At 59.2% G+C, this 55,591-nt stretch carries 55 protein-coding genes, 2 tRNA genes, 1 pseudogene and 1 riboswitch (2 of these 59 running past the window's edge); of the genes and pseudogenes, 25 read left to right on the top strand and 33 right to left on the bottom strand.

Annotation, left to right across the window (positions count from 1 at the left end):
* The 4 genes and pseudogenes from AB4P97_RS18790 to AB4P97_RS18775 all read left to right on the top strand — a co-directional run.
* A protein-coding gene (locus AB4P97_RS18790; protein WP_042561065.1) for an MFS transporter crosses the window boundary here: on the top strand, positions 1-927 show its 3' portion. Its footprint begins 387 nt before the window's first position; the window shows 927 of its 1,314 coding nt (coding positions 388-1,314); its start codon lies beyond the left edge, outside the window; it ends in the stop codon at positions 925-927.
* A 115-nt stretch (positions 928-1,042) separates the two neighbouring features.
* Positions 1,043-1,771 (top strand): annotated as a pseudogene (locus AB4P97_RS18785) (PAS domain-containing protein); the annotation flags it as partial.
* Complete coding sequence (locus AB4P97_RS18780) at positions 1,751-2,359, top strand: methyl-accepting chemotaxis protein (protein WP_395602956.1); 609 nt, start codon at positions 1,751-1,753, stop codon at positions 2,357-2,359. The pseudogene AB4P97_RS18785 and the gene AB4P97_RS18780, both read left to right, overlap by 21 nt.
* A gap of 166 nt (positions 2,360-2,525) precedes the next feature.
* Complete coding sequence (locus AB4P97_RS18775; RefSeq protein WP_395601456.1) at positions 2,526-3,125, top strand: flavin reductase family protein; 600 nt, start codon at positions 2,526-2,528, stop codon at positions 3,123-3,125.
* A gap of 12 nt (positions 3,126-3,137) precedes the next feature.
* Here the strand turns inward: AB4P97_RS18775 and ggt are convergent, their stop codons facing one another.
* From ggt to AB4P97_RS18760, 3 genes are all read right to left on the bottom strand, one after another.
* On the bottom strand, positions 3,138-4,970 hold the full coding sequence (gene ggt / locus AB4P97_RS18770; RefSeq protein WP_395601455.1) for a gamma-glutamyltransferase: 1,833 nt from the start codon (positions 4,968-4,970) through the stop codon (positions 3,138-3,140).
* A 627-nt stretch (positions 4,971-5,597) separates the two neighbouring features.
* Positions 5,598-5,674, bottom strand: a tRNA-Met gene (locus tag AB4P97_RS18765).
* A gap of 114 nt (positions 5,675-5,788) precedes the next feature.
* Positions 5,789-7,846: a methyl-accepting chemotaxis protein gene (locus AB4P97_RS18760; protein WP_395601454.1), complete on the bottom strand. Its 2,058-nt coding sequence runs from the start codon at positions 7,844-7,846 to the stop codon at positions 5,789-5,791.
* 333 nt (positions 7,847-8,179) lie between these two features.
* On the opposite strand from AB4P97_RS18760, the gene AB4P97_RS18755 reads away from it, so the two are divergent.
* Positions 8,180-9,397: an MFS transporter gene (locus tag AB4P97_RS18755; protein WP_042561060.1), complete on the top strand. Its 1,218-nt coding sequence runs from the start codon at positions 8,180-8,182 to the stop codon at positions 9,395-9,397.
* Between the two features lie 94 nt (positions 9,398-9,491).
* Here AB4P97_RS18755 and ychF read toward each other — a convergent pair whose 3' ends face one another.
* From ychF to AB4P97_RS18715, 8 genes are all read right to left on the bottom strand, one after another.
* On the bottom strand, positions 9,492-10,592 hold the full coding sequence (gene ychF / locus AB4P97_RS18750) for a redox-regulated ATPase YchF (protein ID WP_150592616.1): 1,101 nt from the start codon (positions 10,590-10,592) through the stop codon (positions 9,492-9,494).
* 22 nt (positions 10,593-10,614) lie between these two features.
* Positions 10,615-11,199: an aminoacyl-tRNA hydrolase gene (pth, locus tag AB4P97_RS18745; RefSeq protein ID WP_003228164.1), complete on the bottom strand. Its 585-nt coding sequence runs from the start codon at positions 11,197-11,199 to the stop codon at positions 10,615-10,617.
* 171 nt (positions 11,200-11,370) lie between these two features.
* Positions 11,371-11,973: a 50S ribosomal protein L25/general stress protein Ctc gene (locus tag AB4P97_RS18740; RefSeq protein WP_042561057.1), complete on the bottom strand. Its 603-nt coding sequence runs from the start codon at positions 11,971-11,973 to the stop codon at positions 11,371-11,373.
* 141 nt (positions 11,974-12,114) lie between these two features.
* Positions 12,115-13,056, bottom strand: a complete 942-nt coding sequence (locus tag AB4P97_RS18735; protein WP_003171603.1) for a ribose-phosphate pyrophosphokinase — start codon at positions 13,054-13,056, stop codon at positions 12,115-12,117.
* A gap of 45 nt (positions 13,057-13,101) precedes the next feature.
* Positions 13,102-13,176 (bottom strand) — tRNA-Gln (locus AB4P97_RS18730).
* Positions 13,177-13,212: 36 nt separating this feature from the next.
* On the bottom strand, positions 13,213-14,064 hold the full coding sequence (ispE, locus tag AB4P97_RS18725; RefSeq protein WP_042561056.1) for a 4-(cytidine 5'-diphospho)-2-C-methyl-D-erythritol kinase: 852 nt from the start codon (positions 14,062-14,064) through the stop codon (positions 13,213-13,215).
* Between the two features lie 3 nt (positions 14,065-14,067).
* Positions 14,068-14,685 (bottom strand): lipoprotein insertase outer membrane protein LolB, encoded by a 618-nt coding sequence (gene lolB / locus AB4P97_RS18720; RefSeq protein WP_042561055.1) that lies wholly within the window; start codon positions 14,683-14,685, stop codon positions 14,068-14,070.
* Positions 14,686-14,688: 3 nt separating this feature from the next.
* Positions 14,689-16,413, bottom strand: a complete 1,725-nt coding sequence (locus tag AB4P97_RS18715; RefSeq protein WP_115148149.1) for a tetratricopeptide repeat protein — start codon at positions 16,411-16,413, stop codon at positions 14,689-14,691.
* 182 nt (positions 16,414-16,595) lie between these two features.
* Between AB4P97_RS18715 and hemA the strand changes: the two genes are divergently transcribed.
* From hemA to AB4P97_RS18685, 6 genes are all read left to right on the top strand, one after another.
* Positions 16,596-17,882, top strand: a complete 1,287-nt coding sequence (gene hemA, locus AB4P97_RS18710) for a glutamyl-tRNA reductase (protein ID WP_042561053.1) — start codon at positions 16,596-16,598, stop codon at positions 17,880-17,882.
* Positions 17,879-18,961, top strand: coding sequence for a peptide chain release factor 1 (gene prfA / locus AB4P97_RS18705; RefSeq protein WP_395601453.1), 1,083 nt, complete (start codon positions 17,879-17,881; stop codon positions 18,959-18,961). Before hemA ends, prfA begins: the two co-directional genes overlap by 4 nt.
* Positions 18,962-19,792, top strand: a complete 831-nt coding sequence (gene prmC, locus AB4P97_RS18700; RefSeq protein ID WP_047303151.1) for a peptide chain release factor N(5)-glutamine methyltransferase — start codon at positions 18,962-18,964, stop codon at positions 19,790-19,792. It abuts the gene before it with no gap.
* The gene (locus AB4P97_RS18695; RefSeq protein ID WP_042561050.1) at positions 19,786-20,541 is read left to right on the top strand and encodes a molybdopterin-synthase adenylyltransferase MoeB; all 756 of its coding nucleotides are present in this window, start codon (positions 19,786-19,788) and stop codon (positions 20,539-20,541) included. The genes prmC and AB4P97_RS18695 overlap by 7 nt, the downstream gene beginning before the upstream one ends.
* Positions 20,534-21,325, top strand: coding sequence for a glutamate racemase (murI, locus tag AB4P97_RS18690; RefSeq protein ID WP_047303150.1), 792 nt, complete (start codon positions 20,534-20,536; stop codon positions 21,323-21,325). Before AB4P97_RS18695 ends, murI begins: the two co-directional genes overlap by 8 nt.
* 111 nt (positions 21,326-21,436) lie before the next feature.
* A complete protein-coding gene (locus AB4P97_RS18685; RefSeq protein ID WP_042561048.1) occupies positions 21,437-21,955 on the top strand; it encodes an acyloxyacyl hydrolase in 519 nt (172 codons plus the stop codon).
* Between the two features lie 121 nt (positions 21,956-22,076).
* On the opposite strand, the gene AB4P97_RS18680 is transcribed toward AB4P97_RS18685, so the two are convergent.
* The 13 genes from AB4P97_RS18680 to AB4P97_RS18620 form a co-directional block, all read right to left on the bottom strand.
* Positions 22,077-24,821: a hypothetical protein gene (locus AB4P97_RS18680; RefSeq protein ID WP_395601452.1), complete on the bottom strand. Its 2,745-nt coding sequence runs from the start codon at positions 24,819-24,821 to the stop codon at positions 22,077-22,079.
* A 415-nt stretch (positions 24,822-25,236) separates the two neighbouring features.
* Positions 25,237-25,542: a YkgJ family cysteine cluster protein gene (locus AB4P97_RS18675; protein WP_042561046.1), complete on the bottom strand. Its 306-nt coding sequence runs from the start codon at positions 25,540-25,542 to the stop codon at positions 25,237-25,239.
* A 53-nt stretch (positions 25,543-25,595) separates the two neighbouring features.
* Positions 25,596-26,087: a DUF2878 domain-containing protein gene (locus AB4P97_RS18670; RefSeq protein WP_261736011.1), complete on the bottom strand. Its 492-nt coding sequence runs from the start codon at positions 26,085-26,087 to the stop codon at positions 25,596-25,598.
* Positions 26,080-27,345, bottom strand: a complete 1,266-nt coding sequence (locus AB4P97_RS18665) for a class I SAM-dependent methyltransferase (protein ID WP_395601451.1) — start codon at positions 27,343-27,345, stop codon at positions 26,080-26,082. Before AB4P97_RS18665 ends, AB4P97_RS18670 begins: the two co-directional genes overlap by 8 nt.
* Complete coding sequence (locus tag AB4P97_RS18660; RefSeq protein WP_042561043.1) at positions 27,332-28,147, bottom strand: DUF1365 domain-containing protein; 816 nt, start codon at positions 28,145-28,147, stop codon at positions 27,332-27,334. The genes AB4P97_RS18665 and AB4P97_RS18660 overlap by 14 nt, the downstream gene beginning before the upstream one ends.
* Positions 28,144-29,391, bottom strand: coding sequence for an NAD(P)/FAD-dependent oxidoreductase (locus AB4P97_RS18655; protein ID WP_047303142.1), 1,248 nt, complete (start codon positions 29,389-29,391; stop codon positions 28,144-28,146). The genes AB4P97_RS18660 and AB4P97_RS18655 overlap by 4 nt, the downstream gene beginning before the upstream one ends.
* The gene (locus AB4P97_RS18650; protein WP_042561041.1) at positions 29,388-30,170 is read right to left on the bottom strand and encodes an SDR family oxidoreductase; all 783 of its coding nucleotides are present in this window, start codon (positions 30,168-30,170) and stop codon (positions 29,388-29,390) included. Before AB4P97_RS18650 ends, AB4P97_RS18655 begins: the two co-directional genes overlap by 4 nt.
* Positions 30,167-30,589, bottom strand: coding sequence for a nuclear transport factor 2 family protein (locus tag AB4P97_RS18645; RefSeq protein WP_042561040.1), 423 nt, complete (start codon positions 30,587-30,589; stop codon positions 30,167-30,169). Before AB4P97_RS18645 ends, AB4P97_RS18650 begins: the two co-directional genes overlap by 4 nt.
* On the bottom strand, positions 30,582-32,027 hold the full coding sequence (gene phrB, locus AB4P97_RS18640; RefSeq protein WP_395601450.1) for a deoxyribodipyrimidine photo-lyase: 1,446 nt from the start codon (positions 32,025-32,027) through the stop codon (positions 30,582-30,584). The genes AB4P97_RS18645 and phrB overlap by 8 nt, the downstream gene beginning before the upstream one ends.
* A gap of 20 nt (positions 32,028-32,047) precedes the next feature.
* A complete protein-coding gene (locus AB4P97_RS18635) occupies positions 32,048-32,989 on the bottom strand; it encodes a MerR family transcriptional regulator (RefSeq protein ID WP_042561038.1) in 942 nt (313 codons plus the stop codon).
* Complete coding sequence (locus tag AB4P97_RS18630) at positions 32,989-33,951, bottom strand: DUF523 and DUF1722 domain-containing protein (protein WP_042561037.1); 963 nt, start codon at positions 33,949-33,951, stop codon at positions 32,989-32,991. The genes AB4P97_RS18635 and AB4P97_RS18630 overlap by 1 nt, the downstream gene beginning before the upstream one ends.
* A 199-nt stretch (positions 33,952-34,150) precedes the next feature.
* Positions 34,151-34,369, bottom strand: coding sequence for a TIGR02450 family Trp-rich protein (locus AB4P97_RS18625; protein WP_042561036.1), 219 nt, complete (start codon positions 34,367-34,369; stop codon positions 34,151-34,153).
* The gene (locus AB4P97_RS18620) at positions 34,366-35,352 is read right to left on the bottom strand and encodes an NAD(P)/FAD-dependent oxidoreductase (protein ID WP_047303137.1); all 987 of its coding nucleotides are present in this window, start codon (positions 35,350-35,352) and stop codon (positions 34,366-34,368) included. The genes AB4P97_RS18625 and AB4P97_RS18620 overlap by 4 nt, the downstream gene beginning before the upstream one ends.
* Positions 35,353-35,549: 197 nt before the next feature.
* Here AB4P97_RS18620 and AB4P97_RS18615 point away from each other — a divergent pair, with 197 nt between their 5' ends.
* Positions 35,550-36,452 carry a TIGR01777 family oxidoreductase gene (locus AB4P97_RS18615; RefSeq protein ID WP_395601449.1) on the top strand — a complete coding sequence of 301 codons (903 nt, stop codon included), beginning with the start codon at positions 35,550-35,552 and terminating at the stop codon, positions 36,450-36,452.
* A gap of 13 nt (positions 36,453-36,465) precedes the next feature.
* Complete coding sequence (hemH, locus tag AB4P97_RS18610) at positions 36,466-37,491, top strand: ferrochelatase (protein WP_042561033.1); 1,026 nt, start codon at positions 36,466-36,468, stop codon at positions 37,489-37,491.
* A 119-nt stretch (positions 37,492-37,610) separates the two neighbouring features.
* On the opposite strand, the gene AB4P97_RS18605 is transcribed toward hemH, so the two are convergent.
* A complete protein-coding gene (locus AB4P97_RS18605) occupies positions 37,611-38,885 on the bottom strand; it encodes a uracil-xanthine permease family protein (RefSeq protein ID WP_150592640.1) in 1,275 nt (424 codons plus the stop codon).
* 2 nt (positions 38,886-38,887) lie between these two features.
* Complete coding sequence (gene upp / locus AB4P97_RS18600; protein ID WP_042561031.1) at positions 38,888-39,526, bottom strand: uracil phosphoribosyltransferase; 639 nt, start codon at positions 39,524-39,526, stop codon at positions 38,888-38,890.
* Positions 39,527-39,703: 177 nt separating this feature from the next.
* Here upp and AB4P97_RS18595 point away from each other — a divergent pair, with 177 nt between their 5' ends.
* The 3 genes from AB4P97_RS18595 (at position 39,704) to AB4P97_RS18585 (ending at position 41,226) form a co-directional block, all read left to right on the top strand.
* Positions 39,704-40,261 carry a hypoxanthine-guanine phosphoribosyltransferase gene (locus AB4P97_RS18595; protein WP_042561030.1) on the top strand — a complete coding sequence of 186 codons (558 nt, stop codon included), beginning with the start codon at positions 39,704-39,706 and terminating at the stop codon, positions 40,259-40,261.
* A 134-nt stretch (positions 40,262-40,395) separates the two neighbouring features.
* Positions 40,396-40,875 carry a hypothetical protein gene (locus tag AB4P97_RS18590; RefSeq protein WP_395601448.1) on the top strand — a complete coding sequence of 160 codons (480 nt, stop codon included), beginning with the start codon at positions 40,396-40,398 and terminating at the stop codon, positions 40,873-40,875.
* Positions 40,876-40,938: 63 nt separating this feature from the next.
* Positions 40,939-41,226, top strand: a complete 288-nt coding sequence (locus tag AB4P97_RS18585) for a PA4642 family protein (RefSeq protein ID WP_042561028.1) — start codon at positions 40,939-40,941, stop codon at positions 41,224-41,226.
* Positions 41,227-41,369: 143 nt separating this feature from the next.
* On the opposite strand, the gene mqo is transcribed toward AB4P97_RS18585, so the two are convergent.
* Together mqo and AB4P97_RS18575 are read right to left on the bottom strand one after the other, a co-directional pair.
* The gene (mqo, locus tag AB4P97_RS18580; RefSeq protein ID WP_042561027.1) at positions 41,370-42,878 is read right to left on the bottom strand and encodes a malate dehydrogenase (quinone); all 1,509 of its coding nucleotides are present in this window, start codon (positions 42,876-42,878) and stop codon (positions 41,370-41,372) included.
* A 709-nt stretch (positions 42,879-43,587) separates the two neighbouring features.
* Positions 43,588-43,821, bottom strand: coding sequence for a hypothetical protein (locus AB4P97_RS18575; RefSeq protein WP_042561026.1), 234 nt, complete (start codon positions 43,819-43,821; stop codon positions 43,588-43,590).
* A 205-nt stretch (positions 43,822-44,026) separates the two neighbouring features.
* On the opposite strand from AB4P97_RS18575, the gene AB4P97_RS18570 reads away from it, so the two are divergent.
* Positions 44,027-44,611, top strand: a complete 585-nt coding sequence (locus AB4P97_RS18570; RefSeq protein WP_007912832.1) for a YajG family lipoprotein — start codon at positions 44,027-44,029, stop codon at positions 44,609-44,611.
* 187 nt (positions 44,612-44,798) lie between these two features.
* Here AB4P97_RS18570 and AB4P97_RS18565 read toward each other — a convergent pair whose 3' ends face one another.
* Positions 44,799-45,005: a hypothetical protein gene (locus AB4P97_RS18565; RefSeq protein ID WP_008083982.1), complete on the bottom strand. Its 207-nt coding sequence runs from the start codon at positions 45,003-45,005 to the stop codon at positions 44,799-44,801.
* 191 nt (positions 45,006-45,196) lie between these two features.
* On the opposite strand from AB4P97_RS18565, the gene AB4P97_RS18560 reads away from it, so the two are divergent.
* Entirely contained in the window at positions 45,197-45,475 is a 279-nt protein-coding gene (locus tag AB4P97_RS18560; RefSeq protein WP_042561025.1) for a hypothetical protein, read from the top strand.
* A 91-nt stretch (positions 45,476-45,566) separates the two neighbouring features.
* Here the strand turns inward: AB4P97_RS18560 and AB4P97_RS18555 are convergent, their stop codons facing one another.
* Complete coding sequence (locus AB4P97_RS18555) at positions 45,567-46,730, bottom strand: 1-acyl-sn-glycerol-3-phosphate acyltransferase (RefSeq protein ID WP_200892968.1); 1,164 nt, start codon at positions 46,728-46,730, stop codon at positions 45,567-45,569.
* A 142-nt stretch (positions 46,731-46,872) separates the two neighbouring features.
* On the opposite strand from AB4P97_RS18555, the gene AB4P97_RS18550 reads away from it, so the two are divergent.
* From AB4P97_RS18550 to AB4P97_RS18535, 4 genes are all read left to right on the top strand, one after another.
* Positions 46,873-47,055, top strand: coding sequence for a CPXCG motif-containing cysteine-rich protein (locus AB4P97_RS18550; protein WP_042561023.1), 183 nt, complete (start codon positions 46,873-46,875; stop codon positions 47,053-47,055).
* 9 nt (positions 47,056-47,064) lie between these two features.
* Positions 47,065-47,325, top strand: a complete 261-nt coding sequence (locus tag AB4P97_RS18545; protein ID WP_047303124.1) for a putative signal transducing protein — start codon at positions 47,065-47,067, stop codon at positions 47,323-47,325.
* Between the two features lie 37 nt (positions 47,326-47,362).
* Complete coding sequence (locus tag AB4P97_RS18540; protein WP_042561021.1) at positions 47,363-47,986, top strand: SOS response-associated peptidase; 624 nt, start codon at positions 47,363-47,365, stop codon at positions 47,984-47,986.
* Between the two features lie 158 nt (positions 47,987-48,144).
* Positions 48,145-48,963, top strand: coding sequence for a M48 family metallopeptidase (locus AB4P97_RS18535; protein WP_273877905.1), 819 nt, complete (start codon positions 48,145-48,147; stop codon positions 48,961-48,963).
* A gap of 148 nt (positions 48,964-49,111) precedes the next feature.
* On the opposite strand, the gene AB4P97_RS18530 is transcribed toward AB4P97_RS18535, so the two are convergent.
* The 3 genes from AB4P97_RS18530 to AB4P97_RS18520 all read right to left on the bottom strand — a co-directional run bounded on the left by AB4P97_RS18530 (position 49,112) and on the right by AB4P97_RS18520 (position 51,945).
* Positions 49,112-49,696 (bottom strand): TMEM165/GDT1 family protein, encoded by a 585-nt coding sequence (locus AB4P97_RS18530; protein ID WP_115148164.1) that lies wholly within the window; start codon positions 49,694-49,696, stop codon positions 49,112-49,114.
* Between the two features lie 89 nt (positions 49,697-49,785).
* Positions 49,786-49,908, bottom strand: a riboswitch (yybP-ykoY riboswitch).
* A 40-nt stretch (positions 49,909-49,948) separates the two neighbouring features.
* Complete coding sequence (locus tag AB4P97_RS18525; protein ID WP_395601447.1) at positions 49,949-50,947, bottom strand: methyltransferase; 999 nt, start codon at positions 50,945-50,947, stop codon at positions 49,949-49,951.
* A gap of 32 nt (positions 50,948-50,979) precedes the next feature.
* The gene (locus tag AB4P97_RS18520; RefSeq protein WP_042561017.1) at positions 50,980-51,945 is read right to left on the bottom strand and encodes a 2-hydroxyacid dehydrogenase; all 966 of its coding nucleotides are present in this window, start codon (positions 51,943-51,945) and stop codon (positions 50,980-50,982) included.
* 157 nt (positions 51,946-52,102) lie between these two features.
* On the opposite strand from AB4P97_RS18520, the gene AB4P97_RS18515 reads away from it, so the two are divergent.
* From AB4P97_RS18515 to AB4P97_RS18505, 3 genes are all read left to right on the top strand, one after another.
* Complete coding sequence (locus AB4P97_RS18515; RefSeq protein ID WP_042561016.1) at positions 52,103-52,732, top strand: LysE family translocator; 630 nt, start codon at positions 52,103-52,105, stop codon at positions 52,730-52,732.
* 286 nt (positions 52,733-53,018) lie between these two features.
* Entirely contained in the window at positions 53,019-54,701 is a 1,683-nt protein-coding gene (locus AB4P97_RS18510) for a fatty acid--CoA ligase (protein ID WP_395601446.1), read from the top strand.
* A 337-nt stretch (positions 54,702-55,038) separates the two neighbouring features.
* Positions 55,039-55,591: the start of a DUF1302 domain-containing protein gene (locus AB4P97_RS18505; protein ID WP_042561014.1), read on the top strand. It continues 1,337 nt past the right edge of the window; only the first 553 of its 1,890 coding nucleotides appear in the window; its start codon is at positions 55,039-55,041; its stop codon lies off the right edge, out of view.

Below are 55,591 nucleotides of genomic sequence, written 5' to 3'. Positions count from 1 at the left end.
TTGCAAGGCGCGGCGGTTGGCGGTGAAGTGCCGAGTGCCTGGGTATTCGTCGCCGAGCACGCACCGACCGGGCATCGCGGTTATGCCTTGGGCTTCTTGCAGGCCGGTTTGACCTTCGGCTATCTGATCGGCGCGCTGACCGCGACATTCCTGGCACAAGTATTCACCCCGGCGGAAATTCTTGATTACGCCTGGCGCTATCCGTTTCTGCTGGGCGGCGTGTTCGGTGTGATCGGTGTCTATCTGCGCCGCTGGTTGAGCGAAACCCCGGTGTTCATGGCGATGCAGGCGCAGCGCGAGGCACGGGTCGAGCTGCCGCTGCGTACAGTGCTGCGTGAACATCGACTGGCAATGCTGCCAGCCATGTTGCTGACCTGCGTGCTGACATCGGCAGTGGTGGTGTTCGTGGTCATCACCCCGACCATGATGCAGAAAACCTTCGGCATGACCGCCAGCCACACTTTTGCGCTCAGCGCCCTGGGCATCGTCTTTCTCAACATCGGTTGCGTGATCGCCGGGTTGCTGGTGGATCGCATCGGTGCCTGGCGCACGGTCATGCTGTATAGCGTGCTGCTGCCGCTGGGCATTGGCGTGCTTTACAGCTGCTTGATCATGGGGGGCGGTTGGATTGGTCTGGCGTACGCGGTGGCCGGTCTTGCCTGTGGCGTTGTCGGTGCAGTGCCGTCGGTGATGGTCGGGTTGTTTCCGGCGCGTATTCGGGTTTCCGGCATTTCCTTCACCTACAACATTGCCTACGCCGCTTGGGCGAGTATCACGCCGTTGTTGCTGATCGGTCTGATGCCATGGAGCCCGTGGATCTGCGTAATCTTCTGCGCGGTGATGGGCGCAGTGGGTGTGCTGAGTGCGGCGTATTTTGGCGCGCGGATGCCGCGCACGGGGCCATGTCAGGTTGCCGGAACTGCCTGACTCGCAGAGCCCGAACTATTTTTGACTGACGAGTCTCAATCGCTCTTCAGAAAAGCTGTCCAAGGCCGATGGTTAGGCTGTATCCGCTTTCCACCCTGCCCATCGGTGCTTTCCCATGTTCAATAAACGCTTGAAGCAAGAGCTGGCTGCTCTTCGTGAAGAACTCTCCAGCCTTGTGCAAGTAAAGGAAAGCCTGGAAAGCGAGATGATGGTGCTGACTCTCGAGCCGGATGGACGGGTTCAGTCGGTCAACCAGAACTTCCTCGACGAGATGTTCTACAAGAGCCATGACCTGATTGGCCGGGCCATCGATGACATCGTCCCGGCCCATGTGAAATCCGACGAATTCCATCAGCGCTTCAAGAACGCCATGACTCGCGGCGAGCATTTCGCCGGCGCTGTGCGACTGCTGCGTGGCAATGGTGACGAGGCCTGGTTGCGCTCGATCGTGCAGCCGGTACGTTCTTCGGATGGGCGGATCAAGCACATCTCGATCTTCTCCAGCGACCTGACCCGCACGATCGAAGCCTCCCGCGAGCATGAAAACCTGATCGGTGCACTGGTGCGTTCCACCGCGGTGATCGAGTTCGATTTGAACGGCAACGTGCTCAACGCCAACGAACGCTTTCTCAGCGGCATGGGTTACAGCCTGGCGCAGATCAAGGGCAAACATCACCGCATGTTCTGCATGCCCGAAGAGTACAACAGTGCCGAGTATCAGAATTTCTGGCGTCGTCTGAACAACGGCGAGTTTGTGGCTGCCCGTTTCAAACGTATCGACAGCCATGGTCGTACAGTGTGGCTGGAGGCCTCCTACAATCCGGTGGTCGATGCCAACAACAAGCTGTACAAAGTGGTGAAGTTCGCCACGGTGATCACCGATCAGGTTAATCGCGAACAAGCTGTCGCCGACGCCGCCAGCATTGCCTACAGCACCTCACAACAAACCGACAGCACTGCCCAGCGCGGCACGACCGTAGTAACCGAAGCGGTCAACGTGATGCGCGACTTGTCGCGGCACATGCAGGCCGCCGGTGAAGGCATTGAAGCGCTCAACGAGCAGTCGCTGGTGATTGGCACGATCGTCAAAACCATCAGCGGCATCGCTGAACAGACCAACCTGCTGGCGCTCAACGCCGCGATCGAAGCGGCCCGCGCCGGTGAGCAGGGCCGTGGTTTTGCCGTGGTAGCCGACGAAGTGCGGCAACTGGCCTCGCGCACTAGCCAGGCGACCGAAGAGATTGTCGGCGTCGTGCGGCAGAACCAGGAAATGGCGCGTAACGCCGTGGCGCTGATGACCGACGGCAAGCTCCAGGCCGAGCAAGGGCTGGCGCTGGCGGCGGAGGCCGGAACGGTGATCGTTGAGATTCAGGACGGCGCGCAGAAAGTCGTGAATGCCGTCGGCCAGTTCGCCAATCAACTGTCCCACTGACCTGCACTGATCCAATGTGGGAGCGAGCCTGCTCGCGAAAGCGTCAGTTAACTCCGTAGGGATGTTGACTGACACACCGCTTTCGCGAGCAGGCTCGCTCCCACCGAATCTGTGTTTCTTCAGTGACAGCGCTACAATCAGCTCCTTTTTCCCGGAGCAGATCCCCATGAGCGATTCATACCGCCGCCCGGTTGCCCTGAACAAAGCCTACCGCCTGCTCAATCACGGCCCGACCGTACTGGTCAGCGCTGCCCATGACGGCCAGCGCAATATCATGGCCGCCGCGTGGGCGATGCCACTGGACTTCGAACCGCCGAAAGTTGCCGTCGTCCTCGACAAATCCACCTGGACGCGGCAACTGCTCGAAGCCTCCGGCACCTTCGTGCTCAACGTGCCGTGCGTCGATCAGGCCGACATCGTGCAGACCGTTGGTTCGACCTCGGGTCTGGAAATCAGCCAAAGCCAAGGGCAGGACAAGTTTCAGGCCTATGGCTTGCAGACCTTTAGCGGCGACAAGGTTGAAGCGCCGCTGCTCGAGGGATGCGTTGCCTGGCTCGAATGCCGCTTGCTGCCGGAGCCGCGCAATCACGATCAATACGACCTGTTCCTCGCCGAAGTCATTGCCGCCCATGCCGATGAACGGGTGTTCAGCGAAGGACGCTGGCATTTCGAAGGGCACGACGGCCTGCGCACTTTGCACCATGTGGCCGGCGGGCACTTCCTGACGATAGGCGCCCCGGTGGACGGCAAGACGCTGGCGGTGTGAGTTTCGTTGATCTCAATCCCCCAGCGCTTCTCCCTCGCGCCGTGGATCTGCTCCACCTTCCAGCGATGCATTTCCCTGCGCATCCTTGACCCGCACGATGGCCTGGGTGCCGCTGGTCATGTCGATTTCGTTGACGGTGTGGCCCTTGTCTTTCAAAGCCTGAATCAGTGCCGGGCTGAACTGGCCTTTTTCCAGTTCGGTTGGGCCGTTGCGGCTGCCGAAGTTGGGCAGGCTTATCGCGCTTTGCGGGTCGAGGTTCCAGTCGAGCAGGCCGACGGTGGTTTTGGCGACATACTCGATGATTTGCGAGCCACCCGGCGAGCCGACGCTGGCGAGGAATTCGCCGCTGGTGCGGTCGAAGATCAGCGTCGGCGCCATCGACGAGCGCGGGCGTTTGCCGGGTTCGACGCGGTTGGCGACTTTCTGGCCATTCTCTTGCGGGATGAACGAGAAGTCGGTCATCTGGTTGTTCAGCAGAAAGCCCTGAACCATCAAGTGCGAACCGAACGCCGCTTCGATGGTGGTGGTCATCGATACCGCGCCGCCGAGGTCATCCACCGCCACCACTTGCGAGGTGGAGATGCGCAGCGGTGAGCGATCCGGTGCGTAAGCCACTTGCACGCCCGGCGGTGTGCCCGGTTTGGCGCTGCCCATGCTGCGTTCGCCGATCAGGCTGGCGCGGCTGGCGAGATAGCCCGGATCGACCAGCCCCTTGACCGGCACCGGCACGAAGTCAGTATCGGCGACGTATTGCGCACGGTCGGCATAGGCCAGGCGTTCAGCCTCGGCGATCAGGTGCACGGCTTGCGGCGCCGGTTCGAAGCCGGCGGGTTTGTCGGTCTTCAGCGGTTTCAACGGTGCCAGCGCCAGGCGCGGATCGCGGGTCTCCAGTGCCTGCAAGGTGCCGAGGATCTGCGCCACGGCGATCCCGCCCGATGACGGTGGCGGCATGCCGCAGACCTGCCAGCGTTTGTAGTCAGTGCACAAGGGCGCGCGCTCCTTGGCTTTGTAACCTTGAAGATCGTTCAAGGACAGGCTGCCGGGATTGGCGTGGCCCTGCACCTTGGCGACGATCTCCTCGGCGATCGGGCCTGTGTACAGCGCATCGGCACCTTCGCTGGCAATGCGTTTGAGCACGGCAGCCAAGGGCGGGTTTTGCAGGCGAGTGCCGACGGCTTTGACGCTGCCATCGCCATTAAGAAAGTAAGCAGCCATGTCTGGCGAGCGGCGGATCACCGGATCGGATGCCAGCAGCGAATACAGGCGCGGGGAAATCGCAAAACCTTGTTCGGCCAGTTTGATCGCCGGTTCAAACAGCTTGGCCCAGGGCAGACGACCGTGCTGTTTATGCGCCATCTCCAGTGCACGCAATACGCCCGGTGTACCCACTGAACGCCCGCCGATTTGCGCTTGCGGGAACGGCATCGGTTTACCGTCCGCTTGCAGGAACAGTTTCTCGGTGGCGCCGGCCGGCGCGGTTTCGCGGCCGTCATAAGTGCGCACCTGTTTGCCATCCCACAACACAATCATCGCACCGCCACCGATGCCGGAAGATTGCGGCTCCACCAGCGTCAACACCGCTTGCATCGCAATCGCAGCATCAATCGCCGAACCGCCCTGACGCAGCATTTCCCGACCCGCTTCAGCGGCCAGCGGATTGGCCGCCGCCGCCATGTGTTTGCTGGCGTGACGGGTTTGCAGGTCGGTGCGATAACCGGAGGCGGCTTCCGGTGCCAGCGGCAGGGTCGAGGAGGGCGGGGCGTTGCACGCGGTGAGTGACAGGGCGCTGATGATCAGCGTCAGGGCAGGCAGGCGAAAGCGGCTCAAGGGCAAGGCTGAAAACACGCGGGCTCTCCGTCCGTGGATAAAAAGTCTGAGGGACTTTATCGACCGACCGGTCGCGACGCAAACCGGTGGGCATTATTGTCTTTCTTTTCAGGGCGGATGTTCGCTAGGGTCAATGTCAAATTCATCAAACTGAAACAAGCCCCTGTGGGAGCGAGCCTGCTCGCGAATACGGTGTATCAGCCAGCCTTGATATTGAATGAAACACCGCTTCGCGAGCAGGCTCGCTCCCACAAATACAAAACCTACAGGAGGCCAGTAATGCACAGCGAGTTCCCCACCGAGTCCAGCTACCGCGACCATGATCTTGCCAAAGTTGCTGGCGGGCTCCGGTGTTCTGCCGGATTCCATGCGGTCCAGGAGCCGCCGCCGTGCGGATGCTTCCAAGGCCAGTCTTCGTCGAAGAGGGATTTGAATCGAGCCGGGGGAGCTTGTCGGTCAATAGGGGAGTGGGGCGAACCGAACGGTTGAGTTACAGGCGCCTGGCTTCACGAAAAAATCCAATTCGTACCAGGATCGAATCCGTTTCCTGCGGCGCTTTCTCGGCCTGGCGGAACAGGAGATTACCGAGACTTTTCTACAGGCATAAAAAAACGGCCTACCTTTCGGTAAGCCGTTTTTAGTACTTGGTGGCTACACAGGGACTTGAACCCCGGACCCCAGCATTATGAATGCTATGCTCTAACCAACTGAGCTATGTAGCCAAGTGGCGCGCATTATTCCCCTGAAATGGAAAAGCGTCAAGCGTAAATTTAAAATATTTCTTCTTATTTTCAACCGCTTATCCTCCGGCCCCGAAAATCGTGCCGGGCAGGGCATCAACGAAGCTGAAATCTCGCGGTGTTGGTACTCAAGGCATGACTGCCCTGACTCAAGGTGTCCGCCGCCAGATTCACCGCGCGCGCGCCTTCGAGCAATCGCACTGCTGCCTGATCGACTTGCTGAATACTGCTGCTGACCTCGTCGGCGGTGCTCGCTTGCTCTTCAACCGCCGTGGCGATCTGCGCCAGGGTGTCGGTGACGCTTTGCACGGCGCTGGCAATTTCCCCCAGGCGTTCGCCCAGCCCGGTCACGGCTTCGGCGTCCGTTTGTGCCTGGCCACAGGCTGCTTCCATCAGGCTCACGGCTTCGTTGACCGTGGCGCGCAGGCTGTCGACCGTGCCGGCGATCTGCGCGGTGGACGATTGCGTGCGTTGCGACAGGCTACGCACCTCATCGGCGACCACGGCGAAACCGCGACCCTGTTCCCCGGCGCGTGCGGCTTCGATGGCTGCGTTGAGCGCGAGCAGGTTGGTCTGCTCGGCCACCCCGCGAATGGTGTCGACCACCAATTGAATCTGCTGCCCTTGCTCACTGACCCGGCCTAGCGCGGCTGCGGTGTCGTTCAAGCGTTGGTTGAGCTGCTGAATGCTCGCTGTGGTGCGCTGACTGTCGCGGCTGCTGTCGGCGGCGATACGGCGGGTGTGTTGAGCGCTGCCAGAGGCCTGCTCGCAGCTCTGTGCGACGCCTTGGGAGGTCGCGGCCAGTTGTGTGGCCGCAGCGGCGATCTGACTGATTTGCAACTGCTGTGCTTCGACTTCGCTGAGGGCACCGCTGGAATGATCGTTGAGGCTGCGAACCGCGTTGCTCAGTTGTGAAGTCTCGTGATCGACGCCGATCATACTGGTGCGCAATTGCACCACGGCGACGTTGAGTGCGGTGCTGATCGCCGCCAGCTCATCGTGTCCCACAACCGGAACTTGCAGACTCAGATTGCCGTCGCGCAGGGCTTCGGCAAGTACGGTGATGCCGCTGGCGCTGCGGCGGATCGAGGCTTGCAGGCAGATGAACAGGTACAGCGCCACCAGCAGCAGACAGCCGAATATCGCCGCGACGATGATCAGTTGGCGAACCGCCGAGCCGTGATGGTCTTCGAGGCGCTGATCCAGCGACATCAGCGATTGCTGGCGCAGAGAGGCGAGGTCAGCCAGCAACGCATCAAGGCTGCGTTCGAAGTCTTCCGGTTTGAGATTGATGCTGCCACCGAACACGCCGTCGTCCAGCACTTTGAGGCCGCTGTCCAGGTGCTTGAGGCTGTCGTGGTATTGGCTGGCCCAGGATTGCAGGCCTGTGGGCAGACGCGCTTCCAGCAAGCCTGCGGTTTTCACCAACTGCTCACGGGCATCGCCGATGCGGCTGCGCAGGTCGCGCAACTGCAAGCGACTTTGCAAAGTGAACTGACCGGACACCACCGACGCCTGACCGACCGCCGCGAGGCGCCCGACCCGTTCGATCAGGTCCGGTGCGTGCTGCGTGGAAATCTGCGTCAGCAGATAGGTTTCCAGCCATGGCGCGAGGGTCAGGCGATTGTCCATGACGATTTGCTCGCGCAGTGCTTGCAGGGCGCTGAGGGCGTTGGTGAAACGGTCGTAACCGTCCGGCCACCAGCCGACGCCGCTGAGGCTTTTCGAGTCCAGGCCGCCGAGCGCGGTTTGCAACGCCTGATAACGGGTGAGGGTTTCGCCTTCGGCGCCCTCGTTATTCAGCGCATTGCCCAAGTCAGTGGTGGCTTGCTGGACAGCTGGCTGCACAGCATCGAACGCAGCCATGGCGGCGAGCGTCGCGGGTGTCGGCTGACGATTGGTTTCCGTGGCACGCCAACGGGCGGCGCGGTCGCGCTGGGCCGCGAGCAGGTTGTCGAGTGCATCGAGCGCGAGCAACTGACGCACGCCGGCACGTTCGCCGGAAATCAGATTGAGTTTGTCGCGATAGTCCTGGCCGATCATCAACAGGCTGCCGGCCAACGGCAAAATGAATAGCAGAAACAACAACTGGAATTTACGTGCGAAGCCAAACCGCCCCAGCAACTTGATCCCCGGTGAAAGGAAAGCCTGCATGCCCCATGACTCCTCTGGACACCACGCACCAATGGCGTGCATCGCGGTCGGTCGACGTTGATGTTGTGCCCTGCTAAAAGGCCTCGAAAGTTCACTCTTGTTCGCTCTGTGGGCAAACTTTGTAGCGAAACTTCCCATTGTCGATCACCTTTGTAAGGCGACCGCGTTCAAGCCAAGAAGCAAGGCAAGATTCAGACCATGGCGTTGCGCTATCACCTGGTCAATGACGAACAGTCAGTTAGTTAGCTGGCTAAGGGGATAGCCTTGGCGCACCGAAAAATGGCACATTGACGCACCTGCCTGCGTGCACCCATCTGCTGTCCGGAAATTTCCATGGCTATCAGCAACGCTCCGACCGCCACTGTTTCGGCGTCCGCTCCACCCCAAAGCAGCCCACTGGTGATGCGCATCATCGGCGCAGTGGCACTGGCGCATCTGATCAATGACTTGATCCAGTCGGTTTTGCCGTCGATCTACCCAATGCTGAAGGCCAGCTACGGACTGACCTTCACCCAGATCGGGCTGATCACACTGACCTTCCAGCTGACCGCTTCGCTGTTGCAGCCGTGGGTCGGGTATCACACTGATCGGCACCCGAAACCATGGCTGTTGCCGGCGGGCTCAATTTGTACGCTGATCGGCATCGTGATGATGTCGGTAGTCGGCAGTTTTCCAATGATTCTGCTGGCGGCGGCGCTTATCGGCATCGGCTCCTCGACCTTTCACCCCGAGGCGTCGCGGATCGCGCGACTGGCCTCGGGTGGGCGCTTTGGTCTGGCGCAATCGACCTTTCAGGTCGGCGGTAACGCCGGTTCCGCGTTCGGTCCACTGCTGGCGGCAGCAATCATCATTCCGTTCGGTCAGGGCAATGTCGCGTGGTTCGGTTTGTTCGCGGTGTTTGCGCTGTTCGTGCTGTACCGCATCAGTCGCTGGTACGCCCATCACTTGAACCTTTTCAAACTCAAGGCGGGCCAGGCGGCGACTCACGGGCTGTCAAAGGGCAGGGTGACCAGTGCGCTGGTGGTACTCGGCCTGCTGGTGTTCTCCAAGTACTTCTACATGGCCAGCCTAACCAGCTATTTCACGTTCTACCTGATCGAGAAGTTCGACCTGTCGGTGGCCAGCTCGCAGTTGCACCTGTTCCTGTTCCTTGGTGCGGTGGCGGCGGGCACGTTCTTCGGCGGGCCGATTGGCGACAAGATCGGGCGTAAGGCTGTGATCTGGTTTTCGATTCTTGGAGTGGCACCGTTTACGCTGCTGATGCCTCACGTCGATCTGTTCTGGACCAGTGTGCTCAGCGTGATAATCGGCTTTATCCTCGCTTCGGCGTTCTCGGCGATTGTGGTGTACGCGCAAGAGTTGGTACCGGGGAATGTCGGGATGATTGCCGGGATCTTTTTCGGTCTGATGTTCGGTTTTGGCGGGATTGGCGCTGCGTTGCTTGGGCATCTGGCGGATGTGCACGGGATTGAATACGTGTACTTCCTGTGCTCATTCTTGCCGTTGTTTGGGGTGTTGGCGATTTTCTTGCCGCGCACCAAAAAGCCCTGATTTACGCATTACCCATTGCAGGAATGTGTTGGGCCATAAATTTCAGACACAAAAAAGCCGCGTATCAAACGCGGCTTTTTCATGGGTGCAGATTTTATACGTTGAAGCGGAAGTGCATCACGTCGCCGTCTTTGACGATGTAGTCCTTGCCTTCCAGACGCCATTTACCGGCCTCTTTGGTGCCGGCTTCGCCCTTGTACTGGATGAAGTCGTTGTAGGCGATCACTTCGGCGCGGATGAAGCCTTTTTCGAAGTCGGTGTGGATCACGCCAGCAGCCTGAGGTGCAGTGGCACCGACTTTGACGGTCCAGGCGCGGACTTCTTCGACGCCGGCGGTGAAGTAGGTCTGCAAGTGCAGCATTTCGTAACCGGCGCGAATGACGCGGTTCAGGCCAGGCTCTTCCAGGCCCAGGGCCTCGAGGAACATGTCCTTCTCTTCACCGTCTTCGAGCTCGGCGATCTCTGCTTCGATCTTGTTGCAGACCGGAACAACGATGGCGCCTTCTTCTTCGGCGATGGCGCGGACAACGTCCAGGTGCGGGTTGTTCTCGAAACCGTCTTCAGCGACGTTGGCGATGTACATGACCGGCTTGGTGGTCAGCAGGTGGAAGCCTTTGATCACTGCTTTTTCGTCAGCGCTCATGGACTTCATCAGGCTGCGCGCAGGCTTGGCTTCGGTGAAGTGAGCGATCAGTTGCTCCAGCAGAGCCTTCTGAACGACCGCGTCCTTGTCACCGCCCTTGGCATTGCGCGCGACTTTCTGCAGTTGCTTCTCGCAGCTGTCGAGGTCGGCGAAGATCAGTTCCAGGTCGATGATTTCGATGTCGCGTTTCGGGTCGACGCTGTTGGAAACGTGGATCACGTTTTCGTCTTCGAAGCAGCGCACCACGTGAGCGATGGCGTCGGTTTCGCGAATGTTGGCGAGGAACTTGTTGCCCAGGCCTTCACCTTTCGAGGCGCCGGCAACCAGGCCAGCGATGTCGACGAATTCCATGGTGGTCGGCAGGATGCGCTTGGGATTGACGATGGCCGCCAGTGCGTCCAGACGTGCATCGGGCATCGGCACGATGCCGCTGTTCGGCTCGATCGTGCAGAAGGGGAAGTTCTCGGCCGCGATGCCGGATTTGGTCAGCGCGTTGAACAGGGTGGACTTGCCGACGTTAGGCAGGCCGACGATGCCGCAATTGAATCCCATGGTGTTTCCCCTCGGATAAGAGTCAGGCCTTCTGGCTGTGCAGGTTTTTCATCGCACGGTTCCATTCTCCGGCGAGGATATCCGGCAGCACGCCGAGGGCAAAGTCGATGCTGGCATCGAGTTTTTCCTGTTCGGCGCGTGGCGCACGACCCAGGACGAAATTTGAAACCATACTGGCGACGCCCGGGTGGCCGATGCCAAGCCGCAGACGGTAGAAAGTATTCTGATTGCCCAGTTGCGCGATGATGTCGCGTAACCCGTTGTGACCGCCATGGCCGCCGCCCTGCTTGAGCTTGGCGACGCCCGGAGGCAGGTCGAGTTCGTCGTGCGCCACCAGGATTTCTTCAGGCTTGATGCGGAAAAAACCGGCGAGTGCCGCCACGGCCTGGCCGCTGCGGTTCATGTAGGTGGTGGGAATCAGCAGACGAACATCCTGACCCTGATGCGAGTAGCGCCCGGTCAGGCCGAAATATTTGCGATCGGCGACAAGGTTCACACCTTGTGCGGCGGCGATGCGCTCAACAAAAAGGGCCCCTGCGTTATGCCGGGTCTGTTCGTATTCAGCGCCTGGATTTCCCAGGCCAACGATCAGTTTGATGGCAGTCACGATAGGGGCCCTTCCTTGGAGTGGTGGATAACATCGCCGCAATCAGGGAGAGCGGCGAAAGTGGACGAAAAAAGCTCATTTACCATAGATGTAAACTCCGCGTTCTCGCCCGCTTTCTCGCTACGTTCCAGTCCGCGATGTTACTTGATCACTCCGGCGTCACAGAGTGAATTACTCTGCTGCGCCTTCTTCGGTAGCTTCTGGAGCAACACGTGGAGCGTGGACGTTGGCAACAGCCTTGTCATCGCCGTGTGCCAGAGCAACGAACTCAACACCTTTAGGAGCTTTGAGGTCCGACAGGTGAATGATGGTGCCGATTTCTGCTTTCGACAGGTCGACTTCGATGAACTCAGGCAGATCTTTCGGCAGGCAGGTCACTTCGATTTCCGAAGTAACGTGCGAGATTTCGCCGCCTTTCTTCACTGGAGCTTCTTCACCAACAAAGTGCACAGGCACGATAGCGGTCAGTTTCTGACCTGCTACAACGCGTACGAAGTCAGCGTGCAGAACGTGGCCTTTCGACGGGTGACGTTGCAGAGCTTTGATGATGACGTTCTGCTTGGTGCCACCAACGTTCAGCTCGATGATGTGGCTGTAAGCCGCGTCGTTTTCAAGCAGTTTGGCAACTTCTTTGGCCAGCATGCTGATGGATTCAGGGGCTTTTTCGCCACCGTAAACAACAGCTGGAACCAGAGCGGCGAGACGACGCAGGCGGCGGCTCGCACCTTTCCCCAGGTCGGAACGCACTTCAGCATTCAGAGTAAAATCGTTCATTTTGTATCTCCAAAATAGCCATGACCGAGCGGCGTTTGCGACCAGCGCCTAACACGGTATGGGCAAAAAAGCCCCGCCCCGACAGGAATGCCGGGGCGGGGCGCTTTTCGTCAACGAGACATTTCGAGAAGGGCAGGGCCCTTAGCGGAACATCGCGCTGATCGATTCTTCATTGCTGATGCGGCGAACCGCTTCGGCAACTACCGGTGCAATATCCAGTTGACGGATACGTGCACAGGCTTGTGCTGCAGCGGACAGCGGGATGGTGTTAGTCACCACCAGCTCGTCCAGCACGGAATTTTCGATATTCTCGATGGCCCGACCCGACAGCACAGGGTGTGTGCAGTAGGCAAAGACCTTGGCTGCGCCATGCTCTTTCAGGGCCTTGGCCGCGTGGCACAGAGTGCCGGCGGTATCGACCATGTCATCGACCAGAATACAGGTACGCCCTTCGACATCACCGATGATATGCATCACTTCAGAGTGATTGGCTTTCTCACGGCGTTTGTCGATGATCCCGAGATCAACACCCAGCGACTTGGCAACAGCACGTGCACGCACGACGCCACCAATGTCAGGGGAAACGATCATCAGGTTTTCGAAGCGCTGATCTTCAATGTCATCCACCAGAACCGGGGAGCCGTAGATGTTATCTACCGGAATATCGAAGAAACCCTGAATCTGGTCAGCATGCAGATCAACCGTGAGAACACGGTCGATGCCGACTACGGTAAGCATGTCAGCGACGACTTTCGCGCTGATAGCCACACGTGCGGAACGCGGACGGCGATCCTGACGGGCATAACCAAAATAAGGAATAACAGCAGTGATACGAGTAGCCGAGGAGCGGCGGAAGGCGTCAGCCATCACTACCAGTTCCATCAGGTTATCGTTGGTCGGAGCGCAAGTCGGCTGAATAATGAAAACGTCTTTACCACGAACATTTTCATTGATCTCGGCAGTAATTTCGCCGTCGGAAAATTTGCCGACAGAGATGTCACCGAGAGGGATATGCAGCTGACGTACAACACGCCGAGCCAGATCGGGGTTAGCGTTCCCCGTAAAGACCATCATCTTGGACACGCGCAGTACCTAGAGGCTGAGGGTAACCTGGATGAGTATGGAAAATGGCAGGGGCGGCTGGATTCGAACCAACGCATGGCAGGATCAAAACCTGCTGCCTTACCGCTTGGCGACGCCCCTGTATCTGTTGCATCAAGTGCCGAGCACCTGGTTCCTTTAGAGCAGACTTTGCAGCTTGCGATGCAACATCGAAATGTTGCTTCCTTTCGCTACAAACCCTGTAAGGGTCTCTGTCAGAAGGGCCGAGACTTTATCAGCTTCAGCTTTGTTTGGGAAGCCCCCAAACACACAACTTCCAGTTCCGGTGAGCTTTGCTTCGGTAAATTTACCTAACAAATCCAATGCGTTACGTACCTCTGGATAACGCCTTGCAACCACCGGCAAGCAGTCATTTCGACTGTTTCCCTCGGGAACGGGGCGCACTTTAATGGGCGGCGTGTTACGTGTCAACAAAGGATCGGAAAAAATTTCTGCCGTACTTACAGAGACTTGCGGCACGAGCACCAGATACCACGGTTCTTCAGGGTTCACCGGAGTGAGTTTCTCGCCCACGCCCTCGGCAAACGCCGCGTGACCACGGACGAAAACCGGAACATCGGCGCCTAGCGACAAACCCAGTGCCGCAAGCCGATCTTCATCCCAGCCCAGTTGCCACAGATGATTGAGACCCAGCAAAGTCGTCGCGGCATTTGAGCTGCCGCCACCAATGCCGCCGCCCATGGGCAGAACCTTGTCGATCCAGATGTCGATGCCCAGCGCACAGCCGGACTGTTGCTGAAGCATTTTCGCCGCACGCACGATCAGATTGCTGTCATGCGGCACGCCGGCAAATTCGGTATGCAGTTGAATCACGCCGTCATCGCGTACGGCAAAAGTGATTTCATCGCCGTAATCGACAAACTGAAACAAGGTCTGCAACTCGTGATAACCGTCTTCACGGCGACCCAGAATGTGCAACATCAGATTGAGTTTGGCCGGCGAGGGCAGGGTCAGGCGTGCAGCGGTCATGCGTTATTGCCCCAACTTGCGCGGTTGCCAGGTCTTGATCACCAGCGTCACATCGAGGTCGGTGCCGTGCAGCTTGATGCGCTCGGGCAGCCAGTAACCGTTTTGTTCGGTGTAAGCGGTGTATTCGACTTTCCAGCCATCCTGTTCAAGGTTGGCCAGGCGGCTGTTGGCATCCAGATTCAGTCGGCTTTTGCTGTTCGGCGCAGGCAGGCCGCGGACCCACCAGGCCAGATTCGACACCGGCAATTTCCAGCCCAACTGCTCTTCGAGCAAAGTCTCCGGCGATTGCGATTCGTAGCGGCCCTGATTGGCGACTTCCAGCGAAACTTTGCCCGGACGCCCGGTCAGGCGTGCCGCGCCACGACCCAGCGGGCCGGACAGGCGAATGTCGTAATAGTCCTGACGCTGTAGCCAGAACAGCGTGCCGCTACCGGAATCTTTCGGTGCCCGGATGCCGATCTTGCCGTCGATCTGCCAGCCGTCGAGGCCGGTCAGCTGTTGTTTGTTCGCCGCCCATTGGGCCGGACTGCCGTGGCCTTCGACCGATTCACGAGCACCGAAACCCGCGCAACCGGCGAGCAGGGCGATAAAGCTGAAAACAATAACGTGGCGCAAAAACATGAGTTAAAGAGTCTCGGATCCGGTCAGGCGCTTGATGGTGCTGCGCAGAATGGTGCTGTCGGGCTGATCCTTGAGGAATTTGCCCCAGACTTGTTTGGCTTCACGCTGGTTGCCCTTGACCCACAATACTTCGCCCAGGTGTGCGGCGACTTCGTGGTCAGGGAAACGCTCCAGCGCTTGGCGCAGATATTTCTCGGCGTCGTCCAGATTGCCCAGGCGGAAATTCACCCAGCCGAGGCTGTCGAGTACCGCCGGGTCTTCCGGATTGATCTGGTGTGCCTGCTCGATCAGCGTCTTGGCTTCAGCGTAGCGGGTCGTGCGATCGGACAGGGTGTAGCCCAAAGCGTTCAGCGCCATGGCGTTGTCCGGGTCGCGCTTGATGATCAGGCGCAGGTCTTTTTCCATCTGCGCCAGGTCATTGCGTTTTTCCGCGAGCATGGCCCGGGTGTACAGCAGATTCAGATCGTCGGGGTATTGCAGCAAGGCTTGTTGCAATACCTTCCAGGCCTTGTCGTCCTGTTTGTTGGCAGACAGGGTTTCCGACTCGATCAGATACAGCTGAATCGCGTAATCCGGTTGTTCATCGCGTTCGGCCGCCAGTTTGCTTTGGGCTTCGGCGGTCTTGCCGTTGTTCATCAGGATATCGGCCTGACGCAGCTGTGCCGGCAGATAGTCGTTGCCCGGGCCTACCTGGGCGTACTCGATCAATGCGCCCTGCGGGTCGTTGCGTTCTTCGGCGATGCGCCCCAGGTTCAGGTGCGCCGAATCGACATGGCTTTCCCGAGCGATCAGGTCTTCCAGATAGCCTTTGGCCTCATCCCAGGCCTTGGCTTCCAGGCATACCAGCGCCAGCGAATAACGCAGTTCGTCGTCTTCCGGGTACTGCTGAACGAGGCTGGAGAACTCGGCCTTGGCGTCGTCCATCCGATCCTGCTCAACCAGCATCCGCGCATAAGTCAGGCGCAGACGTTTGTCGTCCGGATATTTCCTGATGCTTTTTTGCAGCAGTGGCAGGGCTTCGTCGCCACGGTTCAACAGCTGGAGCAGACGGGCGCGCAGCAGAATCGGGGCGATTTCGCCATCCTCTGGCGTATTGTCTTCGAGCAGTGCCAGCGCCGCTTTGTTGTCGCCATCCTGTTGCAGGAGCAGGGCCTTGCCGAAAATCAGCTGACTGTTGTTCGGGTGACGCTGCAACAAGCGGTCAAAACTTTTCATCAGACCGTTACGGGTTTCCTGATCGGTATCAGCCGCCGACAGCGCGAGGAAGTCGAAATGGGTGTCGCCCTTGCCTTGCAGGACTTTCTCCATATAGACCATCGAATCGTCATAACGCCCGGCACGCGCCAGTTGCACGGCGGCGGCGCGTTGCGCTTCGAGGTCGTCCGGCGCGTTTTTCGCCCAGATCAACGCGGTATCCAGCGCAGGCTGATCCGCACCGAGGTATTCGGCGATGCGGAACGCGCGCTCGGAGACGCCCGGATCCTGGGTGTTGATGGCCTGAGTCACGTAGTTGTCCAGGGCAATGTCGAAACGATTGCGCTGGCCGGCGAGCTCGGCGCTCAGCAGGCTGAACACGGTTTCTTCACTGAACGAGCTGTAAACCTTGGGTTTTTCAGGCGCAGGGGTGGTGTCTTCAACCGGCGGCGTACCGTCCGGCGACACGGGGGCCAAGGCCTGGCAGCCGCTGAGGAAGACAAAAGCGAGGAGCAACGCGGAGGATCTATTCATATAGGAAGAGGACGACTAACCTGCGGTCGGATCATCATGACACAAGCCTTCGGCCAAACATAACCGAGTCTCAATTGTGCCCATTATAGGGGCCGACAATTGGGACAATAGTCTGCGGTAGTTGTTCTGAATCTGACGAAGGTGGACAATTGCCGGCTTCACGTCACCATCAGCGACTTTGAATGGCCTTCCTTGCACTCGGTATCAACCACAAGACTGCTTCAGTAGACGTCCGCGAGCGCGTGGCCTTTACCCCTGAGCAGCTGGTTGAGGCGTTGCAGCAGCTCTGCCGACTTACCGACAGCCGCGAAGCTGCGATCCTCTCCACCTGCAATCGCAGTGAGCTTTATATAGAACAGGATCAGCTGTCGGCGGATATCGTGCTGCGCTGGCTCGCCGACTATCACCATTTAAGCCTCGAAGAGCTGCGCGCGAGTGCTTATGTGCATGAAGATGATGCGGCAGTTCGTCACATGATGCGCGTCGCCTCCGGGCTCGACTCGCTGGTGCTGGGCGAACCGCAGATTCTTGGCCAGATGAAATCGGCCTACGCCGTGGCCCGCGAGGCTGGCACCATCGGTCCGCTGCTCGGGCGTCTGTTCCAGGCAACCTTCAATGCCGCCAAACAGGTGCGTACCGACACCGCCATCGGTGAAAACCCGGTGTCCGTGGCGTTTGCGGCGGTCAGTCTGGCGAAACAGATTTTCAGTGACCTGCAACGCAGTCAGGCTTTGCTGATCGGCGCCGGTGAGACCATCACCCTGGTCGCCCGCCATTTGCATGAGCTGGGGGTCAAGCGCATCGTTGTCGCCAACCGTACGCTGGAGCGCGCAAGCCTCCTGGCTGAGCAGTTCGGCGCCCACGCGGTGTTGCTGTCGGACATTCCGGCGGAACTGGTGCGCAGCGATATCGTTATCAGTTCGACCGCCAGTCAGTTGCCGATCCTCGGTAAAGGTGCGGTCGAGAGCGCATTGAAGCTGCGCAAGCACAAGCCGATCTTCATGGTCGACATTGCCGTTCCCCGGGATATCGAGCCGGAAGTCGGCGAACTCGACGACGTTTACCTCTATAGCGTCGACGATCTTCACGAAGTGGTCGCTGAAAACCTCAAGAGTCGTCAGGGCGCAGCACAAGCGGCCGAAGAAATGGTTTCGGTCGGCGCCAGCGATTTCATGGTGCGCCTGCGCGAACTGGCAGCGGTTGATGTGCTCAAGGCCTATCGTCAACAGAGCGAACGCCTGCGCGACGAGGAGCTGCAAAAAGCCCTGCGCCTGCTGGCCAACGGCGGCAACGCCGAAGATGTGCTGGGGCAACTGGCCCGCGGCCTGACCAATAAACTGTTGCATGCGCCCAGCGTGCAACTGAAAAAGCTTTCTGCCGAAGGCCGCCTCGATGCGCTGGCCATGGCTCAGGAACTCTTTGCCCTCGAGGGCTCACCGGATAGCTTTTCGGATAAAAAACCGCAATGAAAGCGTCACTGCTCAATAAGCTGGACATCCTCCAGGACCGTTTCGAGGAATTGACCGCGCTGCTCGGCGATGCCGAAGTCATTTCCGATCAGACTAAATTCCGCGCCTATTCCAAGGAATACGCCGAACTTGAGCCGGTCGTACACGCCTATAAAAAACTGCTCAGCGTACAAGGCGATCTTGAAGGCGCGCAGGCGCTGCTCAAGGACAGCGACCCGGACATGCGTGAAATGGCTGTGGAAGAAGTCCGCGAAGCCAAAGAGTCGCTGATCACGCTGGAAGGCGATCTGCAACGCATGTTGCTGCCCAAGGATCCCAACGACGGGCGCAACGTGTTCCTCGAAATTCGCGCCGGCACCGGTGGCGACGAGGCGGCGATCTTCTCCGGCGATTTGTTCCGCATGTACTCGCGTTACGCCGAGCGACGTGGCTGGCGTGTGGAGATCCTGTCGGAAAACGAAGGCGAACACGGTGGCTATAAAGAAGTCATTGCGCGCATTGAAGGCGACAACGTTTACGGCAAGCTGAAATTCGAATCCGGCGCGCACCGCGTACAGCGTGTACCCGCCACCGAATCCCAGGGCCGTATCCACACCTCGGCCTGCACCGTGGCGGTGTTGCCCGAGCCGGACGAGCGTGAAGCGATCGAGATCAACCCGGCGGATTTGCGCGTCGACACGTTCCGCTCCTCCGGGGCCGGTGGTCAGCACGTCAACACCACCGACTCGGCGATCCGCATCACGCACATACCGACCGGCACCGTTGTCGAGTGCCAGGAAGAGCGTTCGCAGCACAAGAACCGTGCGCGGGCGATGGCCTGGTTGTCGGCCAAACTCAACGATCAGCAAACCGCTGCCGCGGCAAATGCCATCGCCAGCGAGCGCAAATTGCTCGTCGGTTCCGGTGACCGTTCCGAGCGGATTCGCACCTACAACTTTGCTCAGGGCCGTGTGACCGACCATCGCGTCAACCTGACCCTGTATTCGCTTGATGAAATTCTCGCCGGTGGCGTGGAGGCGGTTATCGAGCCGTTGCTGGCCGAATACCAGGCTGACCAACTCGCGGCGATAGGTGAATAAATGACCATCATTGCCAGCCTGTTGCGCGCCGCCGACCTGCCGGATTCACCGACCGCACGTCTGGACGCCGAATTGCTTCTGGCCGCGGCGCTGGGCAAATCGCGCAGCTTTCTCCACACCTGGCCCGAGCGCATCGTGCCGACTGACGCCGCGCTGAAGTTTGCCGAGTACCTGCAACGCCGCCGCGCAGGTGAGCCGGTGGCTTACATCCTCGGCCAGCAGGGTTTCTGGAAACTTGATCTGGAAGTCGCACCGCACACGCTGATCCCGCGCCCGGACACCGAGTTGTTGGTGGAGGCTGCGCTGCAATTGCTACCCGCGACACCGGCCAAAGTCCTCGACCTCGGCACTGGCAGTGGCGCGATTGCCTTGGCCCTGGCCAGCGAGCGTCCAGCGTGGCAGGTCACTGCCGTGGATCGCGTGCTCGAAGCCGTGGCGCTGGCCGAGCGTAATCGCCAACGCCTGCATTTGAACAATGCCAAGGTGCTGAGCAGTCATTGGTTCAGTGCTCTTGAAGGTCAGCGTTTTCAGCTGATCATCAGCAACCCGCCGTACATTGCCGCGACCGATCCGCATCTGATCGAAGGCGATGTGCGCTTCGAACCCGCCAGTGCATTGGTGGCCGGTGAGGACGGGCTCGACGATCTGCGTCTGATCGTCGCCCAGGCCCCGACGCATCTGGAGGCCGGTGGCTGGCTGATGCTCGAACACGGCTATGATCAAGCCGAAGCCGTGCGCGATCTGCTGCTCGGTCGCGGTTTCGAAGAAGTCCACAGCCGCACCGATCTGGGCGGCCATCAACGCATCAGCCTGGGGCGCCTGCCGTGCTGAACGATCAGGAATTGCTGCGCTACAGCCGGCAGATTCTGCTGCAACACATCGACATCGACGGCCAGTTGAAGCTCAAGGACAGTCGCGTCCTGATCGTCGGCCTCGGTGGTCTCGGCGCGCCGGTTGCGTTGTATCTGGCGGCGGCGGGTGTCGGTGAGCTGCATCTGGCGGACTTCGACACGGTCGATCTGACCAACCTGCAGCGCCAGATCATCCACGACACCGACAGCGTCGGCATGAGCAAGGTCGACTCGGCGCTCAAGCGTCTGGGTGCGATCAATCCAGAGATTCAACTGATCGCCCATCGTCAGGCGCTGGACGAGGATTCCCTCGCGGCGGCGGTGGCGGCGGTGGATCTGGTGCTCGATTGTTCGGATAATTTTTCCACACGCGAAGCCGTCAACGCCGCGTGCGTGGCTGCGCGCAAACCGTTGGTCAGCGGCGCGGCGATTCGCCTCGAAGGGCAACTGTCGGTGTTCGACCCGCGTCGCGCCGAGAGCCCGTGCTACCACTGTTTATACGGGCACGGCAGCGAAGCCGAACTGACCTGCAGCGAAGCCGGCGTGGTCGGGCCCCTGGTGGGATTGGTCGGCAGTCTTCAGGCGCTTGAGGCATTGAAGGTGCTGGTCGGTTTTGGTGAACCGCTGGTAGGCCGCTTGCTGCTGATCGATGCGTTGGGTTCGCGCTTTCGTGAATTGCGCGTCAAACGTGATCCGGGTTGCAGCGTCTGTGGATCGCAGCATGCGTGAGGCGCCGATCGGCGTGTTCGATTCCGGTGTCGGCGGTTTGTCGGTACTGGCTGAAATTCAGCGCTTGTTGCCCAATGAGTCGCTGCTGTACTTCGCCGATTGCGGGCACATCCCGTATGGCGAGAAAACCCCGGAATTCATCCGTCAGCGTTGCAATGTGATGGCCGGTTTTTTCCGCGAGCAGGGCGCCAAGGCGTTGGTGGTTGCCTGCAATACCGCCACCGTGGCGGCTGTTGCCGATCTGCGCCGCGACTTTCCCGACTGGCCGATTGTCGGCATGGAGCCTGCGGTCAAACCGGCCGCCGCCGCTACCCGCAGCGGCGTGGTCGGTGTGCTTGCCACCACTGGCACCTTGCAGAGTGCCAAGTTCGCAGCCTTGCTCGACCGCTTCGCCACCGATGTACGCGTCATCACCCAACCGTGCCCCGGTCTGGTTGAATTGATTGAAAGCGGCGATCTGCACAGTGCCGAGTTGCGCACGTTGCTGCAGGGGTATGTCGATCCGCTGCTGGCCAGCGGTTGCGACACGATTATTCTCGGCTGCACGCACTACCCCTTCCTCAAGCCGATGCTCGCGTCGATGATCCCCGAGACCATCAGCCTGATCGATACCGGTGCCGCTGTAGCGCGACAACTCCAGCGCCTTTTGGCCGAACGCGATCTGCTCGCCGCAGGGCCTGACCAACCAGTCAGATTCTGGACCAGTGGTGACGCGAAGCATTTCAGCCAAACCCTGCCCCTGCTGGGGCAAACCGCGTTCGACGTGCAAAAATTCAGTTTGTAAAAAAAATGTGAAATAACTGAAAATCAGCTGAACTTCTGATCAAGCGCTGGCTTCTATAGCGATGAGTTATCCAGAAAACCGAACGATCGTTCCGTAAAGGGAAGTTTCAAAGTGAAGCGACTATTCTGCTTGGCCGCGATTGCGGCCGCATTGATGGGGCAAAGTATTACCGCACAGGCTGCCGGCGTTGAATTCGCCGTTGGCGCTACCAGCGATTCGACCATGACGTATCGCCTGGGCATGAATTTCGACTGGGACAAGAGCTGGCTGCAGAGCGACGTCGGTCGCCTGACCGGTTACTGGAGCGGTGCTTACACCTATTGGGAGGGTGACAAGACCTCCAGCAACAACAGCCTGTCGTTCTCGCCAGTGTTTGTTTACGAATTTGCCGGTGAGTCGGTGAAGCCGTACATCGAGGCGGGGATTGGTGTTGCAGCGTTTTCCAACACCAAATATGAGTCGAACAATATCGGCGGTTCGTTCCAGTTCGAAGACCGTATCGGTGCTGGCGTGCGCTTCAATGGCGGGCATGAGATCGGGATTCGTGCCACGCACTATTCCAACGCCGGCCTGTCCAGCGACAACGATGGTGTAGAAAGCTACGCGCTGCATTACACGATGCCGCTGTAAGCGCACCGTGCGCCGGGCTTGCCCGAGTTTGCGCTGTGTCAGTTGACATCAATGTTGACTGACACAGCGCTTCTGCGAACTAGCCCGGACACCGTTAGTTTTTTTTACCTCAACACACCGTTCAGTCAAACCCCGGCCGTTTGGGCAAGTGATGCGCAGGCTGGTTTTGCCACGTCGGGTCAAATTTCCTTAAAGCGTCTTCCAGCCTGTCCAGCATTTTTCCTGGACTGGGTTCAGTCCTCATAATCGTGCTCAACTGAATCCGTTCATCCGGCTGCCCCCTCCTGAATCTCTCAAGAAACGCCCAGACGCGGCGCTGCAACAGTGCACGTTCGATCCTGAACTCCGGCGTCATACTCAGTCGACGAATGTCCGCGATGGTGTCTGCCTGCAAGGTGGCCCAAAGATCCAGTCTTTCGCGTGTGAGTGCTGGCGGCACGCTCTGTAACCACAGGTGCGCCGTTTTGTCGGGATCTATATTTCCGAGCCAGATATCGGTGCCTGTCTGGCGGCGCGCTGCAATAAAACGCCGTTGGAAAGCTGCATCGAAAAGCGGATTTCCCGCCAGATTGATGCCCTTCCTGAGCTCCAGGGATTCGGGAATCGATGAGATGAAGTTGTCGGCAAGATTCAACGCTGTTTTTGGAATCTCGGACGTGACTCCATCCGGAATACTGTCGATATGCGTAGAGTGAAGATCCACTTCCCGTAACGCGGTCATTCCTCTGAACGACGGCGCAACAAATAGCGGATTGGCACTCAGATTCAATATCTCCAAATGCAGTGGACCGTTCTGCGGGCCAATCTCGGCAGGCAACTGGGTGATGCCGGTATGTGCCAGATCCAATTCTCGCAAGGCTCTCATGCCTCTTAGCGAAGGGGCATCATCGAGGTTGTTTCTGGCGAGCTTCAATATTTCGAGGCGCATCGGACCGTCCGGCGTACCCAGTTCGGTCGGTAGTTGAGTGATTCCAGTGCCTGTCAGATTCAACTCCCGCAAGCCTGTCATGCCATTGAGCGAAACGCCGCCCGTCAGTTGAGTATTTTCGCATCTCAATACCTCAAGCCGCGCCCGCCAGACATTCGCGTTTAATCCAGCAAGGCGTCCGCTCAGTGTGTTGAATGACAGATCCAACTCGCGCAAATAGGACATATTGGTAAAGTCAGGCAGCTCTTCCAAATACACGTTATTGCTCAGATCAAGCACTTGCAGGCGTGACGGACCGGGTCTCTCGGTGAGTCCCCTCGGTGAAAACTGCATGTTGGTGTGGCGGATTCTCAATACCTGCAACTCGGTCAGGCCGCGCACCGAAATAGTATGGTGGACACTGCATTCCATCAGGGTCAGCTCGCGCAGGCGGGGCAATCCAGAGAAGCTCGTAAATTCATTTGTCCACGGGAGCGTGCATTGATGAAGCTCCAGTACTTTCAGCTCGGTGAGCCGGTTCATTGCGCCAAACAGTTCTTTGCCTTCGCCCGCCAGGTTCCGGACTTCGAGTGCTTCAACATGAGAAAACGCCGAAAACAGTGCATCCAGTTTCTGCACGGCAGTTCCCTTCAGCCCCAGAGAAACAATTGAGTCGACTCGAGTGGAAAGAATCGGCGGCTGTAGATTGGCGCGACTGCCCAGGTCCAATTCAAGCTTGAAGCCAATCAGTTGCCCATCGCGATAGACTTTTTCCGCAGCGTCGCCTTGCCACTTGTACAGTCGATGCAACGTTTCACTGATTGCAAAGCGTCTGATGAGCTCGTCGTTATCAGCCCCTCTATAAGCCGCTACCCAGGCGCTGAGTTCGCGAACCAGTCCAGGCAGCCCAAGCCGAAGCCGCTCCAGCTCTGCTTCTGCCTGCACCGAATCACCAAATCGCGCGATGAAGTCATCGGCGTGTTGATCAGTCGCTTCGGGAAAATAGCGTTTGACCTGCGCTCGCGTGGTGCCGACAACGGCCGGGGGTTGCCTGCCTGAGGGGCCTGGCGTGGTGTCGAGCCAGGGCCGGTGCAAATTGCCCGGGTTGGCCGGCCCGGGCTCATTGCGCCGCATGCCTCCCCTCAACCCCACGAAGATAGAAATCCAGGCGTTGTCCTCGTTGCGAGTAATGGCCAGGCTCTCGCCGCTTCGGCTGGCGCGGTAGATGTTGGCACTATCGCTGGCAACGGGATCAGTGGGTTTAACAATGCGCCACACCTTATTCGAGGGTGTGGACGCATCAAGATCAAGCAGTGCCTGATACGCGTGATTGAAGATTACTGCGTAGCGCTTGCCGTCGTGGCGATACAGACCGTCGCTATCGGCTTCGGCCGAGCTGAAATCCAGTTCGGTGCGAAACGCCTGCAGACGGGTTTCAGTCAGTGGTGCGGTGTCTTGCGCAGCGTCATTGCGCGCATGCCAGAGGCCGGTATCGGGATTACGCTGCAGCTCAGGGCCGGACGGCTGCAATTCGTTTGCGCGTCGGGCTCGGTACACGCCAGTTTTGGCGTCGAGTGCGACAAGAACGATGCCGCCGTCGGACAAATCCACATACTGACGTTTGTTGTACACCCTGAAGCCATCACTGTCGGCATGCGGCAGTTTTATCTGCGCATCGATCAGGTAGTGCGCCAACAGCGGCTGCGTGGAGGGACGGATTTGAGTTGCCATTGAAGTCTGCTGCACCGTGACAACCGCAGCCGGCAGAATTGCATCAAGGTCGATCTCATTCACGGAGTTGGGCCGCGTTGCCGAGTCCACTTTGAACGTCAAGGGATCGAAGCCGTTCTGATTCACCCCGTCAGGATCGGTTGAGTCCCCTTGTGATTGCCGGTTGGGGCTGACGTGGACATCGGCCTCTACGTGGGTTTTGCCACCGCGAGGTGGTTTTGCTGCCATATTTCTTCATCCTTGAAAAATTGCCCTCGGCGCTTGCGAGGCTCGGTGTTTCGGCATCCTGCCGATTGACGTGTTGGGAGCGATTCTGCTGTCGATCGTTTCGCACCAGACGGGCAAGCAATCGACCAGCCTGCTCAAACTGATACCGAGATAACGCCGTCGAATATCGGCGTTATTTTGCGGTGGGTCTTGACGCAATCAGCACCCTCGAACGAGGACGTGAACGATATCGACTGGAGATACTGAATGAGATCAGAAACGCAGACAGGGGTGGCAGGAAATGACGGCAACACGCGTAGGAACTGATTGACCTGCAGGGCAGCAGGTTATTGCCTGGTTCATTTGCCACCAGCGGTCATCGACCTGAAACAGGTGGCTGAGCGATGGCGGTTCATCGCACAGGCTCGTTGAAAGATCAGCGATATACCGTGGCAATGCCACGGCGTTCTTCGATGCACTCCGGTGCGCCCATTTCGAACTCGCGACAGATCAGCGGACGCTTCTCATAGATCGTGCACATCATCGTGTCGCGATCCAGCGCCGCACACCAGCCGTCGTCCAGACGCAGCATCACTTCGCCGCCCCACTCATCGGTATCGATAAAACGATCAGGCACGCCGGTGTCGGTGATCAGCATCACTTCGAGCTGGCAGCAGCAGGCTGCGCAGGTCGAACAGGTGACCGCCGGTTCGGCGATTTGTTGGTGGGGAATGGTCTTCATGGGCGGCAGTGTAAGGCAGTGGATGCTGCGTGTGTGAACGCTCTGACAGACGCTCAATGAGCCAAGCGTCGAGCCATCAGGTGCAGCAGCGGGAACAGCAACGCCCAGAGCAGGCCGATGCCGATCAGGCTGGCGAGCTCGCCGTAGGGAAATTGCACGCCGGCCAGGCGCCCACCGCCGTAATACGACAGCGCACCACCGACGGCCCCCAGCACGCTGGCCAGCCACCATGGCCGGGCGGTCCATTGCAGACAGTGGCGCAGCGTGGTCGCCAGCAACGCCCATAGCAGCATCAGCCACAACGGAATCAGCGGTGACGAATCCTCGAACGCGAACACACCGAGGCTGCGCAAAACGCTGTCCACCGCCGTACCGACAATCACCACGCTGAGGATCAAACGTCCCTCCGCTGCCCAGCTGCTGATCCAGAGCAGATGAATCACCAGCACCGCCAGCGCCAGCAACAGCCACAAACTGTTGCCTCCGAGCACGCAGGCCAGCCAGCCGATCTGGAACAGCGCGGCATTTGCGATCTGCTTAAGCATCGAAGCGTCCGAGCAGCGGCGCGGGCATGGCGGCCGGTTTGGCCAGCAACAATTGCGCGGTGCCGATGGTGCGCTCCAGGAAGCCACCCTCGCAGTAGCACAGGTAAAACTCCCACAACCTGAGGAAGTAATCGTCGTAGCCCAGTTCGCTCAAGCGGCCGTGGGCGCGGCGAAAATTCTCGTGCCACAGGCGCAGGGTTTTGGCGTAGTGCAAGCCGAAATCTTCCATGTGCAGCAGGTTCATGTCAGTGTCACGGCCAACGATTTCGAGCATCTTCTGCACGCAGGGCAGGGCGCCGCCGGGGAAGATGTAGCGCTGGATGAAGTCCACGCCGCGCTTGGCTTTCTCATAACGCTGCTCGCGGATAGTGATCGCCTGTAGCAGCATCAGGCCGTTGCTCTTGAGCAACTGCGCGCATTGCTTGAAGTAGGTCGGCAGGAAGCGGTGGCCGACCGCTTCGATCATCTCGATCGACACCAGTTTGTCGTACTCGCCGGTGAGGTCACGGTAATCCTTGAGCAACAACGTCACTTGATCCTGCAGGCCCAGTTGTTCGATGCGTTTTGCGGTAAACGCGTACTGCTCTTTCGACAACGTGGTGGTGGTCACGCGACAGCCGTAATTTTGCGCCGCGTAAAGCGCCATGCTGCCCCAGCCGGTGCCGATTTCCAGCAGGTGATCGCTGGGTTTGAGCGCGAGTTTCTGGCAGATGCGCTCCAGTTTGTTCAGTTGCGCCTGTTCCAGGTTGTCTTCGGGGGTCAGAAACTGCGCCGCCGAATACATCATGGTCGGGTCGAGAAACTGTTCGAACAGCTCGTTGCCGAGGTCGTAGTGCGCGGCAATGTTTTTCTGGGAGCCTTTGCGCGTGTTGCGATTGAGCCAGTGCAAGCCTTGCACCAGTGGTCGGCCGACACGAGCCAGCCCTCCTTCCATCGCATCGAGAACTTCGAGGTTGCTGACGAACACTCGCACCACGGCGGTCAAGTCCGGCGAGCTCCAATAGCCGTGGATAAACGCTTCGCCTGCGCCGATCGAGCCGTTGCTGGCGACCATGCCCCAGGCGGCGGAGTCGAGTATGTGGATCTCGCCCACCAAGGCACTGCCGGGTGCGCCGAACAGCATCCGTTCGCCATCCTCGACCACCACAAGCTGACCGTGTTTGAGCCGGGCCATTTGCCGTAGCACGCCACGACGCAGCAGCGAACCGGTCAAGCCGTTGGCACTGAGCCGACTGACCGACAGACTAGAGGATTTCATGGCGGTGTTCCTTGGTAGGCACGGTGGCGGTTTGAAAGCTGCCGTCAGCAGCCTGATGAGAAAAGATCGGAGCGCGTTTGAACAGCAGTCGTACGGCTTGCCAATAGATCGCCAGAGCGGTTTTTGCGGTCATCCACGGGAAGCGTCGCAAGTAGCGGTGCAGGCTCTGACGGTCGAGCGTTTCGCGTTGCAGGTTGAGCGTGGCGTCGAACAGTTTGTGCTCGCCCTGCCAGTCGGCCATGTGTACGCCGAGGGTTTGTGCGGCGGGGCTGAAGCTCATGCGGTATTCGAGATCGCGCGGCAGAAACGGTGAAACATGAAAGGCCTTGGCTACCGCGAAATGCTGATGAGCGCTCTGCGGATCGATTGGCGCGCGCGCTGGCAACACATAGTGATAGCGCTCGCGCCACGGTGTGTTGGTGACTTCGCAGACAATCGCCGCCAGTTGCCCGTCGGCCTCATGGCAATAAAAGAAACTCACCGGATTGAACGCCAGCCCCCAGCTGCGCGGTTGCGTGAGCAGGCACACCGACCCTTGCGGTTCATGGCCTATGGCGATGCCGACCTGCTGGCGCACGGCGTCGATCAAGCGCATGCCGGTGCCGGTGAAGGCCTTTAGGTAGTCGGTCTCGCGAAATGAAAACGGCGCAAAGCGACTGCGGCTGGCCAGTGCCGACAGGCCGAACAACGCGTCCTGTTCTGTCAGATCGAGGTACAGCAAACCGATCCGGTAACGAAATTCGTGCCGGCGCGGGGAGAAGCGCCGATGGCCGATCCAGCCGCTGTAGAGGGCGCTGTTCATAGGGTTTCCCCGAACGCGGCCGCCACGCGCAGTGCGCTGACCACACCGTCCTCATGAAAACCGTTGGCCCAATAAGCGCCGCAGTAGTGCGTGTGCTGGACGCCATCCAGTTCGGCCCAGCGGTTCTGCGCCGCCACCGCCGCGAGGCTGAACTGCGGATGGGCATAAGTGAAGCGGGCCAGCACTTTGTTTGGGTTGATGCCGGCGCTCTGGTTGAGGCTGACACAGAACGTGGTATCGCTTTCGATGCCCTGGAGAATGTTCATGTCGTAAGTGACGGCCGCGTGAGTATGGCCAGCACCGCTCAGGCGATAGTTCCAGCTGGCCCATGCCAGTTTGCGCGTGGGCAACAGTTGCGTGTCGGTGTGCAACACCACTTCGTTGTCGGCGTAGGGCAGGGCACCGAGGATCGCGCGTTCGGCCTCGCTCGGGCTGGCCAGTATTTGCAGGGCCTGATCGCTGTGACAGGCGAACACCACTTTGTCGAAGTGCTCGATCCCCGCCGGGCTGTGGATAACCACGCCGTGTTCGTCGCGGTCTACTCGCTTCACCGGACAATTGAGGCGAATCCTGTCCTTGAACGCGGCGGTCAGTGGCGCGATGTAAGCGCTGGAACCGCCCTCGATCACTTGCCATTGTGGCCGGTCACTGACTGACAACAAGCCATGATTCTTGAAGAAGCGCACAAAGAATTGCAGCGGAAAATTGAGCATCTCGGCCATCGGCATCGACCAGATCGCGGCACCCATCGGCACGATGTAATGCAGGATGAAACGCTCGCCATAGCCGCCGGCCTTGAGGTAGTCATCCAGGGTCATGTCGGCGTCGATGCGCAGCTCGTTGAGGTCGCGCTGGGCTTCTTTATTGAATCGCAGAATGTCGCGCAGCATGCCCCAGAATCCCGGCGACAGCAGATTGCGCCGCTGGGCAAACAGGCTGTTGAGGTTGTTGCCGTTGTATTCCAGGCCACTGTCCGGATCGTTGACCGAGAAGCTCATTTCGGTCGGTTTGAAGCTCACGCCGAGCTGGCCGAGCAGGCGGATGAAATTCGGGTAGGTCCAGTCATTGAACACGATGAAACCAGTGTCCACGTCATATTGGCGACCTTCGACGCTGACCTGCACCGTGTGCGTGTGGCCACCGACCCAGTCGCCGGCCTCGAACACCGTGACGTCATGTCGGCGATTGAGCAGGTGGGCGCAGGTGAGTCCTGCGATACCGCTGCCGATAATGGCAATTTTCATACTGGATCTCGCTGCGGTGGCGGTTTGCGCACCATGCGTTTACCGATTGCCAGTTGCAGACCCGTTGGCAGTTTCGACAAGGGCCACAGCGCGGCCATGAACAGCGCCGGGAAAGCGATCTCCAGTGGTCGATCCTTGAGCTTGGCGAAGATATGCCGCGCAGCTTTATCCACAGGCCAACTGAGCGGCATCGGGAAATCGTTCCTGGCGGTCAGCGGTGTTTCGACAAAACCGGGGCTGATGACCGTGACTTCGATGCCCTCATCCGCCAGGTCGATGCGCAACGACTCGAACAGATAGCGCAGCCCGGCCTTTGACGCGCCGTACGCTTCTGCCCGTGGCAACGGCAGGTAAGTGACCGAACTCGCCATCCCCACCAGATGCGGCGCGGTGCCTTTGCGCAGTAGCGGCAGGGCGGCTTCGATGCAGTAGGCGCTGGCGAGCAGATTGGTGCGTACCACGTGCTCGACGATGGAAGAATCGAATTGCCGGGCATCGACATATTCACAGGTGCCGGCATTGAGGATCACTGTGTCCAGCGACCCCCAGTCCTCAGCGATCTGCTCACCGATTTCACGCACGGTCTGGCTATTGGTCAGATCGCCCGGCACCACCAGCACTTGTCCCGGATAGCGTTGCGACAACACTTTGAGCGCGGCGACCTGGCGCGAACTGACGGCCAGGTGCGCGCCGGTGGCGAGGATGCTCTCTGCCAATGCTGCGCCAATGCCACTGCTGGCACCCGTCAACCAATAACGCCGTGGAGGTGTACGACTCATCCCATTCTCCTTTTCAGCCAGGCGATCACCCGGCCCAATATTGGCAAGTGCTCATACAGCAACGCCCCGGCATCGAAATAATCCCGGTGACGATAAACCTTGTCGCGCCACAGCAAGTGCGAGCAGCCGCCGACGCGGATCTCCCGACCACTGGCCAAGCGCGGGTGGCGATAACTCATGACCCAGCGCAGGTAGCCTTCACCCTCGCCAATCTGGTCGTAGCCGTGAAAATCGAAACGCAACTCGCTGACGTTGGCGTATAGCTCACCGAAGTAATCGCGTAGCTGCGCCAGCCCCTGAACTTCATGCAACGGGTCGGTGAAGTGAATGTCATCGCTGTACAACTCGCCCAGACGTTGCAGGTTGTCTTTGTTCAGCGCTGAAAATTGCCGGGCGAAGCTGCGCAGGAATTCACTCATGATCGACCCCGGCTGGTTGGCGGGAGGGCAGGTTCTTGAACGCAGTCAGCGCCCGCTCCCGCGATGCACTGAGGTTGACGATCGGCTTCGGATAATCCGCCACGCCGAACAAGCCACCGGCACTGGCCGGGTCATGCACCTGTTTTTTGTCGAGGTCGGCGAGTTCTGGCAGCCAGTGCTTGATGAACAGGCCCTCGCTGTCGAATTTTTCCGATTGGCTCAACGGGTTGAAAATGCGGAAGTACGGCGCCGAATCGGTGCCGGTCGACGAGCTCCATTGCCAGCCGCCGTTGTTCGCCGCCAGATCACCATCGATCAAATGACGCATGAAAAACCGCTCGCCTTCGCGCCAGTCGATCAGCAGGTTTTTGGTCAGGAACATCGCCACGACCATGCGCAGGCGATTGTGCATCCAGCCGGTTTCGAGCAATTGGCGCATCGCCGCATCGATGATCGGCAGTCCGGTACGCGCCTCTTTCCACGCCGCGAGTTCGTCGGGAGCGTCGCGCCAGGCCAGCGCTTCGGTTTCCGGACGGAAGGCGCGATGGCGCGAGACCCGTGGATAGCCGACCAGAATGTGTTTATAGAATTCGCGCCACAACAGCTCATTGATCCAGGTAATAGCGCCGACTTTGCCGCTTTCGAATTCACCCTGATTGCTTTGCAGGGCGGCGTGAAGGCATTGGCGTGGCGAAACCACGCCAGCGGCCAGGTACGCAGACAGCTGACTGGTGCCGGGCTTGGCCGGGAAGTCGCGTTCGCTTTTGTAGTAATCGATTTGGGCGTCGGCGAAGGTATCGAGGCGGCGCCTGGCTTCTTTCTCACCGGCAGGCCACAGATCGCGCAAGGTTTCGCTTGGCGTGGCGAAGCCGGTGACGGATGCAGGAATCGGATCGCTGCCGATATCCAGTGCCGACTGTTTGCCGGGTGCGGGCACCAACGCCGGAATCGAGCGATGCAGGCGTTCGTAGCAGACCTTGCGAAACTGGCTGAACACCTGGAAGTAAGTCCCGGTCTTGGTCAGTACGGTGCCAGGCTTGAACAGCAATTGATCGAGATAACTGTGAAATTCGATGCCCTCGGCCTGCAATGCCTCGGCCACGGCCGCATCGCGCCGGCTCTCGTTCAAGCCATATTCTTCGTTGACGTGCACGACCTTGATATTCAGTTGGCGACAGAGTTTGCACAGTTCTGCCGGCGCCTGGTCCCAATGCGTCGCCGTACGGATCAACAGAGGAATATTCAGTTGGCCGAGGCTTTTGCTCAGTTCGTGCAGATTGCGCAGCCAGAAGTCGACCTTGCAGGGCGCGTCGTCATGTTCTTGCCATTGCTGTGGGCTCAGCAGATACACGGCAACAGTCGGACCGCGCGCTGCGGCAGCCGCGAGTGCGGTGTTGTCATGTTGGCGCAAGTCGCTGCGCAGCCAGATCAATTGCATATCGGTCGTCGTCGCGTCCATTAAATCAGCCCACGCTGAACGAGAGCCTGATGTGCTGAAAGTGGATCTTCAGCCAGGTACAAATCAGCAGTTTCCAAGGTTTTTGCGGACAACTCGGCCTGGTGGATGCAAACCGTTGGTCCGACGATTATTTTCGGGCAAGTGACGCCAGCCAAAAGTTTTGGCAACTGCGCAAGCTGCATGGCTTTGCTGGAATACAGCAGTACGCCGCGGGCTTGCAGGTGTTCGACCGCCAGTGCCAGCTCTCCGGAGGGCAGTGGCCAGTCAAACACCTGCACCGGGCAATCAGCGCTGCTGACCAGCCACGCGCACAGCCACAGATGAGGTTCCAGTGACAGGTCGGAATGATTGATCAGCAGCAGTGGCGCGGTGTGCAATTGACGATTGTTATGGTAGATGCGCGCGCCAAATTTGCTGCGTAACCACGAATAAAAAAATACCCGTTCCATCTGCGCGCCGAACTGGCCCTGCCAGCGCTGTTCAAGTTCAGCCAGCAGCGGCACCAGCAACTGCTCACACAGCGTGCGCGGGGGATACAGCGCCATGACTTGATTGATACTGTCGTCGATGGTCCGTTCATTGAGTTGCGTAACGGCCATGAGCAGGGTCTGGCGCAAGCGTTGCCAATCGTTTTCCACCGACTCGCCGAGGTCTTGCGCAGTGTCGAGAAGCGGCTTGACCTGGCTGACCGCGACGCCACGGTTGAGCCAGGTGAGGATCGTCAGGATGCGCTGCACGTGCTCGGCCGAATACAGCCGATGCCCCTTGGGCGTGCGTTGCGGGACGATCAGACCATAGCGCCGTTCCCACGCCCGCAGCGTGATCGCATTGACGCCGGTTTGCCGCGCCACTTCGCGGATCGGCAACCAGCCATCGTCGAGGGCTTTCTTGAAATCGGCGCCGAGGTCTTCCTGGGCGCTGGTGTCGGGGCTCACGTTCATCAAATCAAGTTTCGCAGGCTGAGATTTTCCGGGTGCGGTTGCAGGTAAACCTGTTGCGCAATGTACGGATCGGGGTGTTGGCGAAAGTGATGCTTGAGCAGGGTCAGCGGTACCACGAGCGGAACGATGCCCAACCGATATTGGCCGATCACATGCACCATCTCCTGCTTGTCTTCGGCGCTGATTGCCTGTTTCAAGTAGCCGGTGATGTGCTGCAGAACATTGCTATGGGTGCCGCGGGTCGCACATTTTTTTAGCGCTGCCATCAGTTCGCTGAAGTAACGCGGGCCAAGTTCGGCAGGGTCGCTCTGCGCCATGTTGCCCAGCAACTTGCCTAGCGCCTTGTATTGGAGCGGGTTGTGCGCCATCAGCTGGTATTTGTAGCGTGAGTGGAATTCGGTGAGCACACGGCGGCTCAGGCCTTGGGCAAGCACTTGCTGCCAGGCGCTGTAGGCGAGAACCCGGGTGATGAAGTTTTCACGCAGCACCGGATCATTCAGGCGTCCGGCTTCTTCCACCGGCAAGTCCGGGTGCCGCGCACAGAAGGCCTGCGCGTAGATGCCCCGGCCACCGCCATTCACCGGCGCGCCGTTATCGTGATAGACCTTGACCCGTTCCAGACCGCAGGAAGGTGATTGCTGCATGAAGATGTAGCCGCAGATGTCATTGAGCTCGCCGGCCATTTTCTCGCCGTACTCGGCCAGAGGCGCGGTAACGTTGATCGAGGGATTGACAGTGCCGACGGCTTGCGGGCTTTGCGGATCGCCAACCAGGCGGATCGGTTCACGGGGGATGCCCATGCCGATGGCGACTTCCGGGCACAGCGGGACGAATTCGAAATGTTCAGCGAGGGTGCGGCTGCACAGGCGTGATTCCTTGTGACCGCCGTTAAAGCGAACCTCGGCGCCCATCAGGCAGGCACTGATGGCGATCTTCGGCCGGGACATGGAAAGGTCTGACATGGATACCTCTCGAATCTATACCTGTACAGAGATTGATCTCTGTACAACATTTCCTAAGCATAGATTCATAGCTGTACAAGTCAAATCATTTGTATAAGTTTTTCTGTAGGCGCTGCCGCAGGCTGCGATCTCTTGATCCTGTCTTTGATTTGGGAGTTTTGAGAAGCAAAGATCAAAAGATCGCAGCCTTCGGCAGCTCTTACATGAGCCAGCCGATTTTCCATTGGGCGTTGTTTTGTAAAGCATGCCAATCGAATCGTTCGACGCGCTTGGTCAGCACCGCCTGCAACTCGACTTCGAGCACCGTGCCCTCTTCATCGCAAATCAGCTCAGTCACCAGGAAATGTTTTTCACGGTTTTGCGGGTGGGCTGCTGTCCATTTCGACAGCAGCAATTTGCGTGGGTTGATGCGATTCATTGCAAGTGCTCATGCAAGCGGCGTGCAGCTTCCTGGCCGCTGAGCCAGGCACCTTCGACGCGTCCGGACAGGCACCAGTCGCCGCAGGCATACAGGCCCAGATCAGCATCCGCCAGCGTGCCCCATTCGTGGCCCGTCGCCGGGCGTGCGTAGAGCCAGCGATGGGCAAGACTGAAGGTCGGCGCGGGCATCGCGCTGTGCAGCAATTCGGCGAACGCGCCGTGCAGTTGCTCGATCACCGCTTCCTTGGGCAGGTCGATGTGCTGTCGGCTCCAGGCGCTGGTGGCGTGCAGTACCCACGTGTCGAGGGTGTTGTCGCGCCCCGGTTTACTGCGATTGCGCGCCAGCCAGTCGAGGGGGCTGTCCTGCACGAAGCAACCCTCGATAGGAGTATCCAGCGGCGTATCGAAGGCGAGGGCGACGGCCCAGGTCGGGTCCATTTTTACCCCGGCGGCGGCACCGGCGAGTTTCGGCGCGGCGGCCAGCAGCGCGGTAGCTTGCGGTGCCGGCGTGGCGATCACGACATGACTGAATGGGCCGTGGGTAAAGCCTTCGGCGTCTTGCAGATGCCAATGCTCTTCGCCGCGATAGACCTCGGTAATCCGACAGGCAAATTGCACCTCCAGACCCTCGAGCAAGCCGCGGGTGATGGCGCTCATTCGTGGCGCACCGACCCAGCGGGTCTGCTCGTCCGGCGACAGATTCAGTTGCCCGCCCTGGAAGGTGTAGAGCTGCGGTGTCCACTCGGCGACCCAGCCCTGACTTTGCCAGCGCTGTACCTCGGTGACAAAACGCCGATCGCGGGCGGTGAAATATTGCGCGCCCAGATCCAGCGAACCGGCGTCGCTGCGTTTGCTCGACATACGTCCGCCGCTGCCGCGACTTTTATCGAACAATTGGACGGTGTGCCCAGTCTCCGTAAGAGCCTGAGCCGCCGAGAGTCCGGCGATGCCGGTGCCGATGATTGCGATAGGTACAGTCATAGGGGCCTCGTTTACCTTTCTGTACAGACTACGCCGTCGTTGAAACCTGTACAATTTTGTTTTTTGGTATAACTTCTAGCGTTCTCGTTCTGGCAGCTTGGCCTATGGTTAAACAATAGAACCTGCCCGATAGAAAAGATCCCTGCTTTTAAAAATAGACTAGTGATCCGGGTAAAACGCCACGCGAGGAAGATGTCATGCACATATTGCTGACCGGCGGTACTGGTTTGATCGGGCGTCAACTCTGTCGGCACTGGTCGGGGCAGGGGCATCACCTGACGGTTTGGAGTCGACGCCCGGAAGAGGTCGCGAAAATCTGCGGGGCGCAGGTGCGCGGCATTGCAACGCTGGAAGAGCTTGGCGAAGAACCCGTCGACGCAATCATCAATCTTGCTGGCGCGCCGATTGCCGACCGACTGTGGACCCATCGACGTAAAGCGTTGCTGTGGAGCAGCCGCATCACGCTGACGGAAACCTTGTTGGCGTGGCTGGAAAAACGCGCGCAGAAACCGGCGCTGCTGATTTCGGGTTCGGCCATCGGCTGGTACGGCGACGGTGGTGAGCGCGAGTTAACCGAAGACTCACCGCCAGTAATCGACGATTTCGCCAGTCAGTTGTGCGTTGCCTGGGAGGAGACTGCCCAGCGCGCAGAGGCGTTGGGCATGCGCGTGGTGCTGGTGCGAACCGGTCTGGTGCTGTCGGCCGAGGGCGGCTTTTTGTCGCGGCTGTTGCTGCCGTTCAAACTTGGATTGGGCGGGCCTCTGGGCAATGGCCGGCAGTGGATGCCGTGGATTCATATCGACGACCAAATCGCCCTGATTGATTTTCTTCTGCATCGTGATGAGGCCAGTGGTCCTTATAATGCGTGCGCGCCAAAACCTGTGCGCAATCGCGAATTTGCCAAGACGCTGGGCAGTGTTTTACATCGTCCGGCGTTCATGCCAATGCCGGCCCTGGCACTGAAGGTCGGTCTTGGCGAGTTGTCATTGCTGTTGCTGGGTGGCCAACGGGCCACGCCGGCACGCTTGCTGGAAGCGGGATTCAGTTTCCAGTTCACGGATTTACGCGCGGCTCTGGATGATCTCTCCAGCCGCCTCTGAAATAGGACGTTGCATGACCGATCACGCCTTGCTTCTGGTCAACCTGGGTTCCCCGGCCTCCACCTCGGTGGCCGATGTACGCCGCTACCTCAATCAATTTCTGATGGATCCATACGTGATCGACCTGCCGTGGCCGGTGCGGCGTTTGCTGGTGTCGCTAATCCTGATCAAGCGCCCCGAGCAATCCGCCCACGCCTACGCCTCGATCTGGTGGGAGGAGGGTTCGCCGCTGGTGGTGCTCAGCCGTCGCTTGCAAGAGCAGATGAAGGCGCAGTGGAAGCATGGCCCGGTCGACCTGGCGATGCGTTACGGCGAGCCTTCAGTTGAAACGTGCCTGACAAGGCTGGTCGCGGCAGGGCACAAGCGCATCACGCTGGCGCCGCTTTATCCACAGTTCGCCGACAGTACGACGACCACGGTAATCGAAGAGGCCCGGCGTGTAATCCGTGCCAAGAACCTCGATGTGAAGCTGTCGATCCTGCAACCGTTCTACGATCAGCCGGAATACCTCGACGCGCTGGTCGCCAGCGCCAGGCCGCATTTGCAGCAGGACTATGACCACCTGCTGCTGAGCTTCCATGGTTTGCCGGAGCGGCATCTGACCAAGCTTGATCCGACCGGGCAGCATTGTTTCAAGAACGAAGACTGCTGCAAGAACGCATCCCCAGCGGTTTTGGCTACCTGCTATCGCGCGCAATGCCTGCGCACAGCGGCGCTGTTCGCCGAGCGCATGGGGCTGGCGGACGGCAAATGGTCGGTGTCGTTTCAGTCGCGATTGGGTCGTGCCAAATGGATCGAGCCGTACACCGAAGCGCGGCTGGATGAGTTGGCGAAAAGCGGTGTGAAGAAGCTTCTGGTGATGTGCCCGGCGTTTGTGGCCGATTGCATCGAGACGCTGGAAGAGATCGGTGATCGCGGCAAGGAGCAGTTCCGCGAAGCGGGGGGCGAGGAGTTGGTGCTGGTGCCGTGCCTGAATGACGACCCGCAATGGGCGAAGGCGTTGGCCACTCTTTGCGAAAGAGCGCCGTTGGCCCTTTAAAGCCAAAAGCTTCGCGAGCAGGCTCGCTCCCACATTTGATCTTCAGTGCGCTGAAGAACCCCTGTGGGAGCGAGCCTGCTCGCGAAAGCTATCTGTCAGGCAATAAACATCTTGAAGCCTTAGAGCAGCGGCTCATCCGGCTTCTTGTTCTTCCAGCCATCATTGCCCGGCAGCAGCAGGTTCAGCGCAATCGCCACCACCGCGCACAGCGCGATGCCTTTGAGGCCGAAGTCGTCCGGACCGGTGCCAGTGCCAACCAGCACACCGCCAATCCCGAACACCAACGTGACCGAGACAATCACCAGATTGCGTGCTTCGCCCAGATCGATCTTGTGGCGGATCAGGGTGTTCATGCCCACTGCCGCGATCGAACCGAACAACAAGCACAGAATCCCGCCCATCACCGGTACCGGGATGCTTTGCAGCAGCGCACCGAACTTGCCGACAAACGCCAGGCTGATGGCGAAGATCGCCGCCCAGGTCATGATTTTCGGGTTGTAGTTCTTGGTCAGCATCACTGCGCCAGTCACTTCGGCGTAGGTGGTGTTAGGCGGGCCGCCGAACATCCCGGCTGCGGTGGTGGCAATGCCGTCACCGAGCAGAGTGCGATGCAGGCCCGGCTTCTTCAGATAGTCACGACCGGTCACGCTACCGACTGCAATCACGCCGCCGATGTGTTCAATCGCCGGGGCCAATGCCACTGGAACGATGAACAGAATCGCCTGCCAGTTGAACTCCGGTGCGGTGAAATGCGGGATCGCGAACCACGGTGCTGCGGCAATTTTCGCGGTATCGACCACACCGAAATAGAACGCCATGGCGAATCCGACCAGTACGCCGGAAATGATCGGCACCAGACGGAAAATGCCTTTGCCGAACACTGCCACGATCAACGTGGTCAGCAGCGCTGGCATCGAGATCATCATTGCAGTCTGGTAATGGATCAGTTCGGAACCGTCGCCAGCCTTGCCCATCGCCATGTTCGCGGCAATCGGCGCCATGGCCAGGCCGATGGAGATGATCACCGGGCCGATGACCACTGGCGGCAGCAGACGGTCGATGAAACCGGTGCCTTTGATCTTCACGGCCAGGCCAAGAAAGGTGTAGACGAAACCGGCCGCCATCACGCCGCCCATGGTCGCGGCCAGGCCGAACTGGCCCTTGGCGAGAATGATCGGGGTGATGAATGCAAAGCTGGACGCCAGGAACACCGGCACCTGACGGCCAGTGACGATCTGGAACAGAATCGTCCCAAGACCTGCGGTAAACAGTGCCACGTTCGGGTCAAGGCCCGTGATCAGCGGCATCAGCACCAAAGCGCCGAAAGCCACGAACAGCATCTGGGCGCCGGACAGCACCGTGCGCCAGAGCGGATCGTTGAACTCTTGTTGCATGGTCACGCGTCCTTCTGCTTTGTGCCGAAGATCTTGTCACCGGCATCGCCAAGCCCTGGGATGATGTAACCGTGTTCGTTCAAACGTTCGTCAATCGAGGCGGTGTAGATGGTCACGTCCGGGTGAGCCTTTTCTACAGCGGCAATGCCTTCCGGCGCTGCAACCAGCACCATCGCGCGGATTTCCTTGCAGCCAGCCTTTTTCAGCAGGTCGATGGTTGCAACCATCGAGCTGCCGGTGGCGAGCATCGGGTCGATGATCATCGCCAGACGTTCGTCGATTTCCGGAACCAGTTTTTCCAGATAGGTGTGGGCTTGCAGGGTTTCTTCGTTGCGGGCAACACCCACAGCGCTGACCTTGGCACCCGGGATCAGGCTGAGCACGCCTTCGAGCATGCCGATGCCGGCACGCAGGATTGGCACGACAGTGATCTTCTTGCCGGCGATTTTCTCGACCGACACGGTGCCGCACCAACCTTCGATATCGTAGGTTTCCAGCGGCAGGTCTTTAGTAGCTTCGTAGGTCAGCAGCGCACCGACTTCCTGAGCGAGCTCGCGGAAATTCTTGGTGCTGATGTCTGCGCGGCGCATAAGGCCAAGTTTGTGACGGATCAGCGGATGGCGGATCTCTTGGATGGACATGGGGAAAGGCTCCGGCGGCGGGCAAAAAAACCGGCCTAGATTAATCTATCCGAGGGTGATGTCCTATAGGACATAGAGTACGTTAGTCCATAAAGGCTTGATTCAGCCGTGCGAGATGCGTACCTTTGCCCGCTTTTCGCGACTATACCCCCCTTCAACCACCCCCCGGAGAGCGCCATGTCCGCTGATCTCGAGCATATCCGTCAAATCATGCGAGAGGCTGACTGCCTGTACACCGAGTCTGAAGTCGAGGCCGCCATTGCCCGCGTCGGTGCACAAATCAACGAAACACTGGCCGAGAGCAACCCGGTGGTGTTCTGCGTGATGAACGGCGGGCTGATTTTTTCCGGCAAGCTGCTGACTCATCTGCATTTCCCGCTGGAAGCGTCCTACCTGCACGCGACCCGTTATCGCAACGAAACCAGCGGCGGCGATCTGTTCTGGAAGGCCAAGCCAGAAGTCTCGTTCCTTGACCGTGACGTGCTGATCATCGACGACATCCTCGATGAAGGTCACACCCTTGGCGCGATCATCGATTACTGCAAACACGCCGGCGCGCGCAAAGTGCACACCGCCGTGCTGATCGACAAGGATCACGACCGCAAGGCACGTCCTGACCTGAAAGCAGACTTCGTCGGCCTGCCGTGCATCGACCGTTACATCTTCGGTTACGGCATGGACTACAAAGGCTACTGGCGTAACGCCAACGGGATCTTTGCCGTTAAAGGCATGTAAGCAAGATCAAAAGATCGCAGCGTTCCGCAGCCCCTGCAAGGGATTGATGTACACCTTGTAGGAGCTGCGGAACGCTGCGATCTTTTGCTTTTAATCCCATGCTAGAGTGCTCGGCCCCGCCTCCGGAGCCTGCCATGCACCTCTTGATTCGCAGCCTTGCCGCCCTGTTGCTCACCCTCAGCCTGCCTTTGTCCGCCGCGCCGATGCACAGCCAGTTCCTGCCGCCGGACGATCTGACCCTGCGCGATGCCGAGCCCGAACATCAGCAACTGATGCAGGTCACGGACTATTCGGTGGTGGTCGGCGCGCAACGTCAGTCCAATCAACAGCCGATTCCGGTCACTTCGCCACTGATGATCCGCCTCAAGGGCAAGTCCCTGAACAAAGGCGCGACAGTCACTCAGGTGCTGGTCAGCTTCGATGGCGAAAGCAAAAGCCTGAAAAAACCGCTCTATGACGACAAAAGCAAAACACTGACACTGTTTTATCCGCTGGCTCAATACCGTGTGGTGATCGATCTGCTGCGCAACGACACCGTCTATGTGCAATTCCTCAGTTACGCCAACGGCCATATCTGGGCCGATTTGCACACCGGCAGCGTGCGTGCGCGTTGAGCCGAGCGGCAGGGCAGGGGTAAACTGCCCGCCCCGTGTCATGTCTGCGAGCTGGAGTCGGCAATGCGTAAAGATAAGAAACAAGTGATTGGTGACGAGATCGGCGATGAGCAGATCAAGCTGTTCCTCGATTTTGAACCGGTCGACGCCACTTCGCCGTCGTTGCACAAACTGATCAAGGCTTACCGTGGTCTGCGAATCGACGATTTCGAACGGTTTCTGACGTTCTTTGTGGCGGCTGGGTACGACGTCGATGGCAAGGACGAGCAGGGCCAGACGTTTGTTGATCAGATCCGCGATCAACGCAACGCGCCGGAATACATCGAACTGATCGACAAGGCTCGCGGTTAAGGTCTACAGACAAGATCAGCTCCTACAGAGGATTAGTGTTCACCCTGTAGGAACTGCCGAAGGCTGCGATCTTTTGCTTTTTGGCAGGCATAAAAAAACGCCCCGCACTCACTGAGCTGCGGGGCGTTTTTTATGCGGCACGATCAAGCGTAGCTTGGCGTCTCGCTGCTTTCTTCAACCAGTTCCAGGGCGATGTTGTTCTGCGTGTTGATCTTGCGATACAGCGCAGCATCGGTTTCCAGAACCTTTTCACGGGCCGGGAAGATTTCCGCCAGTTTGCCAGCCCACTCGCCGGACGCTTTGCCCGGGAAGCACTTCTCGATCAGTTCCAGCATGATCGAAACGGTCACCGATGCACCTGGCGATGCGCCGAGCAGGGCCGCAAGGGAACCATCCTTGGCCGCGACCAGTTCGGTACCGAATTGCAGGATGCCGCCCTTTTTCGGGTCTTTCTTGATGATCTGTACCCGTTGGCCGGCCACTTCCAGGCGCCAGTCTTCGGCTTTCGCCTCCGGGTAGAAACGGCGCAGGGAATCCAGACGCTGCTCCATCGACTGCATCACTTCGCTGACCAGGTACTTGGTCAGGTCCATGTTGTTTTTTGCCACCGCCAGCATCGGCCCGATATTGCCGGCGCGAACCGACAGCGGCAGGTCCATGAACGAACCGTGTTTGAGGAACTTGGTGGTGAAACCGGCGTATGGCCCGAACAGCAGGGATTTCTTGCCATCGACCACGCGGGTGTCCAGGTGCGGCACCGACATCGGTGGCGAACCTACGGCAGCCTGGCTGTAAACCTTGGCCTGGTGCTGTTTGACCACTTGCGGGTTGTCGCAACGCAGCCACTGGCCGCTGATCGGGAAGCCGCCGAAACCTTTGCTTTCTTCGATGCCCGAAGCCTGCAGCAATGGCAGGGCCGCGCCACCGGCGCCGAGGAAGACGAATTTGGCATCGACTTCACGGCTGCTGCCGCTGTTGACGTCCTTGATGCTGACGGTCCAGCCGCTGCCGTTACGCTTGAGGCCGGTGACGCGCTTGCAGTATTTGACCTGGGCGTCGGGAGCGCTGGTCAGGTGCTTGAGCAACTGATTGGTCAGGGCGCCGAAGTTGACGTCGGTGCCGTTCATCACGCGGGTCGCGGCGAGCACTTCGTCCGGCGAGCGGCCCGGCATCATCAGCGGCATCCACTCGGCCATCTTGGCCTTGTCCTCGGTGTACTCCATGTCGGCGAAGGCGTGGTGCTTGCTCAGCACATCGAAGCGTGACTTGAGGAAGGACACGCCACTGTCGCCCTGCACGAAACTCAGGTGCGGAACCGGGCTGATGAAGGATTTGCACGAGCCGAAGGTGCCTTTTTTGGTCAGGTACGACCAGAACTGCTTGGACACTTCGAACTGGGTATTGATGTGCACGGCTTTCTTGATATCGACGCTGCCGTCGGCCGCTTGCGGCGTGTAATTCAGCTCGCACAGGCCAGCGTGGCCGGTACCGGCGTTGTTCCACGGGTTGGAACTCTCCGCAGCACCGGAGTCCATCAGCTCGACAACTTCCAGTTTGATCGCCGGATCGAGCTCTTTGAGCAGCACTGCAAGGGTGGCACTCATGATGCCGGCCCCAACCAGTACTACATCGACTGCTTCGTTATGCGCCATTTAACGCGTCTCCAAAATCTGCAGCACCAAATTGTCGGCATGGCTGCCAGGCATTCAGGGACAGGTCAATTATGTCCCGGCTATCCGTGGTCAGGTTCGCCATGTCCGAATCTTCGCAATTTTTCGCAACTTTGACGGATGCGTGCGGCGTGGCTTCCAGAGCTCCATGAACTCATTTCAGCGCCCGGCTGGCAATTCGACTTATGGTCGAGACATCCGTTTTTGTGCAACCAAATCCGTAGCGGACAGGCTTCAGGCTCCGGTATTCGAGGTATACCCGGTCCTGTGTCGTTGGGCTGTTTCAGACGCTAATGGTGCATGTTCAGACGCAAAACTATTCATTTGCTCGCCACACTCTTGTGAAGTTGTGAAAACCCGTTTTTTTCACGCTCTTTTGAAGACGTGAACCTCAAAAAAGGGCTGTCCAAGCCTGGCACCCTGCCCGCAAAGGCAAAACAACGCGGTGGCCGAGCGTCATGACAGCTCTGCAGATTCGCGAAAAGCGGGGGTTTTGCCGGAAGAACAGGCAAGCGCGCCAACTTCACTCGATCTGTGTGGGCGACTCTCTGTGGGCGATTTTGGATGCCAATGCAAGCGCATTGACGGTGTTGCGGGGCCCGATCAGGAGACGTCCTTATAATCGGGGGGAGATTGTATCGAAGAAATGCGCGGAGTTGGTCGAGTTTAATGACTTTTATTAGGCATCCGGTCAGATGCTCAACTGCACCTGCGCCCGTGCGCGCATTTGACGCGGTACGACCCGGGCGCTGGCGGGCAGCGGCTGGTTCAACCAGGTAAGGCGGATTTCTTCTATTTCCACCCAGCCATCGCCCATCGGCTGCAGGCTGCACTGCTTGAAGGCCTGACAGTGACCGTTGCGGTCGAGCAGGGCAAAGCTGCGATGCAGCGGGCGTGGCGCGAACAACGAGATCAGATAACGCATGGCCGAGTACCTTGTTGGAGGACTGATTTGAAGGATGCCGACCAGCCGTGACGTGTACATGTATGGCGGGTGAAGAATCTGTGACAGGAACCGCTTTCGACGGGGTTTGTCAGACATTTCAGTATTCATTGTGCGGTGCTGGTTACCCGCAGTGGCCCACCGCTATACTGCCGGCCTGTTTGTGCCTGATTCTGGAGAGAAAAGCATGTTGCAACGCCTGTTGTTCGGTTTGATCACTGTGGCCGGTTTGACTCTGGCCGGCTGCGCCCACAGCCCGCAACAACTGAGTCCGGAACCGAAGCTGACCACGCAATTGCCTGCGGTCGGCCGTGGCCAGCCAGTCGTCGTGCGTGTGGTTGACGGTCGTCCGTCGCCAACTCTGGGCACCCGTGGCGGTCTGTATCCTGAGACCAGTGCCATTACTGTACAGCGCGAGCAGATCCTGCCGAAGTTGCAGGCTCAGGCTGAAGCCGCCGTGCGTTTGCTCGGGTTCACCCCGACCAACAACGCGCCCAACGCTCCGCAACTGACTGTGACCCTGGCCGAACTGAAGTATCAGTCGCCCAAAGAAGGCATGTACGTGACTGAGGCGACCATCGGCGCGACCTTCCGCTCTGACGTGCAGAACGCCAACCGTCGCTACAGCGGCCGTTACGGTGCTTCGCTGGACCAGCGCTTCGGCATGGCGCCGAACCAGGAAACCAATACCAAACTGGTCAGCGATGTGTTGAGCGATGCGCTGACGCGTTTGTTCAAGGATCCGACCGTGGGTCAGGTTCTGGCTGAATAAGCGGGTCGCCTGATGTGAAAAAGCCCGGGACCAGTGATGGTCCCGGGCTTTTTCATGCCTACATCTCTACCTGCATAACCTCCATCCCTGTAGGAGCTGCCGAGGGCTGCGATCTTTTGATCTTGTTTTCAAACAATCAAAATCAAAAGATCGCAGTCTGCGGCAGCTCCTACAGGGGGCGTATCGTTCAGGCAGCCTGCGAATAAAAATCGAGAACGCTAACCCCCGTAAGCAAATCCGTCTCGGGCAAATCCGCGTGCTGATGCCCGCCCAGCGCGCAATACACCAGCCAATGACGATCCTGAACATTGAAGGCGAGGCTGCCAACGAGACTTTGCTGCTCGTCGTAGGGGGTGATGAGGTACAGACGATCCTGGTTTTCAGCGTGAAGCATGACGCGTTCCATGTGTGTTTCGAGGCGCGCATGGTGGTGCATCCACATGACGAAGCCGTGACACAGGACAGCCATCGGTCGATTGCCGGGTTATTTGTCGTAAAGGAGAGGCGTCGCGGACAGGTTTCGGTAGAATCCTGGCGCGGTCGTCTGTCTGGCGTCTGCCACACTGATTAAGTTTGAGGTCTGTGATGTCGCTGCATTTGATGACGCTGTTTACCAACCATCCCGCCAAATTGATCAATCTGCTGGCGCTGCTGTTGGCGTTCCCCGGCAGTTGGCTGCTGCACGCGACCCGCCGCCGCGAACAACGCGCATCGGCCAGCATCGCCGCGCAGCGCCAGGCTCAGCCGAACGCTGAACCGATCCTCGATTGGTCGACGTTGCGCATGAACCGCTTTTTCTATCGCTTCGGTTTCGCCTGCCTGGGCTTGGCGCTGGTCATTTCCTGGATCAGCACCCAATTCTGAATTGAATGCAAAACCCCTCGCCACCGTTACGTGGTGTCAGGCAAAAAAACGGCGCCCGAGGGGCGCCTTTTTTGCGTCGGATCGAAGCCGCTTACAACGGCAACCCAGCCTTGACCCGATACTGGTTACGCACCGGCGTTGCATATTGCAGCACCAGATACGGACGATGCTCTTCAGGGCAAGCGTCCAGCCGTGACTGCCATTCTTCCTGCGCCTTGGCCAGCTCATCCGCCGGGAACACCTCGGCAGCTTTCGGCACATTCAGTTGCGGATCAGCATCGGCCCACTGCGCATACGCCAGGTAATGCACCGGGAACAACCGGTAGCCGCCGAGAATCTGCTTGTCCATTTCGACTGCCAATTGCTTGGTGTCTTCAAACAGCTCGGTAATGGGCGCGGCAAAGTTCACGTGCACCCGGCCCTTATAGCCGGTAATGCCCTTGGCAATGCTCACGTCATCTTCGCCCGACACTTTGCTGTAGGTGCCGGTGGTGGCGCGGATGTACAGCTCGCGCGCCTTGGCCTGGTCGCACGGATCGTATTCGTAGCTGATCGACACGGGGGTGACGTTCAGCGACTGAATCACTTCGCCGAACGGCTCGTCCTTGCGGCTCATGTGGAACATCTTGAGGATCGCCGACTCGGTGCGGTCGTCGCCATCCTTCGCCCGGCCTTCGGCCTGTGCAATCCAGATCGAGGCGCAGTCATTGCGGATCGAGTGGTTGATGTACGCCGACAGCAACTGATACGCGGCCATTTTTTCGCGACGGCCGGTGATCGAGCGATGCACGATGAAACTCTTGTTCAGGCGCATCAGGTCGCTGACAAACGGCTTCTGCAACAGGTTGTCACCAATCGCGATACGCGGCGTCGGCAGGCCGGCGTGGTACACGGCGTAGTTGACGAAGGCCGGGTCCATGACGATGTCACGGTGGTTGGCGATGAACAGATACGCGCTGCCGGACTTGAATTGCTCGACCCCGGTGTAGGTCACGCCGTCGGTGGCGCGCTCGATGGTGTGGTCGACGTACGCCTCGATTTTGTCCTGCAAAGTTGCCACCGATGTCACGTCGGCAAACTCACGACGCAGCCGATGGGCTATAAGTGGTTTGAGCATCCAGCCGAAAGGACCGGCAAAACGCGGGAAGCGGAAGTGGGTGAGGATATCTAGAAACGCCTTGTCGCCGAGCAGTCTTGCCAGTACCACGGGTACTTCGCTGTCGTCGTAAGGTCGGATGGCATCGAATTCGCCCATCATGCTCTCTTGTTGGAAACGGCTAGGGTAAGTAAAGGTTTTGATCGAAAACCAACGGGGCACGGTCTGAAAAAATAGCCAGACAAAAATAGCCCTGCAAATAGACCGGCGATTATACGCACAAGTCACTTGGGAGACCGCGATGCTGGAAGCTGCACTGTATGAATGTCCTTATTGTGGGGAGCAGGTCGAGACGTCAGTGGACTTGTCCGGCGGCGATCAGACTTATATCGAGGACTGTCAGGTGTGTTGTCGCCCGATCACGTTTGTATTGCAGGTTCACGGTGAGGAATGGCATCTGGAAGTGTTCAGCGAAAACGAGTGAGGGGCGCCCATGCAGCGGATCTACGAACCGGAAAACCTGTTGGAAGGCGAAATGCTCAAGGGCATGCTCGCCAGCGAAGGTATCGAGGCGCATCTGGTGGGCCGGGATTTGCTCGGCGGCGCGGGCGAGTTGCCGATTTTCGGGTTGCTGGGGCTGTCGGTCGATAACGATCAGGCCCAATACGCCCTCGAACTGATCACCGCGTACAATGCCGCGCTGCCGTTGCCCGGCGACGAACCGGAGAGCTTCCCCGGTACGCTGGTCTGTTAGGCTGGCGTTCGTTTTATTTTTTGAGTCGTGTTGCCCCATGTGTGGACGTTATGCCCTGTTTCGCTGGAACCGCGACTTCGCGGCTCTGCCAGGTTTTCCTGCCGATCAACTGGCGCAGTGGAACATTTCCCCCAACGATTCGGTGTTGATGCTGCGTGCCGGTGAAGACGGCGAGCGCACGCTGGCCCGCGCCCGCTGGGGGCTGACGCCGCCGTGGTTGACGGACTTGTCGCGCACGCCGGCGCATGCCCGCGCCGAAACCGTGGCCGAGCAACCGATGTTTCGCGAGGCGCTGCGTTTGCGTCGCTGTCTGCTGCCGGCCAACGGCTTTTATGAATGGCGCGGCACCCAGCGCAAGCGCCCGTACTGGCTGACGCCGGGCGAGGGGGCTTCGCTGTTTTTTGCGGCGATCTGGGAAGCGTACCCGGTGCAGGAGCAGGTGTGGTTGAGCACGGCGGTGATCACTCAATCAGCGGCCAGTCAGCGCCGGCCGTTGATTCTGGATGAGGCGGGGCAGGCTGCGTGGCTTGATCCCGCGACGCCGCTGCATGCCTTGCAAGCCTTGCTCGCCAGTGAACCGGCCGCGTTGCGCGAGCGGGTGTTGGCGAACATGGTCAATGATCCGAAACTCAATGGGCCGGAGTGTCTGACGCCGGGTTAATGCAAAAACCTCTCACCCCCAGCCCTCAGGGAGAGGGCGGGGTGAGGGGCTTGTGCTCTGCGGGATAGATCTGAAAGTCGCTGCAATACGTCCGTTGTATCTGGCGCCAATACAATTACCCACCTACGATACGCGACAGGTTTTCAGGGAGCTTTTGAATGAACAAGACATTGGTTGTAAGTGCACTGAGCGCAGCGCTGTTGCTGGCCGGTTGTCAGTCGGTCAACACCACCAGCGGCGGCGCCGTGGGTGTTGAGCGCAAGCAATACATGTTCAGCATGCTGTCCTCGCAAGAGGTCGATCAGATGTATGCCCAGTCCTATCAGAAGACCGTGGGCGAGGCGTCGTCCAAGGGTGTGCTGGACAAGACCAGCAGCGACGCCAAGCGGGTTCAGGCCATTTCCAGCCGTCTGATTGCACAGGCACCGAATTTCCGCCCGGATTCGGCGCAGTGGAAGTGGGAAGTCAATCTGATCAAGAGCGACGAGCTCAACGCCAACTGCGGCCCTGGCGGCAAGATCATTTTCTACACCGGGCTGATCGACAAACTGAAACTCACCGACGATGAAATCGCCGCAATCATCGGCCATGAAATCGCCCACGCTCTGCGCGAGCATGGTCGTGAAGCGATGTCCAAGGCCTATGGTATTGAAATGGCCAAACAGGGCGCGGGCGCACTGCTCGGTCTTGGCCAGGACAGCCTGGCGCTGGCCGATACCGTGGCCAATTACGGCATGACCCTGCCTAACAGCCGCGCCAACGAAAACGAAGCCGACCTGATCGGCCTGGAGCTGGCCGCTCGCGCCGGCTACAACCCGAACGCCGCGATCACCCTGTGGAACAAGATGAGCAAGGCGTCGGAAGGTTCGCCGCCAGAGTTCATGAGCACACACCCGGCGTCGACCAGCCGGATTGCTTCGTTGCAGGCGGCGATTCCGAAGGTGATGCCGCTTTACGAAAAAGCTCCGAAGTCCTGATCATCTTTCAGCGAGGCTGATGATCCCTTCGCGAGCAGGCTTGCTCCCACAGGTTCGGTAGTGCTCACACAATCTGTGAGCGCCGTAAATCCCTGTGGGAGCGAGCCTGCTCGCGAAGACCGATGACGCGGTCTATCGACTTGTGCCGTTAAATCCAGCCACTGCTCTGCATCGCCTTGTACACCGCAACCAGCGCCAGAATCAGGAATGCCGAGGCCGCCAGGCGTCGGATCAAGGTCAGTGGCAGTTTGTCCGCTGCAAAATTACCCGCCAGTACAACCGGCACGTTGGCAATCAGCATGCCCAATGTGGTGCCGATGATCACCAGCCACAACTCCGGATACTGCGCTGCGAGCATCACCGTCGCAACCTGGGTTTTGTCGCCCATTTCAGCAAGGAAGAACGCGATAAGCGTGGTCAGGAACGGCCCGAACTTGCGCGCGGTGCTGGCTTCATCGTCATCCATTTTGTCCGGGACCAATGTCCACAGTGCAGTGGCTGCGAAGCTTGCGGCGAGAATCCAGTGCAACACGGAGTCGGAGAAGAAGCTGCCAAACCAGGCACCTACCGCACCGGCTGCTGCGTGGTTGGCCAGGGTCGCAGCGACGATGCCGGCAATGATCGGCCAGGGTTTGCGAAAGCGTGCGGCCAGAATCAGCGCGAGCAGTTGCGTCTTGTCGCCGATTTCGGCCAAGGCAACGATTGCGGTGGGAACGAGTAACGAGTCCAGCATCAGGATTTTCCTAAGGGGCGGGTCGACACGGCTATGACACGTACAGCCTTCCCGCCCCGGGTAAGGTGTGCGTGTCATAGGTCTTGTCAAACCCTGCAATCCGTCTGATGCGGACGCTTGGGTCGCATACGCCATGATCTGAGGATCAAGTATGTTGACGTATGCCGGACGAGCTTGCTGCTCGTGGGAGACTACTCCCCTAGGACGGAGCGGATTCTGCCTTCGCAAATCCGATAGAGCAAGAACAAATTTTCAGCCGCGCTTGGCCCGGTAAATCCGGAAACCGTTACCCTCAGCCTTGATCGCACAGATCCCGAGGTGCTCTTCAATCAGCGGTTGATACTTCAGGAAGCTATTGGCAACCAAGCGAAGTTCGCCACCGTTTTTCAGATGTTTGGCCGCTTTTCGCAGCAAGTTCTCGGTGGCGAAATAATCGGTATGGACGCCGACATGGAACGGCGGATTGCTCAGAATCGCGCTCAGGCCCATCGGTGCAGCATCGATACCGTCACCGGTCAGCACTTCAGCCTCCAGCCCGTTGGCTGCAAGCGTCAGAAGGCTGCTGGCGGCGGCAAAAGCATCGACGTCGAGCAACGTGACCTGATTGTGCGGGTAGCGACGTTTTACCGCAGCCCCCAACACTCCAGCGCCACAGCCGAAATCCAGCAGGTGGCCGCTCGGCAGTTTGTCCAGATGCTCCAGCAACAGCGCGCTGCCGCGATCCAGTCGACCATGGCTGAACACGCCCGGCAGGCTGATGACTTTTAGCGGACCTTCGGCCAGCGGCAATTCATAGGTTTGTGCCAGGCTTTCCAGCGACTTCACTTCAGGGGCATTGGCTACCGTGACTTGCCAGAGCTGGCAGTGCCGCGCGCTGTCGAGCTTGCGCGGCTTGCCGAACGGGTTGAGTTGCTTGGAAGCGCCTTCGATGCCGCTGCGTTTCTCCCCGACCAGAAATACTTCGCGCCCGGCCAGGCGCGCGGCCACGGCGTTGAGGATGTAGTCGGTCAAGTCCTTGGACTTGGGCAGGAACACCACGGCGCTGTCGAACTCGCGCTCGGGGATGTTCACGCCGAAATGGCTGCGGCCTTCGAAGCGCGCCTCCAGGGCGTTTTGATCACCGGCATGCCAGCACCAGCCAAACGCGTTGGGCAGGCGACCGAGCAGATCGTCGGCAGGCAAACCGGCCAACAACAGCGAACCCTGGAATAACTCGGGCTGACGAAGCAGTACTTCACTGCGCGGATCCATATCTGCTCCTCAAAAAAAAGTGCCGCAGTTTATCAACTGACGACCCGCAGCGCCTTACCGCTGAAGAACGCTTCGGCGTTTTCGGTCAATTGACCGACGATGCGCTGCCGCGCCTCACGGCTGCCCCAGGCGTTGTGCGGCGTGACGATCAGGCGCGGAATGTCGGCGGCCAGTAGCGGATTGCCCTGAGTGGGCGGCTCGACACTCAGTACGTCAGTGGCGGCGCCGCCTAGATGACCGGCGCGCAAGGCATCGGCCAGCGCCTGCTCATCGATCAGTCCGCCGCGGGCGGTGTTAATCACGAACGCGCCGGGTTTCATCGAGGCCAGTTCGCGAGCGCCGATGAAGTGGCGAGTGTGTTCGTTGAGCGGGCAGTGCAACGTCAGGGCGTCGATCTGCGGGAGCAATTCATCCAGCGGCAAACGATCCGCCCGGGCAGGGCGCCCTGGAATCTGTCCGAGCAATACGCGCATGCCGAACGCTTCGGCCAGTTGCGCGACGGCGCCGCCGAGTTCGCCATGACCGAGCAAGCCGAGGGTTTTGCCTTGCAGTTCGACAATCGGGTAGTCGAGCAGGCAGAACTGTTTCGCCTGCTGCCAGCGACCTTCACCGACGGCTTTTTGATAATCGGCCAGGCGGGTGGCGAGGTTGAGCAACAGCATGATGGTGTGTTGCGCCACCGATGGCGTGCCGTAACCCTGGCAGTTGCACACCGTGATGCCGTGGGCGCGAGCGGCCACCAGATCGACGTTGTTGGTGCCAGTGGCGGTGATCAGGATCAGTTTCAGGTCAGGGTTGGCGGTCATGGCGGCGGCGTCGATCAGGATCTTGTTGCTGATCGCCACGGTGGCACCTTGCAGGCGTTCGGCAACCTGTTCAGGCAAGGTCTGGGCGAACAATTGCAAGTCGCTGAAGCAGGCGCGCAACGGGCTGAGGTCGAGATCGCCAAGATCCAGTGAAGGATGATCAAGGAATACGGCGCGGCGCGGGTTCGTCATCAACTGTACCTTTTGTGCTGTGAACGGAAGGCGTAATCTGCCGAGCCTACCAGATGAAACAATTGGTTACTCGGTGTCGGCGGTGCTCCAAAATCCTGTGGGAGCGAGCACCTGCGCCTTGAGTCCGATTTGAATGATCAACTCCAGAGGAGCCCCCATGTACTGGACCGAGTTCTTGACCGTTGCACTGATCCACCTGCTGGCCGTCGCCAGCCCCGGCCCGGACTTTGCCGTGGTGGTGCGCGAGAGCGTCACCCACGGAAGACGCGCCGGTACCTGGACGGCGCTGGGTGTGGGCACGGCGATTTTCCTGCATGTGGGCTATTCGCTGCTGGGCATCGGTTTGATCGTGTCGCAGTCGATTGTGCTGTTCAACGCGCTGAAATGGGCGGCTGCGGCGTACCTGCTGTACATCGGCTTCAAGGCCTTGCGTGCGCAACCGGCAAAAGCCGTCAGCGATGATCTGCACAAGGAAGCGGGCGAGCGCACCGCCCGTGGTGCGTTCACTTCGGGCTTCGTGACCAACGGCCTTAATCCGAAAGCCACACTGTTCTTCCTGTCGTTGTTCACCGTGGTGATCAACCCGCACACGCCCCTGGCGATGCAGGCCGGCTACGGCGTTTACCTCGCCGTCGCGACCGCTTTCTGGTTCTGCCTGGTGGCCATGCTGTTCAGCCAGCAACGCGTACGCGCCGGTTTCGCCCGCATGGGTCACTGGTTCGACCGCACCATGGGCGCTGTGCTGATCGCCCTCGGTGTGAAAATCGCGTTCACCGAGATGCATTGATCCGGCGAGAGCCTGCCGGCTGCGGGCTATTGGATGGCCGCGATCCTGTAGGAGCTGCCGAAGGCTGCGATCTTTTGATCTTAAAAACACATCAAAAGATCGCAGCCTTCGGCAGCTCCTACAAAGGGCTCGTTCATGACTTTCCCTTTCCATCCTGCAAATACTGGCGCAAAGCTAGCATTTGTACGGCTCTGCAAATCATTCCTTTGGCTGATTTGGCTGGCGTATAAGGGTTTTAGAGTACAAATCTCTACGCCAACACCGAGCCGTCAGAAAAGGGATTCTTATGTTGCAGACTCGCGTCATTCCCCCAGCCGATGGGGCCTACCAGTATCCATTGCTGATCAAACGGCTGCTGATGTCCGGTGCCCGTTACGAGAAAACCCGCGAGATCATCTACCGTGACCAGTTGCGCTACAGCTACCCGACCCTGATCGAACGCGTGGCGCGGCTGGCCAACGTGTTGACGGCTGCCGGCGTCAAGGCCGGTGACACCGTGGCGGTGATGGACTGGGACAGTCACCGTTACCTGGAATGCATGTTTGCCGTTCCGATGATCGGCGCGGTGATCCACACCATCAACGTGCGCCTGTCCCCGGAACAGATCCTCTACACCATGAACCACGCCGAGGACCGCTTCGTGCTGGTCAACAGCGAGTTCGTCGGGCTGTACCAGGCGATTGCGCCGCACCTGACCACGGTCGAGAAAACCCTGCTGCTGACCGATCTGCCGGAAAAAACCGCCGAGCTGCCGAATCTGGTGGGCGAGTACGAGCAACTGCTGGCCGCCGCCAGCCCGCAGTACATCTTTGAGGACTTCGACGAAAACTCGGTCGCCACCACGTTCTATACAACCGGTACCACCGGCAACCCGAAAGGCGTGTACTTCACCCATCGGCAACTGGTGCTGCACACCATGGGCGTGTCGACGATCATGGGCTCCATCGACAGCGTGCGCCTGCTCGGCACCAACGACGTCTATATGCCAATCACGCCGATGTTCCATGTCCACGCGTGGGGCCTGCCTTATGTGGCGACCATGCTCGGGCTCAAACAGGTTTATCCGGGGCGTTACGATCCGGAGTTTCTGGTGGAGCTGTGGCGCAAGGAAAAGGTCACGTTCTCCCATTGCGTGCCGACCATTCTGCAAATGCTGCTCAACGCCAAAGGTGCGCAGGAAACCGATTTCGGCGGCTGGAAAATCGTCATCGGCGGCAGCGCACTCAACCGTACCCTGTACGAAACCGCCAAGGCTCGCGGCATTCAACTGACCGCCGCCTATGGCATGTCCGAGACCGGGCCATTGGTATCGTGCGCACACCTCAACGACGAGCTGATGGCCGGCACCGAGGACGAACGCACCACTTATCGAATCAAGGCCGGTGTGCCGGGCCCGCTGGTGGAAGCCGCGATTGTCGATGCCGAGGGCAACTTCCTCACGGCCGATGGCGAAACTCAGGGCGAGCTTGTGCTGCGTGCACCGTGGCTGACCGAAGGTTATTTCAACGAACCGCAAAAAGGCGCCGAACTGTGGGCCGGCGGCTGGCTGCACACCGGCGACGTCGCGACGCTCGACAGCATGGGCGTGATCGACATCCGTGACCGGATCAAGGACGTGATCAAGACCGGTGGCGAATGGATTTCCTCGCTGGACCTCGAAGACCTGATCAGCCGTCACGTCGCGGTACGCGAAGTAGCAGTGGTGGGCATCGCCGATCCGCAGTGGGGCGAGCGCCCGTTTGCCCTGCTGGTGATCCGTGAAGGGCATGAAATCGGGGCGCGGGAGCTCAAGGAGCACCTCAAGCCATTTGTGGAGCTGGGGCATCTGAGCAAGTGGGCGATTCCGAGTCAGATCGCTCTTGTTACGGAAATTCCCAAGACCAGCGTCGGCAAGCTCGACAAGAAGCGCATCCGTCTCGACATCACTGAATGGCAGGCCAATAACAGCACCTTCCTCTCGACCCTTTAAGTCCCTGCTGGCGCGCTGAAAACGGCGCGCCAGACCCGCCAAGCAAGCGCTTGCCTTGTGAAATCGAAAATTTCAGCCATCCTTGCCATGCCGACACGTGTCGGCCTGGCGAAAGGACTGTTCCAGAGTGGTCGGCAGCTGCAAATCACACTTTAGAGGGATCAAGCTCTACAACCTGCTGGCTATAGTCCACTTAAGGATTTTTAAGAACGTGGCACACGCACAAGATGGGGCGATGCATCTTTGGAGTGACGTCGGACAGCCTTTGGCATCCGGTCCTTCAGGCGTTTTTAAAAGTACTCACTGCCATAACAATAATGCACATGGAGTAGCGTCGATGACCTCAGTAAACCAGTTCTGGCGCCGGGCGAAACTGCCTCTGGCGGTCAGTCTTGCTTCTTCGCTCGCCGGGCCTGCATTCGGCGTCAGTTTCAACGTTGGTGAAATCGAAGGTCAGTTCGATTCATCCCTGTCGATCGGCGCAAGTTGGTCTACCCAGAGCCCGAACAAGAACCTCATCGGCGTCAACAATGGTGGTCACGGCCTGTCGCAGACTTCTGACGATGGCCACGCCAACTTCAAGAGCGGCGAAACCTTTTCGAAGATCTTCAAGGGCATCCATGACCTTGAATTGAAATACGGCGACACCGGCGTGTTCGTCCGTGGCAAATACTGGTACGACTTCGAACTCAAGGACGAAAGCCGTCAGTTCAAGGACATCAGCGACAGCAATCGCAAGGAAGGCGCCAAGTCTTCCGGCGGGCAGATCCTCGACGCCTTCGTCTACCACAACTACGCCATCGCCGATCAACCGGGCTCGGTTCGTCTGGGCAAGCAGGTAGTGAGCTGGGGTGAAAGTACCTTCATCGGTGGCGGCATCAACTCGATCA

Origin of the sequence: Pseudomonas sp. A1230, from assembly GCF_044218825.1 — a bacterium.
GTDB lineage: Bacteria > Pseudomonadota > Gammaproteobacteria > Pseudomonadales > Pseudomonadaceae > Aquipseudomonas > Aquipseudomonas iridis.
This window is presented reverse-complemented; position numbering and strand designations above follow the sequence as displayed.

What these genes read in the sequence shown, in the direction of transcription:
- AB4P97_RS18775 (WP_395601456.1), top strand. Translation starts at nt 2,526, where the DNA reads ATGAGCGATTCATACCGCCGCCCGGTTGCCCTGAACAAAGCCTACCGC.
- AB4P97_RS18760 (WP_395601454.1), bottom strand. Translation starts at nt 7,846, where the DNA reads ATGCAGGCTTTCCTTTCACCGGGGATCAAGTTGCTGGGGCGGTTTGGC.
- AB4P97_RS18755 (WP_042561060.1), top strand. Translation starts at nt 8,180, where the DNA reads ATGGCTATCAGCAACGCTCCGACCGCCACTGTTTCGGCGTCCGCTCCA.
- ychF (WP_150592616.1), bottom strand. Translation starts at nt 10,592, where the DNA reads ATGGGATTCAATTGCGGCATCGTCGGCCTGCCTAACGTCGGCAAGTCC.
- AB4P97_RS18740 (WP_042561057.1), bottom strand. Translation starts at nt 11,973, where the DNA reads ATGAACGATTTTACTCTGAATGCTGAAGTGCGTTCCGACCTGGGGAAA.
- ispE (WP_042561056.1), bottom strand. Translation starts at nt 14,064, where the DNA reads ATGACCGCTGCACGCCTGACCCTGCCCTCGCCGGCCAAACTCAATCTG.
- lolB (WP_042561055.1), bottom strand. Translation starts at nt 14,685, where the DNA reads ATGTTTTTGCGCCACGTTATTGTTTTCAGCTTTATCGCCCTGCTCGCC.
- AB4P97_RS18715 (WP_115148149.1), bottom strand. Translation starts at nt 16,413, where the DNA reads ATGAATAGATCCTCCGCGTTGCTCCTCGCTTTTGTCTTCCTCAGCGGC.
- hemA (WP_042561053.1), top strand. Translation starts at nt 16,596, where the DNA reads ATGGCCTTCCTTGCACTCGGTATCAACCACAAGACTGCTTCAGTAGAC.
- prfA (WP_395601453.1), top strand. Translation starts at nt 17,879, where the DNA reads ATGAAAGCGTCACTGCTCAATAAGCTGGACATCCTCCAGGACCGTTTC.
- prmC (WP_047303151.1), top strand. Translation starts at nt 18,962, where the DNA reads ATGACCATCATTGCCAGCCTGTTGCGCGCCGCCGACCTGCCGGATTCA.
- murI (WP_047303150.1), top strand. Translation starts at nt 20,534, where the DNA reads ATGCGTGAGGCGCCGATCGGCGTGTTCGATTCCGGTGTCGGCGGTTTG.
- AB4P97_RS18680 (WP_395601452.1), bottom strand. Translation starts at nt 24,821, where the DNA reads ATGGCAGCAAAACCACCTCGCGGTGGCAAAACCCACGTAGAGGCCGAT.
- AB4P97_RS18675 (WP_042561046.1), bottom strand. Translation starts at nt 25,542, where the DNA reads ATGAAGACCATTCCCCACCAACAAATCGCCGAACCGGCGGTCACCTGT.
- AB4P97_RS18670 (WP_261736011.1), bottom strand. Translation starts at nt 26,087, where the DNA reads ATGCTTAAGCAGATCGCAAATGCCGCGCTGTTCCAGATCGGCTGGCTG.
- AB4P97_RS18665 (WP_395601451.1), bottom strand. Translation starts at nt 27,345, where the DNA reads ATGAAATCCTCTAGTCTGTCGGTCAGTCGGCTCAGTGCCAACGGCTTG.
- AB4P97_RS18660 (WP_042561043.1), bottom strand. Translation starts at nt 28,147, where the DNA reads ATGAACAGCGCCCTCTACAGCGGCTGGATCGGCCATCGGCGCTTCTCC.
- AB4P97_RS18655 (WP_047303142.1), bottom strand. Translation starts at nt 29,391, where the DNA reads ATGAAAATTGCCATTATCGGCAGCGGTATCGCAGGACTCACCTGCGCC.
- AB4P97_RS18650 (WP_042561041.1), bottom strand. Translation starts at nt 30,170, where the DNA reads ATGAGTCGTACACCTCCACGGCGTTATTGGTTGACGGGTGCCAGCAGT.
- AB4P97_RS18645 (WP_042561040.1), bottom strand. Translation starts at nt 30,589, where the DNA reads ATGAGTGAATTCCTGCGCAGCTTCGCCCGGCAATTTTCAGCGCTGAAC.
- phrB (WP_395601450.1), bottom strand. Translation starts at nt 32,027, where the DNA reads ATGCAATTGATCTGGCTGCGCAGCGACTTGCGCCAACATGACAACACC.
- AB4P97_RS18635 (WP_042561038.1), bottom strand. Translation starts at nt 32,989, where the DNA reads ATGAACGTGAGCCCCGACACCAGCGCCCAGGAAGACCTCGGCGCCGAT.
- AB4P97_RS18630 (WP_042561037.1), bottom strand. Translation starts at nt 33,951, where the DNA reads ATGTCAGACCTTTCCATGTCCCGGCCGAAGATCGCCATCAGTGCCTGC.
- AB4P97_RS18625 (WP_042561036.1), bottom strand. Translation starts at nt 34,369, where the DNA reads ATGAATCGCATCAACCCACGCAAATTGCTGCTGTCGAAATGGACAGCA.
- AB4P97_RS18620 (WP_047303137.1), bottom strand. Translation starts at nt 35,352, where the DNA reads ATGACTGTACCTATCGCAATCATCGGCACCGGCATCGCCGGACTCTCG.
- AB4P97_RS18615 (WP_395601449.1), top strand. Translation starts at nt 35,550, where the DNA reads ATGCACATATTGCTGACCGGCGGTACTGGTTTGATCGGGCGTCAACTC.
- hemH (WP_042561033.1), top strand. Translation starts at nt 36,466, where the DNA reads ATGACCGATCACGCCTTGCTTCTGGTCAACCTGGGTTCCCCGGCCTCC.
- AB4P97_RS18605 (WP_150592640.1), bottom strand. Translation starts at nt 38,885, where the DNA reads ATGCAACAAGAGTTCAACGATCCGCTCTGGCGCACGGTGCTGTCCGGC.
- upp (WP_042561031.1), bottom strand. Translation starts at nt 39,526, where the DNA reads ATGTCCATCCAAGAGATCCGCCATCCGCTGATCCGTCACAAACTTGGC.
- AB4P97_RS18595 (WP_042561030.1), top strand. Translation starts at nt 39,704, where the DNA reads ATGTCCGCTGATCTCGAGCATATCCGTCAAATCATGCGAGAGGCTGAC.
- AB4P97_RS18590 (WP_395601448.1), top strand. Translation starts at nt 40,396, where the DNA reads ATGCACCTCTTGATTCGCAGCCTTGCCGCCCTGTTGCTCACCCTCAGC.
- AB4P97_RS18585 (WP_042561028.1), top strand. Translation starts at nt 40,939, where the DNA reads ATGCGTAAAGATAAGAAACAAGTGATTGGTGACGAGATCGGCGATGAG.
- mqo (WP_042561027.1), bottom strand. Translation starts at nt 42,878, where the DNA reads ATGGCGCATAACGAAGCAGTCGATGTAGTACTGGTTGGGGCCGGCATC.
- AB4P97_RS18575 (WP_042561026.1), bottom strand. Translation starts at nt 43,821, where the DNA reads ATGCGTTATCTGATCTCGTTGTTCGCGCCACGCCCGCTGCATCGCAGC.
- AB4P97_RS18570 (WP_007912832.1), top strand. Translation starts at nt 44,027, where the DNA reads ATGTTGCAACGCCTGTTGTTCGGTTTGATCACTGTGGCCGGTTTGACT.
- AB4P97_RS18565 (WP_008083982.1), bottom strand. Translation starts at nt 45,005, where the DNA reads ATGCTTCACGCTGAAAACCAGGATCGTCTGTACCTCATCACCCCCTAC.
- AB4P97_RS18560 (WP_042561025.1), top strand. Translation starts at nt 45,197, where the DNA reads ATGTCGCTGCATTTGATGACGCTGTTTACCAACCATCCCGCCAAATTG.
- AB4P97_RS18555 (WP_200892968.1), bottom strand. Translation starts at nt 46,730, where the DNA reads ATGGGCGAATTCGATGCCATCCGACCTTACGACGACAGCGAAGTACCC.
- AB4P97_RS18550 (WP_042561023.1), top strand. Translation starts at nt 46,873, where the DNA reads ATGCTGGAAGCTGCACTGTATGAATGTCCTTATTGTGGGGAGCAGGTC.
- AB4P97_RS18545 (WP_047303124.1), top strand. Translation starts at nt 47,065, where the DNA reads ATGCAGCGGATCTACGAACCGGAAAACCTGTTGGAAGGCGAAATGCTC.
- AB4P97_RS18540 (WP_042561021.1), top strand. Translation starts at nt 47,363, where the DNA reads ATGTGTGGACGTTATGCCCTGTTTCGCTGGAACCGCGACTTCGCGGCT.
- AB4P97_RS18535 (WP_273877905.1), top strand. Translation starts at nt 48,145, where the DNA reads ATGAACAAGACATTGGTTGTAAGTGCACTGAGCGCAGCGCTGTTGCTG.
- AB4P97_RS18530 (WP_115148164.1), bottom strand. Translation starts at nt 49,696, where the DNA reads ATGCTGGACTCGTTACTCGTTCCCACCGCAATCGTTGCCTTGGCCGAA.
- AB4P97_RS18525 (WP_395601447.1), bottom strand. Translation starts at nt 50,947, where the DNA reads ATGGATCCGCGCAGTGAAGTACTGCTTCGTCAGCCCGAGTTATTCCAG.
- AB4P97_RS18520 (WP_042561017.1), bottom strand. Translation starts at nt 51,945, where the DNA reads ATGACGAACCCGCGCCGCGCCGTATTCCTTGATCATCCTTCACTGGAT.
- AB4P97_RS18515 (WP_042561016.1), top strand. Translation starts at nt 52,103, where the DNA reads ATGTACTGGACCGAGTTCTTGACCGTTGCACTGATCCACCTGCTGGCC.
- AB4P97_RS18510 (WP_395601446.1), top strand. Translation starts at nt 53,019, where the DNA reads ATGTTGCAGACTCGCGTCATTCCCCCAGCCGATGGGGCCTACCAGTAT.